Here is a 48,182-nt window from a genome sequence, read left to right as displayed (position 1 = left end):
ACCTGGAGCCCGAGGAGCCGTGGAACCCCAGCATCCGCAGGACCGCAGAACGCGGCCTGGAACCTGACGACGACCCTCTCCCACCCTGGAACTCGCTCCCGCCCTCCGCTCGCCTCTACGGCTCCCCGGCCGACCCGGGACTGCGCAGGCGCGTAGGGGGACGGGCGTGGCGGCGGTGGACGAGCGTGCTGGTGGCGACGCTGGCCGGCGCGGGGCTGGTGACGGGCGCGATCGCGGTGGTGCTGCGGCTCATCGCGCCACCGGTGGAGACGGGACGGCTGAGCGACTCGCTGGCCGGGGTGGCGGCGACGCTGCCGGAGGGGTGGAGCCAGGGCGCGGTGGCGCCGGTGACGGGGTTCACGTCGGTCGTCAGGGACGGGGACGGGGCGCTGGTCATGGCGAGGCCGGTCCCAGGGGCCGTGGAGGACGCCGAGGAGGCCACGGCGGAGGCGGCGGAGCTGTACTCCAGGCTGCTGCTCAAAGGGGACCGCGTCAGCGTCGTCGAGGACAAGGAACTGCCGGGGGGACACACGCGGGCGCTGCGGGCCGAATATCAGGATGTGGTCAACCGGCCCGCGTTCCTCCGAGTGATGCTGCTCACTCGCGAGGGCCGGCCCGTACTCATCGTCGGACTGCTCCAACCCGAGGAGAACAGCCGCAGGCAGGCACTCGACGCTGTCATGACGAGCATCCGATAAGTCCGCGATAAGTCCATAGCACGTAGGAAACACCTTGGCCAGAATCCACGGCTCTCGGCACGTCTTGTCGGTGCCCCCGATTACTCTTGGGTCACTGTGAGAGAGCGAAGCACACCAACCCCAGAGGTGATGCGGTGAGCACCTTCGCCGCGTCCCACCTTTCGCCTTCCTATCCCGACCGAGCCGCGTGGGGCACCGCCCCCAAGCTGCGCGCGTGGCAGGAGCAGGCGTTCGAGCTCTACTTCAGGCGTGAGCCGCGTGACTTCCTCACCGTGGCGACGCCGGGCGCGGGCAAGACGACCTACGCCCTGCGCATCGCCAGCGAGCTGCTCGCCAACGGGGTGATCAAGGCCATCACCGTCGTGACGCCCACCGAGCACCTCAAGCGCCAGTGGGCCGACGCCGCCGGGCGGGTGGGCATCGGGATCGATCCCGAGTTCAAGAACAGCCAGGGCACGACCTCGCGCGACTACATCGGGGTCGCGGTGACGTACGCGCAGGTGGCCATGCACCCCGCGCTGCACAGGGCGCGCACCGAGGCGCGCAGGACGCTGGTCATCTTCGACGAGATCCATCACGTGGGCGACGCCAAGTCGTGGGGGGAGGGCGTGCTGGAGGCGTTCGAGCCCGCGACCCGCAGGCTTCAGCTCACCGGGACGCCGTTCCGGTCCGACGACAACCCGATCCCGTTCGTCGTCTACGAGGAGGACGGCGAGGGCGTCAAGCGCAGCCTCGCCGACTACTCCTACGGTTACGGCCCGGCCCTCGACGACGGGGTCGTGCGGCCGGTCATCTTCCTGGCGTACTCCGGGGAGATGAAGTGGCGCACCCGGGCCGGCGACGAGATCGCCGCGACGCTCGGCACGCCGCTCACCAAGGACCAGCTCTCGCAGGCGTGGCGGGCCGCGCTCGACCCCAAGGGCGACTGGATCCGCCAGGTCATGCAGGCTGCCGACCGGCGGCTCACCGAGGTCCGCAGGGGCGTGCCGGACGCGGGCGGCCTGGTCATCGCCACCGACCACGAGACAGCCCGCGCGTACGCCCGCCACCTGCGCAACATCACCGGCGAGGGCGCCACCGTGGTCCTCTCCGACGACCCTGGGGCGTCCAAGAAGATCAAGCAGTTCGCGGCCTCGGAGGACCGCTGGCTGGTCGCCGTGCGCATGGTCTCCGAAGGCGTCGACATCCCCCGCCTGTGCGTCGGCGTCTACGCCACCTCCACCTCGACGCCGCTCTTCTTCGCCCAGGCGGTCGGCCGCTTCGTCCGGGCCCGCAAGCGCGGCGAGACCGCCTCGGTCTTCCTTCCCTCGGTGCCCACGCTCATGGGGCTGGCCAACGAGATGGAGGTCGAGCGCGACCACGTGCTCAACAAGAAGCCGCCGGAGGACGGCCTCGACGACACCCTCCTGGAGCAGGCCAACCGGCAGAAGGACAATCCCGACGTCCTGGGCGACGAGCTTCCGTTCGAGACGATGGAGACGTCGGCCACGTTCGACCGGGTGCTGTTCGACGGCGGTGAGTTCGGCACGGGGGCGGAGATCGGCTCGGCCGAGGAGGAGGACTTCATCGGCCTGCCCGGCCTGCTGGAGCCCGACCAGGTGGCCACGCTGCTCCGCAAGCGGCAGTCCGACCAGCAGGCGGCCAGGCGCAAGCAGACGGCCGACGAGCCGCAGGAGGTGCTGGCGCCGCACGAGCAGATCGCGGAGCTGCGGCGCGAGCTCAACGGGCTGGTGGGAGCCTGGAACCATCGCACGGGGCAGCCGCACGGGGTCATCCACGCGGATCTGCGCCGCTCCTGCGGCGGCCCGCCGATCGCCCAGGCTACGGCTGAGCAGATCCAGGACCGGATCAACACCATCCGCCGCTGGGCCACCCAACGCCGCTGACCCGCCGTTGCCGGTTGGGTGGAGCGGTGTGGGTGTTGGGTTTGGGGTCAGGACCAGTCGATGTTGCGTGGGAACCGGGGGTTGCGATGGTGGCAGCGGCTGCCGGTGAGGCTGGGTTGGTGGGGGGTGGGGCGTTGGTGCTGGTTGAGGGGCTTGACCATGATTCGGCAGACTTCGGGGCGCAACTCGTGCGTGCCGTCCGGGTGGTAGACGACTTCGGTGGTGGCGACCTTGCCGTGCGGCCATTCGGCGTACCCGCAGCGGCCGTAGAGCCGCTGCGCGCCGCGGTTGTCCAGGCCCACACCGAGGGCGACCCGCTCGTGGCCGAAGGCGGCGAGCAGTTCCTCGGCCACGCGCAGCAGTTCGCTGCCGATGCCCGCGTTGCGCCGTCCGGGGAGCACCTCGAGATGCGTGATCAGCGCGACGTCCGGCAGGTGGGCGCGTAACTCGGGCTCCTCCGCGGGGGCCAGCCAGACGTATACGTCGCCCACCGCCACCTCCTCCTGCCAGGCGACGAGGAGAAACCCGTGCCCGGTGTCCTGCCTGGTCAGCCGGTCGGTGAAATAGGGCTTCTGCCCGAGTGTACGGACCATGGCAGGGAGATCTTCATGGACGGCTTGGCGTATGTCAGGTGCCCCCACGGACGACAGATTCCCGGTTGACCCGCAGGCGAATCAACCGGGGATGCTCACCCTGCCCTGTAGAACAGGGGCTTCGCATCCGCCTTGATCAGCCATTTCATCGCGACGGCGGTGTCCGGGCCGAGGTTCGGAATCTTTTCGAAGTGGTCGGCCCATCGGCGACGGTCCTCCGTCCATGCCTTGACGTAGGAGACGCAGAGCGCCGGATCGATCAGTCTGAGGCGGCCGAGCGCGGCGACCAGCGAGCTCTCCATGGCATGCCGGTTGGGCGCCGAGTCGACCGGCAGTCGCCGGACGCGGCCCAGCACGTCCTCGATGAAGTGCTTGCGTCTGGCGAGGAAGTCGGCCCAGTGCGCCGGCTCGGTCGCGCCCGTCCAGCCCGTCCGCCGCTGCCCGTCGAGGAGCCAGTAGATGCCTTCCGCCAGCACGTCCCCGAGTTCCTGGTCGCGTGCCCTGATGGGACGGTCGAAGGGGTCGTACGGACGTTGCCGCACGTTCCCCGTCACCGCGAGCGGACGCAGCGAGGTCTCGCCCAGCAGGTAGAACCAGTCCTCGTTGTAGATGTTGGGGAAGAACGAGGGGACGCAGGTCGTCTTGACGGCGAGGGCGCCGCCGCCCACGAACGACTCCTGGTGCCCGCCGGTGAACCGGTGCGCGTGGCACACCACCGAGTTGTCCGGATAGCCGCCGATGTGCATGCCCACGACGTCGTACTTCTCGAGCAGCGCAGCCGCGCTGGTGACCTCCTCGTGGCCGCCGATCACGATGTCGTCGTCCAGGAAGATGATGCGTTCCCAGCCCATCAGGCGGGCGAGGAGCAGCCCCGTGTTGCGTTTGGCCCCGAGGTCGGTCGGGCGGGCGAACGGGGTGTCCTTCAGCAGGGCCGTGGTCCTGAAGTCCGGCAGGTTGAGCCCGTGCGCCTCGCCTATGTCGACGGCGATGAACCGTACGTCGGGCGGCATCCAGGCCGCCGCCTCCCGCGCGCTGCTCCATTTGCTGTGCAGGGTGACGAGGGGACGGCCGAGCGCGGCCGCCAGCCGGCCGGCGTGCGTCAGCCAGCGCGGATGGCGGATCGTGGGTACGACGATGGCGTCCACGGTCCCGGACCCACCGGGCACGGACGGCTGGTCGAATATGTCGGCCAGATTCCTGTGGGAGCCATGGTGATGCGGCTCCCCCTTGACCAGTTCTATTTCAGTCTCCATGAGTGGGTCCCGGCCATTCGTGTAGCCGGTACGCGTCAAGAGTCCAGTCCGGGGTGACCACGACCCGGCCTTCGATCCTGACCCGCGTGAGGATGCAGTAGGACTCAGCGGCGCCGAAACGAGCTCGCAGGTACGCGGCGTTCCTGTCACGGAACCGTTCGTCGGTCAGTGCCCGGACCGCCCCGTACACGCCTCTGGCGTACATGCCGTTGCAGATCGTCAGCGTGCGCTGGACGTTGTCGGGATTGGCGCCGCGGTAGAAGAACGCGACGTCCTCGAGCAGTTGCAGGCTATCGCCTGACCTGCTGATACGTGGGTAGTGCCGGCGCGTGTCGCCGCCCAGGTCCACCTCGAAGTACGGGCCGTGCTCGCCCTCCCAGTCGGGCACCTGGCGTACCGGGAGCTCGATCCTGCCGAGCATGGACGCGGTGACCTGGTTGTAGTCCACCCCGCCCAGCAGCACCACGTGTGTCGTCAGGTCGTCGGAGCGCAGGTCCTCCGTGGCGCGCAGGGTCACCAGGCTGCGCGGGTTCGCCGCTCTGAGGTGGCCGTGCAACTCGAACAGCGAGTCCAGGTCCGAGTACTTGTAGATCTCGATGTAGTCGCCCTGCTCCGGAGTCGCGTACGGGATCTTGGCGCGTTCCTCCGGGGGGACCTGCGAACAGATGATCGTGATCGGCGCCCCGTCGGCGAAGTGCCACGGGCCTTCGTAGGAGTCCCGGGCCGGGGCCGTCTCGGCGGTCTCGCCGGCGGCCTGGAAGCGCAGGGCGACCTGACGCAGTCGGGTCAGCTCGTCGAGGAGCGCGCGGTGCTCGTCCAGCTCCTCCCGCGTCATGTCAGACAGCGGGAGCAGACGGGCCTGGCCGTTGGAGAGCGATCGCCTGGTGGCGAAGAAGGCCGCGTACTTCTCGAGCCTGGGCAGGGGCGGGATCTTGGGAGCGCGCAGGGACTCCCAGGACGAGATCAGCGGAACACTGACCTGGAACGCGTCGCACAACTGCGCCTGCGTGACCCGCAGATCGGGCCACCGGCTGTCGCGGAGCTCGCGCAGTCGGCGCGCCAGCGCACTGCGCGCGGAATCGTCGCCGCTCATGCCGGCCTCATTCGTGTGAACTTCAGCAATCTCTAGTGAACATCGTCCAAGAGGTGGATTCCACGGAGAACCCGCAGCTAGGACATAACATTATGGCCACGTGCGAAGGCGCGCATACAGAAGGCTTCAGTCTAGCCATTCACCTTGGCTCGCCGGGTACGAATAGCCGGATTCAGTCGGGGTAGGCACTAAATGTAGGAAGATTCAGTTAATGTACTGAAATTTACTGAAGAAGAGGTGGGGGTGGTTCGTGAAGGAAGCCCGATGAGCCCCCACCCGACCAGGAGCGGCATCCCACGCGGAAAGATCGCGGACACCTCCCGACGACGCCGATCATCAGTGGAGGTGCCGCGCGGCCAGGTTTCTGTAAGCGCGTCTCCGTACCAGGGAAACACCTTGATGACAACAGTAACCTCCCACCTCACGGTGGTACTGCCCCTTTTTCCCGACGCCAGAGAGCTGACCCTCTTCCTCCTGGGGATCCTGATCATGCTGAGCGCGGCGGCGCTCCGCTGGATCGTCCGGCGGACGCGGGTCGTCGTGGTGGTCAGCGGTACGAGCGCCCTGCTCGTGGTCCTCGCCATCCTGTTCACCGCCTACATGATCAAATCCGGAGTGGCCTGAAGTCGCCATCGCGCGCGGCGCGCCCCGTGGCGCTGCGCGCGTGAGGCGCCAGGGCAATCGGTCGCATGCCGTGACCATGCGTATTTGGTCACAGAGCAGTGGCCTCCCGTTAGAAGCTTGGCAGAATCGGCAACAACCACATTTGGCTTGTCTCGGAAACGCAGAAGGACGTAGCCCATGTCGTCTGAGGCCAACGGAAAGCCGGTGCTCACCGTCACTTCCGGCCTCTCTCGAAACGCCGTCATCGTCAGGCTCGAGGGGGAGCTGGACGTCAACGCCCTGCCTGTGCTTCGCGAGCACATGCGGCACATCTGGGAGCTGCCCCCCAAAGCCTTCCTGATCCTCGATCTCGGCGAGGTGGGGTTCTGCGACTCCATGGGGATGAACGAGCTCGTCCACGTCATGCAGCGGTGCGAGACGCAGGGCACCAGGCTGTTGCTGGGCGGGGTGCAGGGTGTCATTGCCAGGGTGCTGTCGATCACCGGGCTGCGGCACGCGTTCGAGGTCTTCGCCCGGGTCGACGACGCGCTGCGGCTGGCCGTCGCGCACGGTTAGGCGCGGTCAGGCGGGTTCGCGGGCCAGGAGGCGAGTGATCCGGGAATGCGGTGAAGCTCGTCGCAGGACACCTCGTGGACCACCGCCGAGCGGTCGTCGGCGTCGTCGAGGAGTGCGTCCATCGCGATCGTGCCGCCCTCGAGCAAGAGCAACGTCACGAGCGCGGCCGCCCGTTCGCCGGTGGAGCCTCTGACGAGTAACCACAGGCTGAGGGGGGCAAGGAGGAGCCAGGCCATGCCAAGGGAGAGAGCCAGCATGAAAAACCTCCCACGAGTATGAAGATTTATGACTCTCCGTATTACTTCGGTGTCAGAGAGGATCCGCCCTCTTTGGATATCACACGACCACAGCGTTGCCTACTGTGTACTCTTCGTGATCAGTGGCGCCGTGGGAGCGCCGGGTTACCGTAGAAGGGTGCCTGAAGTGAGTCTGTACCTACCCGAGGACATCCAGCACCGGGTCGCCGAGGCGGCCAGGGCGCATGGGTTGTCCGACGAAGACTACATGCGCGAGGCGATCACCCGTGCGCTGAGCGTGGAGGTAGTCGGAGAGCGCCCTGAGCCGCAGCTGCCGGTGTTTCGGCTGAGCCACGAAGAGCTCACGGCGGAGCGCATCGACGAGATCCTTGCCGAGGGCTTCGGACGGGATGGGCTCGACTGATGCTGGTGCTCGACACGAGCGGCCTGCTCGCCGCGATCGATCCCGACCAGCCGCAGCACAAGGAGGCGCGCGAGACGCTGCTGTCCGAACGCGGGCCGCTGCTGCTCTCGCCATACGTGCTCGCCGAGACGGACTACATGATCGTCAAGCTCGCAGGGGTGCGCAGGGAGATGCTGTTCCTGAACGATGTGAGCTCGGGGACCTATGACATGGTCCCCATGACAACAGACGATGTCCGGCGAGCGGTGACCATCGTCGACCGCTATCGTGACATGGCCATCGGGCTCACGGACGCGTCCGTCGTTCTCGTCGCGGCACGCTATGCCACGACGCGGGTGCTGACGCTCGATCATCGTCACTTCAGGGCGATGAAGCCGCTCTGGGGTGACGCGTTCACCGTGTTGCCGGCCGACGCCGACTGATCAGCCAACGGCAGGCGCTCCCTTCAGGGTGGCGCCTGCGTCCTCCAGTTCGGCCATGGCCGCCTCGGTGGTGGTGCGGGACACGCCCGCCGTCAGGTCCAGCAGGACGCGCACCGCCAGGCCGTGCTCGACCGCGTCCAGCGCCGTGGCGCGTACGCAGTGGTCGGTGGCGATCCCGACCACGTCGACCTCGTGGACCCCGCGCTGACTGAGCCACTCCGCCAGCGGCACCCCGTCAGCGGACACGCCCTCGAAGCCGCTGTAGGCGGCGGCGTACGTGCCCTTGGTGAAGACCTCCTCCACCTCCGACACGTCGAAGGCCGGGTGGAAGTCCGCCCCCGGCGTGCCCGCCACGCAGTGCGGGGGCCAGGTGGAGACGTAGTCGGGGGTGCTGGAGAAGTGGGCGCCGGGGGAGATGTGGTAGTCACGGGTCGCCACCACGTGGTCGTAGCAGTGGTCGGTCACATGGCGGGTGATCGCCGCCGCCACCTCGGAGCCGCCCGCCACCGGCAGGCTGCCGCCCTCGGTGAAGTCGTTCTGCACATCGACGATGATCAGCGCGGTGCCCATGGACAGCACTCTAATCCGTCGCGGCGGCGAAGGCGTCAGGTGAACTCCGTGGGGACGGCCGCGTAGCCCCTGCCGAGGTGGAGGGCATCCAGGGGGAGGGTGGCGATGGCCGCGGCGTGGCGCTCGCGGGCGGCGGAGAGCGGCTCCCTGCCGACGACCTCGCCGTCGCGCACCAACTCGTGCAGGAGCGGGACGCCGCGCTCGGGAACCAGGCCGCCGGTGGTGATCAGCTCCGTCTCGGCGTGCCCGTACTCGTCCATGAGCCGGTACGCCTCCTTGCGCCCCCCACGCGACGGCTTGCCCACCGAGCGCTTGGCCACGGCCTCCAGCCTGCCCGTGGCCGTCTCCCGCGCCACCAGCTTGTACACCAGCGCCGCCGTGGGCACGCCTGAGCCGGTCACCAGGGAGGTGCCGACGCCGTAGCCGTCCACGGGGGCGGCGGCCAGTGCGGCGATGGCGTACTCGTCCAGGTCGGAGGTGACCAGGATGCGGGTGTTGAAGGCCCCCAGCGCGTCGAGTTGCTCGCGGACCTCCTGCGCGGCGGCCGCCAGGTCGCCCGAGTCGATGCGGACCGCGCCCAGCTTCGCCCCGGCCAGGTCGACCGCCGTGCGGACCGCCTCGGCCACGTCGTAGGTGTCCACCAGTAACGTCGTCTCCGGCCCGAGTGAGGCGATCTGGGCCTCGAACGCCGCCCGCTCCGAGTCGTGCAGCAGTGTGAACGCGTGCGCCGCCGTACCGGCCGTGGGCAGGCCGTACAGGCGCCCGGCCATCAGGTTGGAGGTGGAGGCGAACCCGGCGATGTACGCGGCCCGCGCGGCCGCCACGGCGGCGGCCTCGTGCGTGCGGCGCGAGCCCATCTCGATGATCGGCCGCTTGCCCGCGGCGTTCGTCATGCGGGAGGCGGCGGAGGCGATCGCGCAGTCGTGGTTGAGTGCCGACAGGATGATCGTTTCGAGCAGCACGGCCTCCGCGAAGGTGCCTTCCACGACCATGATCGGAGAGGCGGGGAAATAGAGGTCGCCCTCGCAGTAGCCGAAGATGTTCCCGGAAAACCGGTAATCGGCCAGAAACTCCAGAGTGGACTCGTCGACGACCCGATGATCGCGCAGATGGGAGAGTTCTTCGTCACCGAAGCGGAAGCGTTCGAGCTCGTCCAGGACACGTCCCGTTCCCGCGACGACCCCGTAGCGCCGGCCGCCCGGCAGGTGCCTGGCGAACACCTCGAAAACCGCGCGCCGGTGCGCCGCGCCGCTCCGCAGGGCCGCCTGCAACATCGTCAGCTCATAGTGATCTGTGAGCAACGCAGTGCTCATTGCCATTCTCACGTGTCGAAGACTACGGCCCAGATAGGGCAGACTCGGGGATGTGGGTAGCAGTGCTCCAATCACCGTCGAGCGTCCGTCATCGGACGTCCGGCCCGATCTGCCATGGGTGACCATCGTCTGGAACGACCCGGTCAACCTCATGTCCTACGTGACCTATGTTTTCCAAACGGTCTTCGGCTATACCAAGGAGAAGGCCGAGAAGCTCATGCTGGACGTCCACCACAAAGGCAAGGCTGTCGTCTCCAGCGGCACGCGCGAAGAGATGGAACGCGATGTGCAGATTCTCCACTCCTACGGCCTGTGGGCGACGGTCCAGCCGGACTCGGTCAAGTGAGGCGCGGGTGACTTCTGGGTTCTCGCCGGGCAAGGGCGGCGCGGTCGTCGCGAAGTTCGAGGCGGCCGAGGTCTCGCTGCTGCGCTCGCTCGTCTCGATGCTGCTCGGGCTCGTGTCGCCGGGGCAGACCAGCGACGACCCGCTGGAGCGGGCGCTCGGCATCGGCGAGAGCCAGGTGCCGTCCGACCCGGTGCTCGCGCGGCTGTTCCCCTCGGCGTACGACGACGAGGAGGAGGCGGCCGAGTTCCGCCGCTACACCGAGGCCACGTTGCGCGACGGCAAGCGGGCCGACGCCCAGACCGTGCTCGACACCGCCAGGTCGGGCCGCGCCGAGCTGACGCCGGAGCAGGCCCAGGCGTGGCTGCGCGCGCTCAACGACGTGCGGCTGACGCTCGGCACCAAGCTCGACGTGACCGAGGAGATCCACGACGAGATCGCCATGATGCCCGAGGACGACCCCAGATACCCGGCCTACGTCACCTACGACTGGCTGACCTACCTCCAGGACAGCCTGGTCCGGGCGCTCTGGTAATTTCCGGGCATGCTGTCGATCTCGCAGGAACTGGTGGACAAGATCGTCGCCCACGCGCGGGCCGACCATCCCGATGAGGCGTGCGGCGTGATCGCGGGCAGGAACGGCGTTCCCGAGCGGTTCATCCAGATGGAGAACGCCGAACGCTCGCCCACCTTCTACCGCTTCGACTCGATGGAGCAGCTGCGCGTCTGGAACGAGATGTACGGCCGCGACGAGGAGCCGGTCGTGATCTACCACTCGCACACCGCCACCGAGGCCTACCCGTCGCGCACCGACGTCTCCTACGCCTCGGAGCCTGAGGCCCACTACGTCCTGGTCTCGACGAGGGACGAGGACAAGGTGGAGTTCCGCTCGTACCGGATCCTCGAGGGAGAGATCACGGAGGAAGAGGTAAGGTTTCTCCCATGATGGTCCGGCCGGTGCAGAGCTTTCTCTTCGCCCACACTCCGGCGGTCGTCGTCTACGACTGTCCCTGAGCTGGAATCCCCATCCAGCCGTCGGCGTTGCTGCCGATGGGACGACGACCTGATCTGAGGAGCACTGACCGCGATGGCCATCGAGGTTCGCATTCCGACCATCCTGCGTAACTACACCGACGGCGCGAAAGCCGTGAGCGCCGAGGGCGCCACCCTGGACGAGCTGATCAGCGATCTCGAGTCCAGCCACCCCGGGATCAAGGACCGCCTGGTCGACGAGAGCGGCCTGCGCCGCTTCGTCAACGTCTATCTCAACGACGAGGACGTCCGCTTCCTCGGCGGGCTCGGCACGCCGGTGTCCGACGGCGACACGGTGACCGTCCTCCCTGCCGTCGCCGGTGGGTGACATGCGTTTCGAATCACTGATCGACTCGGTCGGCCGCACGCCCCTCGTGGGCCTGCCAAGGCTGTCGCCCTCCGCCGAGGTGCGGATCTGGGCGAAGCTCGAGGATCGCAACCCCACGGGGTCGATCAAGGACAGGCCCGCGCTCTGGATGATCGAGCAGGCCGAGAAGGACGGCCTGCTCACGCCCGGCTGCACGATCCTGGAGCCCACCAGCGGCAACACCGGCATCTCGCTCGCCATGTCGGCCAGGCTCAAGGGCTACAAGCTGATCTGCGTGATGCCGGAGAACACCTCGGAGGAGCGGCGCCAGCTCCTGCGCATGTGGGGCGCGCAGATCATCTCCTCGCCGGCCGCGGGCGGCTCCAACGAGGCCGTACGCGTCGCCAAGGAGCTGGCGGCCCAGAACCCCTCGTGGGTGATGCTCTACCAGTACGGTAACCCGGCCAACTGGCGCTCACACTACGAGACCACCGGCCCAGAGATCCTCGAGGACCTGCCCACCATCACCCATTTCGTGGCCGGACTCGGCACGACGGGGACGCTGATGGGGGTGGGCAGGTTCCTGCGCGAGCGGGTGCCCGGCGTACGGATCGTCGCCGCCGAGCCGCGCTACGGCGAGCTGGTCTACGGGCTGCGCAACGTCGACGAGGGGTTCGTCCCCGAGCTCTACGACGAGTCCGTGCTGACCACCCGCTTCTCGGTCGGTTCCGCCGACGCGCTGCGGCGCACCCGCGAGCTGCTCGCCGCCGAGGGCATCTTCGCCGGGGTCTCGACCGGGGCCGCGCTGCACGCGGCGCTGGGCGTGGCCCAGAAGGCGGTCAAGGCGGGCGAGCCGGCCGAGGTGGTGTTCGTGGTGGCCGACGGCGGCTGGAAATACCTGTCCACGGGCGCCTACGACGGCACTCTGGAAGAGGCGGAGGAGCGCCTCGAAGGCCAGCTCTGGGCATGAGAGAGGCGGCCGGTCACCGGACCGGCCGCCGTCACCCGCTCTCCCCTAGCTAGTTGACCAGCACCCGCAGCGAGAACGTCGCCTCGGTGTCGGTCAGCTTGCCGCTCATTCCGATGGCCTGCAGCGCCTGCGCGTTGGCCTTCTCCTCGCCCTGCATGGAGTTGAGGTAGAGGTTCTCCACCTGGTCCAGGTTCACGAACAATCCGAACGTCGCCGCGTCCGCGTCCGGGATCGCCGTCTGGAACGCCGGAGACTCGCCCAGCGTGCCCTCGGCCGCCAGTGCCTTCGCGTACTCGTCGCTGGTCGCGACCGTGAAGACGCCGTCGCCCGCGACCTTGGCGATCTGGGGAGCGGGTTGGCCGCCCGCGGACATCGCCTGCTGGACCTTGTCGATGATCGCCTGAGCCTTGGCCGGGTCGGTGGCGATCCGCACGCCGCCCTTGATCTGGTTGGTGTCCAGGCCCTGGCTGTCCAGCGCGACCGTGAGGTTCTTGCCCAGGATGGTGGACAGGTCGCCGGGCAGGTCGAGACCGTACGTGGTCTTGGCCTGCTGGATCAGTTGCGCGATCTGCGCGCCGCCGGTGGCCGTGGCCTGCTTCTCGATCTCGGCCCACGACTTGACGACGAGCTGGTCCAGGCCGGAGATCGACAGGGCGCCCGCCGTGCTGCCCGGCAGGGTGGCCAGGTTGGCCTGGGCAGGGTCGCCGCCAGGGGCCAGCCCCTTGGCGCCGCGCACCAGCCCGGCCAGCTCGACGTACGCGCTGTCGAAGCGCAGGGCGCCGGCGAACCTGGCGTCCTTGACGGCTGCCATGTCCGCTGCCTCCGCGGCCGGAATCTCCGTCTTCGCCATGGTCATCATGCCGCCCATGTCCGCCCAGAACGACAGCACGCCCTGCTCGCCGACCGCGCCCATGTCACCGCTGAACTCGGCGTTCTCGGCCAGGCTGCCCTCGGCCTCGGCGTACTTGGTGGCGAGCTCCTGGGTGGAGGACAGCAGCGCGTAGTCGTCGCGGAAGGCGATGCCGTACTTGTCCTTGCCCATGATCTTGGCGATGCCCGCCTTGGCCTGCTCCTCGTCCTTGACCTGGACGGCCACCGCGAAGTCGGGCTCCTCCTTGCCCGACGGCACGGCGGCGAAGCCGATCCTGCTGCCCAGCCACGGGTCGACGTCCTTCGCGAAGTCGAGCTTGACGCTGGACTCCTTGTTGATGGTGTCGAACAGCGCCTGGCGCGGGTCGTCGCCGGAGAAGGAGTCCTTGGTGACCGTGAACTTCCTGGCCAGCTCGAACAGCGCCACCTTCTGGTTCGCGGCCGGGTCCAGGTCGAGGCGCGCGTAGGCGATCGAGTCGGCGGGCAGGACCTCGTCCGGCTGCGTGCCGCCGCCGCCGATGGCGCCCACGGCCCACACCGCGCCGCTGCCGAGCACGACCACCGCGACCGCCGCCGCGGCCGCGATCACCCAGCCCTTGCGGCCCTTCTTGGCCGGCTCCGGCTGGCCGAAGCCTTCCGGGCCCTGCTGCTGCCAGCCGCCCTGGGCGTACTGGTCCTGCTGCTGCCAGCCCTGTTGCTGATGACCCTGCTGTTGGTAGCCCTGCTGCGGCTGCTCCTGCTGCCAGCCGCCCTGCTGTGGTTGCTGCTGCTGCCAGCCCTGCTGGCCGTACTGGGGCTGCTGCCCGTATCCCTGCTGCGGGTTGTGGGGCTGCTGCCGGCCATGGGATCCCTGCTGACCGTAGGAACCCTGCTGGCCCTGGGCGGGCTGGCCGTAAGGCTGCTGCTGGTACGGCTGCTGCGGCGGGTACGGCTGTCCGGCGGACGGCGTAGTCGGTGGGTTCTCCGGCTGCTGCCCCTGGTTCCAGTTGTATGCCGTGGTCCGGTCAGGATCCTGGCCATGTGGGGGATTATTCGCAGACATCACTCAACTCACAATGTGGACTTTTGACCACAGAGAAGCTAGCTGATGTTGGTAGACGTGCGCTTGCAATGTGCTGAAGATGCAATGGGACTCGTTTGAGCTCTTTGTGAGCGTGGACGTGCACCTCACCGCCGCCGTGGTCCGCGACGCGACACCGGTCATGGCCGAACCGCCTTCTGGCCGGTCGCGGCCGGATCGCGTTTCCGCAGGTGGGCGCACTGCCGGGCGAATGCCCTAAAGTGGACCTACTAGAATATAGTTCCAGACTTTGAGGCAGGGGCGGATGACCAAGTTCGACGAGGCCACGCAGGCGATCAGAGTCGACGACAACACCTACGACGTGTGCCTCGATCCCGGATACTCGATCGGCGGCCCCCTCAACGGCGGCTACCTCATGGCCGTTCTGCTGCGGGCGGTGGTGGACGCCTCGCCGTTCGAGCATCCGGTGAGCACGACTGCGCAGTTCCTCAAGACACCCGTCGCCGGTCCTGCGCAGGTCAGGGTCGAGCCGCTCAAGGCGGGCAGGACGGCCGCGTTCGCGCGGGCCACGCTCGTACAGGATGGGGTGGCGCAGATCGAGAGCCTGGTCACGACGGCCACACTGAACGACGTCGAGCCGCTTTATGCCGAAAAATCGGCGTACGACATGCCGGATCCTACGGACTGTGCCAAGCTCCCCGACCCCAAGCCCGAGTCGGGCATGACGCTGAACGCCCAGATGGAGCTGCTGTTCGACCCGCCCACGATCGGCTGGCTGCAAGGCCGGCCCACCGGCAGGCCGGAGTCGCGGGCGTACTTCAGTATGGCCGAGCCCCAGGACCCGGACCCGTACGTGCTGGCCCTGGCCGTGGACGCGCTGCCGCCCGTGGTGTTCTCCGCGGGCGGACGCGGCTGGGCGCCGACCGTGGACCTCACCTGGCACCTGCGCGCGCTGCCCGCGCCCGGCCTGCTCACGCTGCTCGGCAGCGGCCGGCTCGTCTCCGACGGCTGGTTCGACGAGGAGGTCGAGGTGCGCGACTCCACCGGACGCCTGGTCGCCCAGTCACGCCAGCTCGCCCGCGTCGGGAGGGGCTGACCGGTGTGGAGGTGAGCAGGTCCTGAGCGACTGTGAGCATTGTTACACAGTGTTGATCGTGCAGGTCGCCTACCCTCAAGAGCGTGCCGGACGCGAGTATTGGGATCTTCGACAGCGGGGTCGGCGGCCTGACGGTCGCCAGAGCGATCATCGATCAGCTGCCTCACGAATCGATCACGTACGTGGCCGACACGGCCCGTCAGCCGTACGGGCCGAAACGCATCGCGGAGGTCCGCGCCTACGCCCTGGAGGTGATGGACCACCTCGTCGAGCAGGACGTCAAGCTGCTCGTGATCGCGTGCAACAGCGCCAGCGCCGCCGTGCTGCGCGACGCGCGCGAGCGCTATGACGTCCCCGTCGTCGAGGTGATCCAGCCCGCCACCAGGCGCGCGGTGCGGGCCACCAGCACCGGCAGGGTCGGCGTGATCGCCACCAGGGCCACCATTGACTCGATGGCCTATCACGACGCCTTCACCGCGGCTCCCGACGTGCAGCTCACCGGCGTGGCCGCCCCACGCCTGGTGGAGTACGTCGAACGAGGAGAGACGATGAGCGACGAGCTGATCGAGGTCGTGCGCGACTACCTGGCGCCCATCAGGGCCGCCGGGTGCGACACTCTCATCCTCGGCTGCACCCATTACCCGCTGCTCACCGGCGCGATCTCCTACGTCGCCGGTGACGGGGTGACGCTGGTCTCCAGCGCCGAGGAGACGGCCAAGGACGTCTACCGGATCCTGCACGACCGCGGCCTGGCGGCGGGAGGCGAGGCCACCCCCCGGCACCGCTTCCGTGCCACCGGCGACTCCCTGCTCTTCGCCCGGCTCGGGCGACGCTTCCTGGGCCCGGAGATCGATGCGGTCGAAGTCGCACCAGTGGGGGGTACGACCTTTAACGGGAGGCCCACATGAAGGTGACCATCGTCGGATGTTCGGGGAGCTACCCCGGCCCCGACAGTCCAGCATCCTGCTACCTGCTCGAGGCCGACGGGTTCAGGATGCTGCTGGACCTTGGGAGCGGCTCACTCGGCGCGCTCCAACGCCACATCGGCCTGTACGACGTCGACGCCATCTGCCTGACGCACCTGCACGCCGACCACTGTCTCGACCTCTGCGCGTACCACGTGGCGCGCACGTACGGGCCGGGCGCGCCGTACCCGGTCGTGCCCGTCTACGCGCCGGCCGACGCGCCCCGGCGGCTGACTGCGGCGTACGGCATGCCGGAGGAGCCAGGTTTGGAGACCGCGTTCGCGTTCGCGCCGCTGTCGCAGGGCTCGTTCGAGATCGGGCCGTTCAGCGTCACCGCCGGGCTGGTCAACCACCCCGTCGAGGCGTACGGCTTCCGCGTGACCAACGGCGCCACGTGCGTGGCCTACTCCGGTGACACCGGCGAGTCCAGCGAGCTGGTCAGGCTCGCCGCGGGCGCCGACCTGATGCTGTGCGAGGCGTCGTTCGTCGAGCGGCCCGGCTTGCCCACTGACCTGCACCTCACCGGCAGGCAGGCCGCCGAGCACGCCGCCAAGGCCGACGTCGGACGGCTCGTGCTCACCCACCTCGTCCCCTGGAACGACCAGGCCACGGTCCTCAAAGACGCCTCGCGAGGCGGCTACGACGGGCCCGTCGAGCTGGCCCGCTGCGGTGCCGTCTACGACCTGGCCTGAACCTCGGAGAAGTCACGCATGCGTGGCAGCTGTGAGAACAACAGCGGCAGGAACCCCAGCAATCGGCCCGTCATGAACACCCATAAGGCCTGCCGCACGCCGATCCCCTGGGCGATGAGGCCGCCGAGCAGCGCACCCAGCGGCATCATCCCCCACACCATGAACCGCACCGACGCGTTGACCCGCCCGAGCATGTGCTCGGGGGTCACCGTCTGCCGGTAGGTGACCTGGCCCACGTTCGTCAGGGCCGCGCTCCACGACAGCATGATCGAGGTGATCGCGAAGCACACCACCCGCCAGTCGGCCTCCGTCATCGGCAGCAGCAGGCCGAACGGCGCGCCCACCGTGACGGCCAGCCAGGTCATCCTGGCGGTGCCGTACCTCCTGGATAACCAGCCGCCGGTCAGCCCGCCGATCAGGCCGCCGATCCCGCCGGACATCAGCAGCACGCCGATGACACCGGGCGCCAGCCTGACCTCCTCGGACAGGAACAACACCGACAGGGCCAGCACGGCGCTGACGCAGAGGTTGGAGGCGCCCGTCGACATCACGAACCTGCTCATCAGCCGGTCGTGCCACACGTACGCGAGGCCCTCCCGTATGCCCCGCATGAGCGAGGTCTGCTCGGTGGTCACGGGCGGCTTGTCGGGAGACTTGATCGAGCTCAGCACGAGCACCGACGCCAGCGCGCCCAGCGCGGTGCCGAACAGCGTGCGCGACGCTCCCAGGAGCTGCACCAGCGCGCCCCCCAGCCCCGGCCCTGCCAGGAACGCTCCAGAGCGTACGACCTCGAGCTTCGCGTTGCCGTCGCCGAGCTGCCCGGTGCTGACCAGAGAGGGCAGGTAGGACTGGTCGGCCACGTCGTTGAAGACCTGCGCCGCGCCCGCCAGCAGCGCCACCACGAACAACATCTCGATCGACAGCACCCCCAGCTCCGCCGCCAGCGGGACACTGCCCAATAACAGGAACCTGATCAGATCGGACGCCATCATCACGCGCCGCCGGCGCATCCTGTCGACCCACACTCCCGCGGGAAGGCCGATCAGCAGGAACGCGGCGGTCTGCAACGCGGACAGCGCGCCGACCTCCGCGGGACCGGCATGCAACACGAGCACGGCCACCAGTGGCAGGGCCACTCGCGAGATATTCGCTCCGAGCTCGTTTGCGACGTGCGAACTGAGGAAGCGAAGGAAGTCAGGGTTACGCAACACCCCCGTTGTCATTGCGTAAGGATCCATGTGTCGGACACATTTGGTCAAGAGCGTCGTGGCACGGAGATAGGGTGATCTGCATGTCCCGACAGGATGGCCGCAACCCTGACCAGCTTCGCCCCATTACCATCACGAGACAATGGCTGACCCACGCCGAAGGCTCGGTCCTCGTCGAATTCGGCGGCACCAGGGTGTTGTGCGCGGCTTCGGTGCAGGACAGCGTGCCCCGGTGGCGGCGGGGCAGTGGACAGGGCTGGGTTACGGCCGAATACGCGATGCTGCCGCGGGCGACCAATACCCGTAACGATCGGGAATCGGTCCGGGGCAAAATCGGCGGCCGGACGCACGAGATTTCCCGGTTGATCGGTCGTTCGCTGCGTGCCTGCGTCGATTACAAAGCGTTGGGGGAAAACTCCATTCTGCTCGACTGCGATGTCCTGCAGGCCGACGGCGGCACCAGGACCGCCGCGATCACCGGCGCCTACGTGGCGCTGGCCGACGCGGTCGCCTGGATGCGCGAGCGCCGCATGTGCCCCGGCGACCCCCTGATCGGCTCCGTCGCGGCGGTCTCCGTCGGCGTGGTCGGCTCGGTGCCGATGCTCGACCTCTGCTACACCGAGGACGTCGCCGCCGAAACCGACATGAACGTCGTGATGACCGGCGAGGGCAGCTTCGTCGAGGTGCAGGGCACCGCCGAGGGCGCCCCGTTCGACCGCGCCGTGCTCGATCAGCTCCTCGACCTGGCCGTGGGCGGCTGCGAGGAGCTCACGCTGATCCAGCAGGAGGCGCTGGGCGCATGAAGATCGTGCTGGCCACTCGCAACCCGGGCAAGATAGCCGAGCTGCGGCGGATTCTGGCCGGGTTCGACATCGTGGGGCTCGAGGAGTTCCCCTCGATCGGCGAGGTCGCCGAGACCGGGGTCACGTTCGAGGAGAACGCCCTGCTCAAGGCGCACGCCGTGGCTGAGGGCTCCGGCCTGCCCGCCGTCGCCGACGACTCGGGGCTCTGCGTCGACGTGCTGGGCGGCATGCCCGGCGTCTTCTCCGCCCGCTGGTCGGGGCGGCACGGCGACGATCAGGCCAACCTGTCGTTGCTGCTGGCCCAGGTCGCCGACGTGCCCGCCGAGCGGCTCACCGCCCACTTCGCCTGCGCCGCCGCGCTCGCCCTGCCGTCCGGGGAGTCCCGAGTGGCCGAGGGTGTGCTGCCCGGACGCCTCGTCACCACGCCGCGCGGCACCAACGGGTTCGGGTACGACCCGATCCTCGTCCCCGACGGCGAGTCGCGGACCACAGCGGAGATGTCGGCCGAGGAGAAGGACGCCATCAGTCACCGGGGCCGCGCCTTCCGCGCGCTGGCGCCGCTCGTCCGCGAGCTCGTAACCACCGCGTAAGAACCTCCCGCCGACGGCCGACGTACCGTCGGGGTGTGCAGAGGAATGAGATGGTGCCCGCTTGGGCCGGAGCGTTGGCGGGACTGGCGTCCGGGGGCGTGGCCCTCGGGATCGCGCAACTCGTGGCCGGGTTCGTCGGGCCTGAGACTTTTCCCGTCGTGGCCGTCGGAGATGTGACGGTCGACCTGACGCCCGCTCCGGTGAAGGACTTCGCGATCCGGACGTTCGGCGCGAGTGACAAGGCCGTTCTCATCGGGGGCGTGCTGGTGGTCCTTGCCGGGGTCGCGGCCCTGATCGGCGTACTGGCCCGGCGCCGGCTCGCCTACGGCTTCGCTGGGCTGGGCGGGTTCGCGGTGGTCGGGCTCCTCGCCGTACTGACCCGCCCGGACACCAACGGCGCCCTCGACGCGCTGCCTACCCTGGTCGGCGCGTTCGCCGGCGCCTGGACGCTTTCCTGGCTGGTACGGCGCGCGGGCGGCCCCGCCATGGCCGCTTCGGCCGCTTCCGCCGGCTCCTCCGGGAGCGCGGCGGCCCCGGACGGCGACACCGCCGAGCGCCCCGGCATCTCTGACACGTCCGGCGCGTCCAATGCTTCTGACGCTTCCAGCGTGTCCGGCGAGCCTCGCGCTTCCGGCGTTTCTGACGATTCCGCTACCTCTGGGGCGGAGCGGCACGGCGTTTCCGCGGTGGAGCGGCCTGCGGTGGTGCGGTCGGGGGCCGACCTGCGTGCCTTTGACCGGCGGCGGTTGCTGACCGGGGTCGCCGGTGGGGCGGTGGTCGCCACGGCCGCCACCGTGCTCGGGCGCCAGTTCGGCGGCCGGCAGGCGCTGGACGCCGCGCGGGCGGAGCTGGCGCTGCCCAGGCCGGCCACCCCGGCGAGGCCCATCCCGGCGGGCGCGAACCTCGGTCTCAAGGGCCTGGCCCCCTTCATCACGCCGAACCGTGACTTCTACGAGGTGCACACCGCTCTCGTCCTGCCCCAGGTCGATCCGAACGAGTGGCGGCTGCGTATCCACGGCCTGGTCGACCGCCCCGTCGAGTTCTCCTACGCCGACCTGCTGAAGATGCCCCTAACCGAGGCGGACGTCACGCTGACCTGCGTCTCGAACGAAGTCGGCGGCGATCTCGTCGGCAACGCCCGCTGGCTGGGCGTCCGCATGGCCGACGTACTGCGTCGGGCGGGGTTGCGCTCGGACGCCGACATGCTGCTGTCCACCTCCGCCGACGGCTTCACCTGCGGCACCCCGGCCGACGTGGTCATGGACGGGCGCGACGCGCTGTTCGCGGTCGCGATGAACGGCGAGGTGCTTCCCGTCAGTCACGGCTTTCCCGTGCGACAGGTGGTGCCCGGACTGTACGGATACGTCTCGGCCACCAAGTGGCTGGTGGACATCAAGGTGACCCGGTTCGATCAGGACGAGGCGTACTGGACGCCGCGCGGATGGTCGGCCATGGGGCCGATCAAGACCCAGTCGCGCATCGACATCCCGGCGACCGGGGACTCGCTGAAAGTCGGCCGTACCACGATCGCGGGGGTCGCGTGGGCGCAGCACACCGGGGTGGACGCCGTGGAGGTGCGGGTCGATCGCGGGCAGTGGCGCGAGGCGCGGCTGGCCGAGACGCCCGGGGCCGACACCTGGCGCCAGTGGTCGATCGACTGGGACGCCACCGCCGGGCAGCACACGATCGAGGTACGGGCGACGGACGCCGCCGGGCGTACGCAGACCGAGGAGATGGCGCCGCCCGCGCCCGACGGGGCGACCGGCTGGCACACGATCACGGTCCAGGTCGCCTGACGACCTGTCGGGGTTTGGACTGTTTGCGCAGGTACGGCGGGTAGTTCTGGCGGCGAATCTGCCCGACTTCGCCTCCCGGCCATGGCGGCGCCTCTACGATCGGTCGTCGAGCATGACAGGAGGCAGGCCGTGTTCCGCGAGCGCAAGCCGAGCGTCCGGTGGGTCCGTCCAGAGGGTCCGTACAACCCCGTGGTGGGGGAGGGGGTGCGGTGGCTCGACTACGAACGCGCCGCCGACATCGAAACCACCCCCCACAAACCCCCCACCACTCCAAAGCCCGCCACCCCGCCCACCGACGACGCACCACACCCTCCGCGCCCAGACGACACCCCGGATGCTCCCCACCCTGACGGCGCGCTGCACACGCCCCGCCCTGACGCCGCCCGGGAAGTTCCGCGCCTCGACAGTGCGCTGCACACACCGCGCCTTGATGGTGCTTTGGGGGCTTTGCCCTCTGACGGCGGGCTGCACACTCCGCGTTCTGATGGCGCCCGGGAGTGCCCTGACGGTGCATCGCACGCTCCGCCTTCTGATGGGGCTTGGGAGGATTCCCGCCCTGATAGCGGCCGGGAGGTTGCGCGCCTTGACGGTGTACCGGCCGTCGGGTCGGATGCCTGCTGGTCGATCGCCTTGCCTGACATGGCGCGGAGTCGCAGTGGCACTGCTGAGAGCGCCGGTGTCAAGGGTCGCGGTGGCGCCGCCAGTGTGGTTGGTGTGCGAAAAGGCGGCGGCGCATGGGGGAAGAGCGGTGCCGCGTCGGAGTCCCTTGATACTGCTGGCGTGGGTGGTATTGCAGGTCCTACGGGGACTCACGATGTCGGCGGCTCTGAGGAGAACGGCGGTGCCTGCGCGTGTGATGACGACATCGACGTGGTTCGTGTTCTGGGTCGTGGTGGGGCGGCGGCAGGCGTCGTTGGCGATTTGGGATGGGGCGGTCGCGATGAAGTCGGTGTTCGGAAGGGCGACGGTGTTGGGGAGTGCGGGGGTGCCGCCGACGTCCTCGGTGCTTGGGGGTGTGGTGGCACCGCCGAGGTGACAGGGGACAGTGGCGACTCTGGGGAGAGCGGTGGCGCTGTCCAGGTGGGGGCTGATCCAGGGTTCGGTGGGCTGGCCGAGGTGGCCGGTGCTCATGGCGTGGCGGAAGTGGCTGAAGGGGACGGTGGTCTGGTCGAGGGGCTGGGCTCTTGGGGATGTGGCGGCGCTGCCGACGGGTGGGAGGCTTCCGGGCCGGGCGGCGCCCGCGCGGACTCGGTGACGGATGCTTCGCGGACCGTTGCACCAGATGCGTCCTCTGATGACCCCGCTGGGCCCAATGCGGCCGCTGAGACCGCCATTGGACGCCATGCGCTGGCTGATCGCGCCGCTGGGCCCGGCGCGGCCGCAGATCGGGCCGTTAGGTTCGGTATGGCTCCCGATCGGGCCGTTAGGTCTGGTGCGACTGCTGATCGGGCCGTTGGCTCTGGTGCGGTTGCTGATCGGGCCGTTGGGTCCGGTGCGGTTGCTGATCGGGCTCCTGTGCCTGGTGAGGTTGCCGATCGAGACCGTGGATCCGGTGCGGGTGTGGATCGCGCCGGTGGGTGTGATGCGCTGGGTGGTGCCGCTGCTGGGTGTGATGCGGTTGACGATCCGGTCTCTCAACTGGGTGGGTTCGCTGAATCCCCTGGTGGGGCCGATGGGTTCGGAGACTGGGGCGTTGGATGTGGTGTGCCCTGGTTCGCCGATCTGGACGCTGAGACAGGTGGGTTCGGCGATTCCTCTGGTGGGGGCGTTGAGGGTTCCGGTGTGGTTGGGGACTGGTTTGATTTGCCGACGCGGCCGCCGAGGTTGGCGTGCTGTCGCCCGTACGGAATGACTGGGGGGTTGGCGCAGCCGGATCCGCAGGTGGAGCGGGACCTGGCTGAGGCGGTTCCGGTCGGTGTCCGGTTTCCTGATCCGCGTGGCACCTGGGTACGGCTGATCAACGGGGGCGGGCCCGCTGACGACCCGTTCAGGGCCTCCAATGCCGCCGACTGCGCACTGGCCGTGTTGTCCACCTGGCATGGGGAGCCTGCGACGGCCGCGCCGAGATTTCCCGAGTACGACAGGATCGGCCGCCCGGTGCTGACCGGCGAGCGGGGAAGCACGGCCAGGATCGAGCACTGGGTAGGCCACCGCTTCCAGTACGCGGGCCAGGGCCGGCACGCCTACCCCCTGATCGCGCGACGGCTGCTCGACGCCGGCCACGGGGCGAGCGCCGTCATCGTGGTGCGCTGGCCGGGCGGCGGCTCGCACGCCTGGAACGCCGTCAACGCCGACGGCGAGGTGATCTGGATCGACGCCCAGCGCGGGCACATGTCCGTCGAGCCGCCGTACACGACGGTGACCGGGGTGTTCTGCGTGATAGTCGACCGGCGGGGAGGGCCGCGATGAACCTGGACCAGGCTCGGGCGCTGGCCGAGGAGTACTTCAACGGGGTACGTACGCCGGACGAGGCGGCGTCCATCGGCGTACACGGGTTCCATGACGGATATGTCGCCTGGGTGCGGGAGCTCGATCCCGACGACCCCGCGACACTTCCGGAGACGATCGGCGGCGGGTGCGTCGTGATCGACCGGGCCACGGGCGAAGTGGTCGCCCGGCCGCTGCTCGATCCGGAGACCGTGGCCGAGCTCTGGCCCGGCCGCACCCCTCGCTGACACCCGACCTCCGGATTGAGGGAGGGCCCCGACCTCGGGAATGAGGGAGGGCTCGGCGCCGTCCCATGGGACGCCCGCCCACCGGAAGGGGGCTCGCCACATGGGACGGCCGCCCACCGGAAGGGGGCTCGCCTCATGGGACGGCCGCCCACCGGAAGGGGGAGGGCCGGGCACCGCCCCCATGGGACGCCCGACCCACATGCATTTATTGCCTGATTTGTCGGATTTATTCCACTTGTGGGTTGTTTGCCCTGGTCAGCCGGCCGCGAGGGAGGCGACGATCGAGGCGCGGGCCGCGCGGCGGGCGGGCAGGAGCGCGGCCAGGACACCCGCCAGCCCCGACAGCACCACGAACAGCGCGATCTGCCCGGCGGGCACCGAGAGGATCGACCCGGCGAACATCGCCCGCATCGCGGCCCACCCGTACACGCTCCCGAGCACCACCCCGACCAGCGCGCCGACCAGCCCGAGCACCAGCGCCTCGATCCACAGCATCCGGCGCAGTTGCGTCCTGGTCAGCCCGAGCGCCCGGAGCAGCGCCGACTCCCTGGCCCGCTCGTGCACCGACAGGGAGAGCGTGTTCGCGATGCCCAGCAGCGAGATCAGGATCGCCAGCCCGAGCAGTCCTGTGATGATCATGAGGATCATGTCCAGCGTCTCGTCGAACTGTCCTCGCGCCTCGGTCGAGCTCGCCACCTGTACGGTCGGGTACGGCGCGGCGGCGGCGTCCACCACCTTGCGCGCCTGCTCGGGTGGCACCCCGTCCTTGATGTCGACCATCACGCGGGAGTCGGGCAGCGCCCCGAAGTAGGCGTCGAAGTCCTGCTCCGCCACGGTGAGCGAAGGCAGCGTGGACTGGCTGCCGTCGAGCAGCGCGACCACCTCCAGCTCCACGGTGCCGTGCTCGGGAACGGTGATCGGCAGCCGGTCGCCGACCCTTACCTTCAGCGTTTCGGCCAGGGAGTCGTTCAGCGCCGCCCGGCCCGCGCCGAAGCCCGTCATGGAGCCGGAGGCGACGTACGGTTCGACGGGCCCGTTGAAGGCGCCCACGCGGACGCGCCGGCCCGACACCTCGGCGTCGGCCTCGCGGATCCGCACCACCGAGGACAGCTCAGGCTGTGCGCGCAGCCTGTCGGTCACGGACCTGGGGATGACGGACTCGCGTTCCTGGTCGGTCAGCACGTAGTCGACGGGGAACTGGTCGTCGAGCTGGGCCGTCATGGTCACCCTGGTGGACGCCGTGACCACCGAGATCAGCGTCATCAGCGTCACGCCGATGGTGAGCGCGATGGTCGTGGTCGCGGCGCGCTTCGGATTGCGGCCCGAGTTGTCCACCGCGAGCCGTCCAGGCACCCCGAACAGCCGCCCGGGGATCCAGCCCACCAGCGCGCTCAGCGGCCTGACGAGCACCGGCCCGAGGATCAGCACGCCCAGGAACGTCAGCGCGCCCCCGGCCACCACGACGAACAACGAGACCTGGTCGCCGGGCTCGAGCACGAACATGCCGGCCGCGGTCGTGCCGAGGCCGGCCACCAGGAAGGCGGCGGCGAAGAGCCCGCGCGGCAGCCTTGCGCGGAACGTCTGCTCCTCCGCCTGGCTGCGCAGCGCCGCGACCGGCGGCACGCGGGTGGCCGCCCTGGCCGGCAGCAGTGCCGCGCACACCGTGACGACCACGCCGACGGCCAGGCCGATCACGATCGTGCCCGGGGTGAGCGAGACGGTCGCGCCGGTGGGCAGCGGGGTGTCGAACGCGTCGAGGACCGTCAGCGTGAGCGCGGCCAGGCCGTACCCGATGAGCAGGCCGAGGGCGGAGGCGAGCGTGCCGACTACGGCCGACTCCAGCACGATCGAGCCGAACACCTGCCCGCGCGTGGCGCCGATGCACCGCAGCAGCGCCATCTCCCTGGTGCGCTGGGCGACGAGGATGTTGAAGGTGTTGTAGATGACGAGCGCGGCCACCATCATCGCCACCACGCCGAACAACAGCAGGCCCACCGTGAACGTGAACGTCCCCACCCCGGCCGCCGCGGCGAGGTCCTCGGTCAGCTCGGCGCCGGTCTTGACGACGTACGAGCCGCCGACGGCCGCCGCGACGGCCTGCTCCAGGCCGGGAGCCGAACCCGCGACGTCGATCTCGTGGTAGCCCTTCTCGCCGGTCATCCGCCGCGCGGTGGCGGTGGTGAAGCCCACCGCGCCGGTGAACGAGAGCTCCTGGTCCAGGCCGGGATCGAGGAGGCCGACGAGCCTGAACCGGTGCTCGGCCCGTGCGTCGTCGAGCACGGTGATCGTGTCGCCGAGCCGGAAACCCTGGGCCTTGGCGGTGTTCTCGTCGAGCACGGCCGCCCGGTCGTCGCCTCCCGGTCCTGTGCCGGCCACGATGTTCGTGCGGTCGAGCGGGCCGTGGACGACGGAGACGGCCGTGGTGGGGAGGTTCCCGAACGTCTTGCCGTTCTTGCCGAGCACGGGCGCGGACCCGCGGATGAGGCCCTGAGCCTCGCGTACGCCGTCCAGGGCGCGGATCCGTTCGAGCACCCGCTCGGGCAGCACGTCGTCCGAGTCCTTGGGCTGCACGGCCACGTCGACCTTGTCCGCGTCCGCCGTGACCCGCTGGGAGAAGCCGGCCTCCATGGTGTCGTTCAGCACGAACGTGCCCGCGATGAACCCCACCCCCAGCATGATCGCCAGCGAGGTGAGCAGCAGCCTGAGCAGGTGCGCCCGCAGCCCGGCCAGCGCCGTCCTCAGCACCTCACGCCTCCAGCTTCACGAGCGTGTCCAGCACGGACTGCGGCGTCGGCGCGGCGATCTCGGTGACGAGCTCGCCGTCGCGCAGGAACACCACCCGGTCGGCGTACGAGGCCGCCACCGGGTCGTGCGTGACCATGACGATGGTCTGGCCCAGCTCGCGCACCGACGTGCGCAGGAAGGACAGGACCTCGGCGCCGCTGCGCGAGTCGAGGTTGCCCGTCGGCTCGTCGGCGAAGATCACTTGGGGCTTGCTGATCAGCGCCCTGGCCACGGCCACGCGCTGCTGCTGCCCGCCGGACAGCTCGGACGGCCGGTGCGCGAGCCGGTCCTTCAAGCCCACGGTCTCGATCACCCGGTCGAACAGCGGCTGATCCGCCTGGCGGGCGGCGATCTCCAGCGGCAGCCGGATGTTCTGCTCGGCGGTCAGCGTGGGAAGCAGGTTGAACGCCTGGAAGACGAACCCGATCCGCTCGCGGCGCAGCAGGGTGAGCCGCCGGTCGCTCAGCCCGGTCAGCTCGGTCATACCGGTAAGCTCTACGTCGCCGATGTGCACGGTGCCGGAGGTGGCGGTGTCGAGCCCGGCCAGGCAGTGCATGAGCGTGGACTTGCCCGATCCTGAAGGACCCATGATGGCGGTGAACGCGCCCGTGGCGAACGCCACGTTCACTCCGCGAAGGGCGTGGACCTGGGCGCCGCCGTGGCCGTACACCTTGGTCAGATCGGTGGCCACCACCGCGGGCGGCGCCTGCCGCCGGGTCTCGGTGAGCGTCACGTTCACTCCTTGTCGTGATTGATGAACGTGACCAACGGTAGAAGTGGAAATCGTGGGATCTGTGGGCCCTGAGGAGGGACTTCTTGTAGGACCCCAGACGACCCCGGGTCAGACTTTCGGCCGATGGGACGGCACGATCAGCCCGGCCTCGTACGCGTACACGACCACCTGCGCCCGGTCCCGCAGGCCCAGCTTGGCCAGCACCCGGCCGAGGTGCGTCTTCACCGTGCCCTCGGCGACCTCCAGGCGGCCCGCGATCTCCATGTTGGACAGTCCGCGCGCCACCATGAGCAGCACCTCGCGCTCGCGCGGCGTCAGCTCAGCGGCGGACGGCGGCTCCTCGGCAGGCAGCTGGGCGGCGAACCTGTCCAGCATCCGCCGCAGCGTGGTGGGCGACACCACGGCGTCGCCCGCGTGGACGACCCTGATGGCGTCGACCAGGTCGTCGGGCGGCACGTCCTTCAGCAGGAACCCGGCCGCGCCCGCCTTGACCGCGGAGAACGCGTACTCGTCCAGGTCGAACGTGGTCAGGATGAGGACCTTGGGACCGTCGACATGCCTGGTGGCCTCGACGCCGTCCATGTTGGGCATGCGCACGTCCATGAGCACGACGTCCACCTCGGTGGTCTTCAGCAGCTCAAGCGCCGCGACCCCGTCGCCGGCCTCCGCCACCACCTCGATGTCCGGCTGGGCGCCGAGCACCATTCTGAACCCGGCACGCAGCAACTCCTGGTCGTCCACCAGCATCACGCGGATCATCGGGGCTTTCCCTCCTCGGCCGGTCACGCCGCCTGGGCCATGGGCAGCCTGGCCAGCACCTCGAACCCGCCGCCTGGTCTGGGGCCCGCCGACACGGCGCCACCGTACATGCCGGCGCGTTCGCGCATGCCGATCAGGCCGTGCCCGTCGGGGCTCCTCGGCGCCGCCGCGCCCCTGCCGTCGTCGGTCACGCGTACGACCAGCTCGGGGCCGCTGTAGTCGAGCTCCACGACCGCCCGCGCGCCTGGTCCGCCGTGCTTGAGCGCGTTCGTGAGGGCTTCCTGGACGATGCGGTAGACGGCGAGTTGCTGGCCCTCGGGCAGCTCGCGGGGCGCGCCGCCGACCTGTAGCCGCGCGGGCACGACCGAGGCGCGGACCAACTCGCCGAGCTGGGCCAGGCTGGGCTGCGGCGTGTAGTCGGTGGTCATGCGCTCGTCCTCGCGCAGCACTCCGACCAGCCTGCGCATCTCGGCGAGGGCGGCGCGGCCGGTCTTGGAGATGGCCTTGACGGCCACGCGGGCCTGCTCGGGGTCGCTGTCCAAGGCGTATCCCGCGCCGTCGGCCTGCACGACCATCACGCTGACGTTGTGGGCGACGACGTCGTGCAGCTCTCTGGCGATTCTGGCGCGCTCGGCCGCGGCGGCCATCCTGGCCTGCTGGTCGCGCTCGCGTTCGGCCCGCTCGGCGCGTTCCTCCAGGCCCTCCAGGTAGCGGCGGCGGGTGCTGGCGTACAGGCCGGTCAGCCAGACCGTCACCATGAAGATCGAACCGCTGAAGAACACGCTGAACGTGGGCGTGTTCCAGTTGACCAGCGCCAGGAACACGCCGAGCTCAGCCACCAGGCCCGCCGCCAGCGCCCAGCGGAACGAGCACCGGTAGGCCACCGCCCAGAGCGCGACCGGCACCGCGAGGTTGGCGGGGATCACGTCGATGTCCGCGAGCCACTGCACGAAGCTGATCAGCGAGACGGCCGCGAACGAGCCAAGCGGGCGGTCGCGCCACAGCAGCGGCAGCAGCAGCGCCGCCGACATGCCCAAATAGCCCGCCAGGCTGGGGTAGGCGCCGCCGCCCGGTGGGATGTCGTTCGCGTACGGCACCGCCAGGAGGACGCACAGCGTGGCCAGCGGAGCCACCCGGAGGGCGGCGGCCAGCTTCTCGTGGCCTCTGGACCACGCTCGTACCCTGCCGAACACATCCTCACGATATGTAAGCCGGCTCCGCTGTAGGTCCGTCTGAAGGTGGAAGTGCGGGTACGACCCAGGTCTTACGTCGCTCTTGTCTTACGCGGGGCTTACAGGGGGTTGTGCATTCTTATTACCGGGAGCGCCCCTCTTGCGAGTGGGCGAGTAAAGGGAGATCGTGATGGCGGATCATGATCGCGACGCCGGGTCGCGCGGTGAGGAGGAATCACCGCGCGACCCGGCTCATGTCGAGGGTTCTCATGCCGGGGGTTCTCATGTCGAGGGTGCCCATGTCGAGGGTGAACGACAGGAACGGCTGAGGTACGGCGAGACGCCGGACGGCACCGGTTTCACCGCCACCGCCCACACCATGCCGGCTCAGGCGCCCGGATGGGGGCGCGACTCGTCGTTCAGGGACTTCATCCGGCAGAAGCCGGCCCAGATCATCGGTGCCGGACTCATCGGCCACGTCGTCGGCACCCTCTTCGGCGGCACCGCCGTGGCGGTCGTCACGAGCCTTGCCGACAGGGACGAGCCGCGCGGGATGTACTGGGACCACCCCGGCTACGCGCCCTACCACGGCAACATGAGGCCCGAGCGCGCCTACCCGGGCTGCCCGCCCGGCCAGGACGGAGTGCGGTGCTTCACGCCGCCCATGCCACCCCTGCCCACCGTCAGCGTCATGCCCATGCCGACCCGCACCAGTTGACCCGCGGTTTTTCCAGCGGAATTCGGCGGGCTTTCGTCATGGACGGGCATCGCCGGGCGAAAACAGGCTCAGTGAATAGTGTGCGGGCGGGGGGATTCGAACCCCCACGGTGTCTCCACCAACAAGACCTAAACCTGCCGCGTATGCCATTTCGCCACGCCCGCGCAATCCCCGCCAGAGCGGGCAGGATCAGTTTAGCGCTCCGATTGGGTCATGTGTGATGACGGGACGAGGGAGCCTGCGCGGGCCCCTCGGGAGGGCCCGCGAGCGGGGTCAGGACAGGCCGAGCTTCTTCTTGAGCGCGGCCACGTGCCCGGTGGCCTTCACGTTGTAGAGCGCCTGCTCGATCTTCCCGTCCCCGTCGATGACGAACGTCGAGCGGATGACGCCCACCACTTCCTTGCCGTACAGCTTTTTCGTGCCGTACGCGCTGTACGCCCGGTGGACGGTCAGCTCCGGGTCGGACAGCAGGGGAAAGGTCAGGCTGTCGCGTTCGGCGAACTTGGCCAGCTTTTCCGGCTTGTCCTTCGACACGCCGAGGACGACGAAACCTTCGGCGGTCAACCGGCTGAGACTGTCACGGAAGTCGCAGGCCTGTTTGGTGCAGCCGGGAGTCATCGCGGCAGGGTAGAAATAGAGGATCACCCGCTTGCCGCGGTAGGCGTCGAGCGAGACGGTGCCGCCGTCGGCGGCGGGTAGCGTGAACTCGGGCGCGGCGTCGCCGGGCGCGAGCTTGGTGTCGGTCAAAGTGCCCTCCTGAGTTCTTCCCGTCAACCTACCGGCCTGGCCGCCGTGCCGTACGGCACGGCGACCTGACAGACTGATCACCATCAGAACGGACGCAGCTCGCACGGCACGCGGAGCGGCGCGGCCACGCGTACGGCGGAGAGGAGAGCCATGGCTGACACCGATCCCGACGAGCTGGAGCGGCGGATCGCGCGGACCCGCGCGGAGTTGGCGCAGACGGTCGACGCCATCCACGACCGGGTGAGCCCCAAGCGGGTCGCCGAGCGGACGGTGGCCGATGTCAGGACGCGGGCCGGGCACCTCGTGGCGTCCGTGGGGGACGCCCTCGGGGTGACGCCGCGGCCCGTCGAGCGGGCTGACGAGGCCGGCCGGGTGTGGGAGGAAGAGGAGCGGCCCGATCTGGCGCCGGTGCTGATCGGGGTCGGCGCCGTGCTGGTCGTCGGCGCCGCCATCATGCTCTGGCGTCGGCGCAACAGGCGCCGCTGAACTGGCGGCTCGCTCGGAGGGCCGCTGAGCCGCGGCTCGCTCAGGGGGCCGCTGAGCCGGGCTCGCTCAGAGGAAGGTCCTGCCCTCGCCTCTGTACGTCGGCAGCGACTCCACCACGGTGTCGCCCTCGACGAGGTGGAGGGTGTCGAAGCGTTCGCACAGCTCTCCCGCCTTGGCGTGCCTGAACCACACCCGGTCCCCGATCCGCAGGTCCTCGGTCGCCTGGCCGAGCAGCGGGGTCTGCACCTCGCCCGCGCCCTCGCCGGGGGCGTAACGCAGGCCGGCGGGCAGGTACGGCTGCGGCAGGAGGCCCGGCCCCGCGGCTCCCGAGGCCAGGTAGCCGCCGCCGAGCACGGTCACCGCGCCCGGCGCCGGGCGGCGTACCACCGGCAGGGCGAACAACGCGGCCGGGTGCCCCGTGAAACCGCGGTAGAAGTCGAACGACCTCGGGTGGAAGAGGCCCGAGCCCGCCGCCACCTCCGTGACCGCCTTCTCGCGTACGGTGCGCTCGATGGAGCCCGTGCCGCCGCCGTTGACGAATTCGAGGTCGGCGAGCCGGCGGACGGCGTTCACGATGCGGCCGCGCCGGAGGACGAGCTCCCTGGCGGAGCGGGCCTGCATGAGCCGGATGGCGTGGGCGCGCAGGGCGTTCGAGGGCGGGGCGTCGCCGACTCCGGCGATCTGCGCCTCGTACGCCATCAGCCCGGCCAGGCGGAAGCCGGGCCGCTTGGCGATGGCGGCGGCCAGGTCGGCGGCTTCCTCCGGCTCGCGGATGGGGGAGCGGAGAACGCCTGCCCGAAATTTCCCGCCGAAGGCCACATATCCAGCGTCGATGTCTAGACATGTCCGGATTTCGGCTCGGGGGTGGACTGCGGCCACAGCCGACTCGATGACGTCCAGGTGGGCAGTGGAGTCGACGGTCACGGTGATGTGCCGGGCGGCGTGCTCGTCCCCGGCGAGCGCGGCCAGCGCGTGGCGGTCGGCGGTCGGGTAGGCCACGAGGATGTCCGTGAAGCCGTGCGAGGCCAGCCACAGCGCCTCGGGCAGTGTGAAGGCCATGATGCCGTGGAAACCGTCCATGGCCAGGACGCGTTCGAGGAGGGGGCGGCTGCGTACCGACTTGCTCGCGACCCGGATCGGCTTGCCCGCCGCCCGCCGTACGAGGTCCGCCGCGTTGGCCCGCAGCGCCGCCAGGTCGAGGACGGCGATCGGCGGCTCCAGGGCCGCCGTCGCGCGATCGTAGCGCTGACGGTCCTCCATACCGGCAGCGTAACGGCATACAGGGCAAATGAACATGAGGGCCGTTCGCATTGGTTCGGGTCCCCGTAATGTTCGGGCAAATCGGCGGCGAGGGCGCGGTTCAGGCCATGCGGGATCCATGTACGTCTGTTGGTGTGATGACCACGCTTCAGCAGATACTGCCCGGTGCCGCCGTCACCACGCGGCACACCGGGCTGCGCCGGGCGAGCAGGGTGCTCAGACCGGCCCGTACCCTTCCCGGAGTCGTCGTGGCACTCGCGCTGGCCGCCGCACCGGGCGCCACCGCTGCCGAGGTGGTGTCGGGGCTGCTCGGGCGCCCGCTCGGCTGGGTCCCCGTGAACGAGCTCACCGAACTCGCCGGCAGGACCACGTGGCCGGAGCTGGCCACCGCCGCGCTGGTGGCGGCTGGTGTGGGCGCACTGATGACGCTGCTCGCGATCGTGCCGGGCAGGTCCAGGCTGGTGCCGGTGGAGACGTCCGACCCGCTGATCGTCATCGGCATCACCCGCTCCGGCCTGCGCCGCACCCTGCGCGCGGCCGCCCAGCAGGTGCCGGACGTGGACAAGGCCCGGGTACGGCTGCGCCGGCGCACCATCGAGGTCACCGTCGTGACCGGGGCGGAGAGCTCGGGCTCCATGCTCAGGCAGGTCGGCACCGCGGTGGGCGACCGGCTGGCCGGCGTCGGCACCCTCGGCACCGGTGAGGTCGTCGTCCGCCTGCGCAGGAAGGGCCTGTGATGCTCGTTCCGATGAGGGGGTTGTGATGCGCCAGTACACCGGCAACCGGGTCGGCCTCGCCATCGTGGGGACGACACTGCTGGGCCTGGGCGCGTACGCCTGGCTGCGCGGTCAGGACCGGTTCTTCGGCCTGCCGCCGAACGCCAAGGTCCTGCCCGCCCACGTCTCGCGGGCCGTGTCCGCCGAGCCCTGGCCGCTGTGGGGGCTGGCGCTGGCCCTGCTGCTCGTGTCCCTGGCCTGCCTGCGCTGGCTGCTGCTCGCTCTGGGCTGGGGCCGCCGCGGTGTGCGCGACGGCACGGGCACCGCCATGCTGTTCGTCGGGCTCAAGGGCGTGGACGGGCTGAGCAAGGCGCGGGTGCGGGTGGGCGAGGACGGCCTGCGCCTCCGCCTGAGCTGCCCGTCGGCGGCGGACGTGGGCGCGGTGGTGGGGAAGCTGGACCAGGACATCGTCGGCCGCATCCGCCGCGAGGTCCGCGACGACGACGCCCCCACCGTCGTCCGCCTCCACGTCCGCCGCTAACCCGCCCGCCGTCTATTCGTAGTGGTAGCGGGCCTGCAAGATGATGATCTCGTCGTTCGCCGGGAGATACACCAGGCGATGCTCATCAGTGATGCGCCGCGACCATGCGCCTGCCAGGGCGTACTTGAGCGGTTCTGGCTTGCCGATGCCCTCGTACGGATCACGCAGCGCGTCCTCGATGAGCCGGTTGATGCGCTTGAGGATCTGCCGGTCCGCCGCCTGCCAGTGGACGTAGTCTTCCCGGCCCCGGCCTGTGAAAGCTACTTTCACTGAGCAGCCTCGTCTCCCAGCAGTTCGTGCCGCTCGTAACGCCCTTCGATCGCCTCCTGGTAGGACTCGATCAACCGACGTGCGTTGGCAGGGGAACGTAGCAGATGGGCCGTCTCCTGGAGGGCTTCGTATTCTTCCGCGGCCACGAGGTAGGCGTTACCGCTCTTGGAGACGATTTCCACGGCCGTGCGGTCGTTGTTGACCTCTTCGATCAGCGGGAACAGACGACGGCGAGCTTCGCTGGCGGTGATGGACACGATCCCCCCATTCAAGTGGTACAAGGTTATGGTACCGCATGAAAGGGGTCAGCATTCGATCACGTTGACGGCGAGGCCGCCGCGGGAGGTCTCCTTGTATTTGTCGAGCATGTCGCGGCCCGTGTCGCGCATGGTCTTGATGGCCTTGTCCAGGGCCACATAGTGGCGGCCGTCGCCGCGCAGGGCGATCCTGGCGGCCGTGATCGCCTTGTTGGAGGCCACGGCGTTGCGTTCGATGCACGGGATCTGGACCAGGCCGCCGATCGGGTCGCAGGTGAGGCCCAGGTTGTGCTCGATGCCGATCTCGGCGGCGTTCTCGACCTGCTCGGGCGTGCCCCCGAGGACCTCCGTGAGGGCGGCGGAGGCCATCGAGCAGGCCGAGCCGACCTCGCCCTGGCAGCCCACCTCGGCGCCCGAGATCGAGGCGTTCTCCTTGAACAGCACGCCGATCGCGGCGGCCGTGAGCAGGAAACGCACCACGCCGTCGTCGTCGGCGTGCGGGACGAAACGGGTGTAGTACGTCAGAACGGCCGGGATGATGCCGGCGGCGCCGTTGGTGGGGGCGGTGACGACGCGCCCGCCCGCGGCGTTCTCCTCGTTGACCGCCAGCGCGAACAGCGCCACCCAGTCCATGGCCTGCAGCGGGTCCTTCTCCGCCGGCTCCGACTGCAGGCGGCGGTGCAGCTGGTTGGCGCGCCGCTTGACCTTGAGGCCGCCGGGCAGGACACCCTCCTTGGAGATGCCACGTCGTACGCATTCGGACATGACCCGCCAGAGATGGAGTATGCCCGCGCGGATCTCCTCCTCGGTGCGGCCGAACGCCTTCTCGTTCTCCAGCATGAGGGCGGAGATCGACAGGCCCGTGTTCGTGCAGTGCTTGAGCAGCTCCTCACCCGTGGTGAAGGGGTAGGGCAGCACGGTGTCGTCCGGCTTGATGCGGTCGGCGCCCGTGGCCTTCTCGTCCACGACGAAGCCGCCGCCGACCGAGAAGTACACCTTCTCCCTGAGTGTCTCGCCGGACGCGGAGCGGGCGGTGAAGCGCATGCCGTTCGGGTGCTCGGGGAGGGTGATCTTGCGTTCGAAGACGAGGTCCTCGCCCACCGTGAACGGGATCTCGTGCGTGCCGTACAGCTTGACCGTGCCGGCGGCGCGCATCGCGGCCAGGCGCTCTTCGACGGTGTCGACGTCCACGAGCTCGGGCTTCTCGCCGGACAGGCCGAGCAGGACGGCCTTGTCGCTGCCGTGGCCCTTGCCGGTCAGGCCGAGCGAGCCGTACAGGATCGCCTCGACGCGGGCCACCTCGGGGAGGAGGCCGTCCTGGTGCAGTCCGCGGGCGAACTTGTGCGCGGCCGCCATCGGGCCGCCCGTGTGCGAGCTGGAGGGGCCGATGCCTATTTTGAAGAGGTCGAAGACGCTGATCGCCATTGATTGCGCCCTTCAAGAAGGGCCGGGGCCCGGTCGCGGGCCCCGGCGGACCGATGGGTCAGGACTCGCCCGAGGTGAGCGCCGCGTACTCCTCGGCGGTGAGCAGGTCCTCGGCGTCGCCCTCCACCCGCACCCGGAACATCCAGCCCTCGCCGTACGGGTCGCTGTTGGCCAGACTCGGGTCGTCCACGACGGCCTGGTTCACCTCGACGACCTCACCGCCGACCGGCGTGTAGACGTCGCTCACCGACTTGGTCGACTCCACCTCGCCGATGGAGTCGCCCGCCTCGACGGTCGATCCCACCTCGGGGAGCTGCACATAGACGACATCACCAAGGGACTCGGCGGCGAAGGCCGTGATGCCCACCGTCACGGTCAGGCCGTCTTCGAGTCCGGCCACCCACTCGTGCTCCTTGGTGTAGCTCAGGTCGTCAGGGATGTTGCTCACTTGTTCCTCCTGTAAAAGGGCAGCTCGACCAGGTCCATCGGTTCTTGGCTGCCCCGGATGTCCACAGCCAGGCCTTCTTGCGCGCCGGTGTCGACGTACGCCATCGCGATGGGCTTGCCCAGGCTCTGGGAGGGCGCACCGCTGGTGACCTCGCCGACGACGACGCCGTCTTTGGTGACCGGGTAGCCGTGGCGCGGCACCCGGCGGCCCCGCGCGACCAGGCCGACGAGCCGGCGCCTGGGCGGGTCGTCCTTGACCGCCTCGAGCGCAGACCTGCCGACGAAGTCGCCCGGCTTGTCGAATTTCACCACCCTGCCCAGCCCCGCGTCGAACGGGGTCAGCTCGACGCCCAGCTCATTACCGTAGAGCGGCATACCCGCTTCGAGCCGGAGCGTGTCACGGCTGGACAGGCCCGCGGGCTTGAGCGAGTACGGCTCGCCGGCGGCCATGAGCGCGTGCCAGAGCGGCACCGCGTCCTGGTTGGCCACGAACAGCTCGAACCCGTCCTCGCCGGTGTAGCCGGTCCGCGCGATCAGCGCCCGCCGGCCGTCGACCAGGCCGGGCAGCCCGGCGTAGTACTTGAGCCCGGCGAGGTCGGCGTCGGTCAGCGTGGCGAGAATCTCCTGGGACCGCGGCCCCTGTACGGCGATCAGCGCGTACTGGTCCGACCGATCATCGACCACCACGTCGTACGACTTAGCCCGGTTTTTCAGCTCTTGTCCGACTTTTTCGTAGTTCGAGGCGTTTGCCACGACCATGAATTCCTCATCGCCGAGCCGATACACGATGAGGTCGTCCAGCACCCCGCCCCGCTCGTTGACGATCATGGTGTATCTGGCCCGTCCGGGCGCCAGCGCCGACAGGTGGCCGACCAGAGCGTAGTCCAGCGCCGCCGCGGCCTGCGGCCCGGTCAGGAAGATCTCGCCCATGTGCGAGAGGTCGAACAGCCCGGCCGTCTCGCGTACGGCTCTGTGCTCCGCGGACTCGCTCCCGTACCGGAGCGGCATGAGCCACCCCGCGAAGTCGGTGAGCGTGGCGCCGAGGCTCTCGTGAACGTCTCGTAGCGGTGTCGGTCGGGACATTTGTCGCACCTCAGGACAGGATTGGATGCCAGCATCCTCCCCCTCTGTCATCGATGCCTGAGAGATTCGCCCGGCCTTTGCCGGACTTTCACCTTCGGCGAGGCCCTCCAGGCCTGCTTTCCAGAGGTCACCTCCCGATGCGAAACCCAGGGTTTCTCATCAGGTAGCCGCGCGGTCCTTTGCCTTGAGAGGTTTGCGGGGAGGGCTTGCTCCTTCAGGGACCCTGACCGGCTGCCAGGGTGCTCTCCCGCACGGTTTCGCTGGTGATGTCCGTCAGCCTAGTGCCGTCATGGGGTTGTTGTCGCGTTCTGCTCCTCCGTGAACGGCCGCCGGGGCGGGCGTTCACGACGGTGGCGTGGCGCTCGGCGCCGGCCGGAGCCTGGCCGGGCGGCATCGAGGTGTCCTCACCCGGGAGGCACGTGGGCTCGCCGCTCTGCGGCGGCACGCTCACGCCGTCCCACGCGCTCCTGACCACGTCGAACTCCGCGCACCCGCCCGGATACAGCACCTTGGCGGCCCGCAGCGTGGCGACCCTGGCCTTGGCGTACGTCCACGGCTGGGTCTTGGTGTTCAGCGCGGACATGAAGATCTCGCCGGCCCTGCGCACGCCGACGCCCTCGATCGCCGGGCCGTCGTCGCAGCGGTCGCTCGCCGGCTTCCCCTCGGGGTTCGTGCCCTCGGCGAGCAGGTAGAACCAGTGGTTCTGCGGGCCCGCCGCCGCGTACACGTCGGAGCCCGGGACGGCGGGGTCGTAGCAGTTCGGGTGGCCGAGTGCCGACGGGTCGTACATGTTCCTGACCGGGCCGGTGCCGGAGAGGTCGGCCTCCTCGCCGACCAGGTAGTCGGGCGGGTCCAGATCGGCCGGCTCGTTCACGTAGTGCTCGGTGAGGGCGCCCAAGATGTCGCCGACGGACTCGCTCAGCCCGCCGGTCTCGTTGCCGCTGCCCACGCCGCCCGGCGTGGACTGGAAGACGCCGTGCCCGAACTCGTGCGCGACCACGTCCATCGACACGAGGTGCCGGGTGCCGGCGGAGTTGCGGCCGAAGGAGGCGTACGAGCCGTTCCAGAAGGAGTTGACCGCGTTCAGTCCCACCCGGGCCGGGTAGCCCGCGCCCTGGCCGTCGAGGCCGTCGCGGCCCAGCCAGTCGCGCAGCATGTCCCACTCCCGCTGTGCCGCGAACATCGCGTCCACGCAGGCCGTCTCCAGGCTCGTGCCCAGGCCGTCGCCCCACTCGTCGGTGGCGACGGTGTACGGCTGCCCGTCCTGCCCACCGCACTGGAGGCCGCGCCTGCCGGGGTCGCGCATCGTGTACGACGGAGTGGTGTCGATGGTCACCGGGTAGCCGTTGTAGTGGCTGTGGCCGGTGCCCGCGCGTACCTCGTCCCACTGGTCGACGACCTCGCCGGTGTGCGCGTCCACGTACACGTGCAGGCGGCTCGGGGTGGCGGCGGTGACCACCACCTCCCAGGTGAGCCGCGGCGTCAGTGTGGTGGCGTGGACGACGAGGACAGGCGTGCCGACGCCGGACACCTGGGGCAGCCGCGTCCCGGCCGTCGTCGCCGCCGCGTCCGCGGTCACGTCCGGCTCGGTCTGCACGTCGATCTCGGCGCGCTGGCCGGTGGTGAGCGTGTGGACGACCGTGCCCGACGCGTCGGTGGCCACGACCACCTCGCCGCCGTGGACCGGCAGGCCGGCGAACTCGCGGGCGTAGGTGAGGTACTGCAGGCCGCGTACGCCGGTCACGGCCGACGTCAGCGTGAACGTGTCCCGTTCGGAGGCGGCCAGCGCCGCCGGTGCGGCCTCGATCGCGCCGCGCGAGGTCGAGATCGCGTGCCCGCGCTCGCCTGGGCCGGGCGGGACGGCCCTCGCCGGCAGTGCGGTGGGCAGGGCCAGCGTGAGCACGCAGGCGGTGCCCGACCTGAGCATGAGGTTCACGGCTCGCAGGCGGCTACGAGAGCCTCGAAGAGCGCGTGGTCGGCGGCGGCCTCGGGGTGCCACTGCACGGCCACCGTGAAGGGCCCCGAGTCCAGCTCGACCGCCTCGATCGTGCCATCGCCCGAGGTGGCGGTCACCGTGAGGGCCGGGGCGAGGCGGTCGACGGCCTGGTGGTGGTAGTGCGGGACCGGCACGGGGTCGGTGCCCAGGGCCTTGGCCACGCGGGAGCCGGGGCTCGGCGTCACCGGGAGCTCGCCGAAGCGGCCGGGCGCGGGGGAGTGGCCCGTGTGGCCGACGACGTCGGGAAGGTGCTGGTGGAGTGTGCCGCCGAGGGCGACGTTGAGCACCTGGAGGCCGCGGCAGATGCCCAGGAACGGCATCCGCGCGTCGAGGACCGCCCTCATCACCGCGAACTCGGCCTCATCACGAAAATTGCGGATATAGCCGGTTTGGTCGTGTGGCGGCTCGCCGTACCTCGCCGGGTCGATGTCGCCGCCGCCGGCCAGGATGAGCCCGTCCAGGCGGCCCGCGACCTGCGCGGGATCGCCGGCCGGCGGCAGCAGGACGGGCTGGCCGCCGGCTCGTACGACCTGCTCCACGTACATGTACGGCAGGAGCGCGACCCGCATGTCCCACACCGTGAACTTCGCGGGCTCGACGTACGAGGTGATGCCGATGACGGGACGGCGCACGTTCGCCTCCTACAGCGGGGTGACGTAGGCGCCGGAGATGCCGCCGTCCACCAGGAACTCGGCCCCGGTGATGAACGACGCGTCATCGCTGGCCAGGAACGCCACCGCCGCCGCGATCTCGGACGCCTCGGCGAAGCGGCCCACGGGGACGTGGACGAGCCGCCGCTGCGCGCGTTCCGGGTCCTTGGCGAACAACTCCCGCAGCAGGGGCGTGTTCACCGGGCCGGGGCACAGGGCGTTCACCCTGATGCCCTCCCGCGCGAACTGGACGCCCAGCTCGCGCGACATCGCCAGCACCCCGCCCTTGGAGGCGGTGTAGGAGATCTGCGACGTCGCCGACCCCATGACGGCCACGAACGACGCGGTGTTGACGATCGAGCCCTTGCCCTGGCGCCGCATGTACGGGATGGCGTGCTTGCAGCACAGGTAGACGCTGGTCAGGTTGACCTCCTGGACGCGGCGCCAGGCGTCGATGCCGGTCTCCAGGATCGAGTCGTCGTCGGGCGGCGAGATGCCGGCGTTGTTGAAGGCGACGTCCACGCTTCCGTAGGTCTCGTACGCCGTCCCGAACATCCTGACGACGTCGTCCTCACTGGTCACGTCGGCCTTGACGAACAGCCCGCCGACCTCGCCCGCCGCCTTGACCCCCGTCTCCTCGTCGATGTCCACACAGACGACCTTCGCCCCCTCCTCAGCGAACCTCCGCACCGTGGCCAGCCCGATCCCACTACCGGCCCCCGTCACCACAGCCACGCGATCCTGCAACCGCCGCATTTATACGTCACTCCCTGCTGATTGGTCGCTCACTGCGTCGGGTTCACTCCGTGCTGATTGGTCGTTCACCGCTCCTCATTCGCTGCGCGAAGTGCTTCGTGCCTCAGCCCTTCACTCCGCTCACTGCGTCGGGTTCACTCCGTGCTGATTGGTCGTTCACCGCTCCTCATTCGCTGCGCGAAGTGCTTCGTGCCTCAGCCCTTCACTCCGCTCACTGCGTCGGGTTCACTCCGTGCTGATAAAAACGTTCTTGGTCTCAGTGAACGCCGCGAGGGCGTCGGGGCCGAGTTCTCGGCCGAGGCCGGATTGTTTGAAGCCTCCGAACGGGGTCCAGTAGCGCACCGACGAGTGTGAGTTCACCGAGAGCGCGCCCGATTCGACCGCCCTGGCCACGCGCAGCGCCCGCCCCACGTCACGGGTCCAGATGGAGCCGCTCAGGCCGTAGGGGGTGTCGTTGGCGATGCGTACGGCCTCCGCCTCGTCCTCGAACGGCACCACCGACACCACCGGGCCGAAGATCTCCTCGGTGAACGCGCGGTCGGTGACGTCCGGGGTCAGCACGGTCGGCGGGAACCAGTAGCCCTTGCCCTGCGGACAGGATCCCTGCAGGTAGGGGGTGTCCGTCACGAAGCCGCGCACCCGGGCGAGGTGCTCCTGGCTGATCAGCGGGCCCATCTCGGTGCTCTCGTCGCGCGGGTCGCCGACCTTGACGGCGCGTACGGCGCCCGCGAGGCGTTCCATGAACTCGTCGTACACGCTGGCCTGGACGAGCACCCGGGACCGGGCGCAGCAGTCCTGCCCCGCGTTGTCGAAAACAGCATAAGGAGCGGTTTTTGCCGCTTTTTCGAGATCTGAGTCCGCAAAGACGATATTTGCGGATTTGCCGCCTAGTTCGAGGGTGATCCGTTTGACGTGGGACGCCGCCTTGGCGGCGATCTCCTTGCCCACCTCGGTCGAGCCGGTGAACACGATCTTGGCCACGTCCGGATGCTCGACCAGCCGGGCCCCCGCGACCTCCCCTGCTCCAGGCAGCACCTGGAGCACCCCCTCGGGGAGGCCCGCCGCCAAGGCCAGCTCGGCCAGCCTCAGCGCGGTCAGCGGGGTCCATTCCGCCGGCTTGACGATCACCGTGTTACCGGCCGCCAGCGCGGGGGCCATGCCCCACGACATGATGAGCATGGGGAAGTTCCACGGCACGATGACGCCCACGACGCCCAGCGGCTCCTGGAACGTGATGTCCACGCCGCCCGCCACCGGGATCTGCTTGCCGTGGTTGCGCTCGGGCGCGGCCGCGTAGAAGTGCAGCACGTCGCGTACGGCGCCGGCCTCCCAGCGGGCGGTGCCGATCGGGTGTCCGGCGTTGGCCAGCTCCAGCCCGGCCAGCTCGGCGCCGTGCTCGTCCACCAGGCCGGCGAACCTGCGCAGCAGCCGCGCCCGGTCACCGGGCGACACCTCCCGCCAGCTCGCGTACGCCTTCCTGGCACGCTCCACGGCCCGGTCGATCTCGGCCGCGTCGGCTGGCTCCACCTCGGCCAGCACGTCCTCGGTCGCCGGATTAACGATCTTCATACGTCACATCCGCTCGAATCCACGGAACATCTCCCAATCCGTCACCGCCGAGTCGAACGCGGCCAGCTCCACCCTCGCGTTGTTCGCGTAGTGCTCGACCACGTCATCCCCGAACGACTCGCGCGCCAGCTTCGACCCCTCGAACAGCGCCAGCGCGTCCCGCAGCGTGTGCGGCACGGTCTCGGCGCCGGAGTCGTAGGCGTTGCCCTCGAAGGCGCCCCCCAACGACAGCTCCGCGTCGATGCCGTGCAGCCCGGCCGTGACGAGCGCGGCCACCGCGAGGTACGGGTTCACGTCGCCGCCCGGCACCCGGTTCTCCACCCGCAGCGAGTGGCCGTGGCCGACGAGCCTGAGCGCGCAGGTGCGGTTGTCGACGCCCCACTTGACGGCCGTCGGCGCGAAGCTGCCTGGGGCGTAGCGCTTGTAGGAGTTGATGTTGGGGGCGTACAGGAGGGTGAGCTCGCGCAGGCAGGCCAGTTGCCCGGCGATGAAGTGGGCGCCGAGCCGCGACAGACCGTATGACTCCGGCCCCGCCATCACGGGGTCGCCGTCGAGGCTCCGGAGCGAGATGTGGATGTGGCACGAGTTCCCCTCGCGCTGGTTCGGCTTGGCCATGAAGGTGATCGATTTGCCCTCCTGGGCGGCGATCTCCTTGGCGCCGTTCTTGTAGACGGCGTGGTTGTCGCAGGTCTTCAGCGCCTCGTCGTAGCGGAAGGCGATCTCGTGCTGGCCCAGGTTGCATTCGCCCTTGGCGGACTCGACGTACATGCCCGCGCCCTCCATCCCGCGCCTGATCCGGCGCAGGAGCGGCTCGACGCGGGCCGTGCCCAGCAGCGAATAGTCGACGTTATAAAGGTTGGCGGGCGACAAATCGCGATATGCCCGCTTCCACGCGTCCTCGTAGCTGTCCTCGTAGACGACGAACTCCAACTCCGTGCCCACGTACGCGGCCAGGCCCCGGTCGGCGAGGCGGGCGAGCTGGCGGCGCAGGATCTGGCGCGGCGAGGCGGCCACGTCGGCGCCGTCCTCCCAGGCCAGGTCGGCCATCAGCATCGCGGTCCCCTCCTGCCACGGCACCCTGCGCAGCGTCCCGAGGTCCGGTTTCATCACGAAGTCGCCGTAGCCGCGGTCCCAGGACGACATGGCGTACCCCGAGACCGTGTTCATGTCCACGTCGACCGCGAGCAGGTAGTTGCACCCCTCGGAACCGTGGTGCAGCACCTCGTCGAGAAAATAGCGCGCGGACAGCCTCTTGCCCTGCAACCTGCCCTGCATGTCGGCGATGGCGAGGAGAACGGTGTCGATGCGCCCGGCCGTCACCTCGTCGCGCAACTCGCCGACGGTCAGGAACCCTTCTGCCACGTGACGTCGCTCCGATCTGGCTGACGCGCTTTCCCGTTGATTGGGCTAGTCTCAGACCATTGATGTGCATGGCGGGATCGCTTGTCAAGACCTGAGGACACGTTGGACAAGTCGGCGCGTTTGATGACGGTGTTGCGCCCTGTACGGGCCGGCAACGCCTTCGAGGAGACGGTGGAACGCCTGCTTCAGGCGATCAAGCTGGGCGTGGTCGCGCCTGGGGACAAGCTGCCGCCGGAGCGCGAGCTGGCCGTTCAGCTCGGCATCAGCAGGGTCACCCTGCGCGAGGCCATCCGCGCCCTGTCCGACGCGGGCTACCTCGACGTACGTCGCGGGCGCTACGGCGGGGCGTTCGTCACCTACGCGCCGCCCGAGCCTGACGCCGGCGACCTGCGCCAGGCCGTGACCGAAATGGGCATGGCCGAGCTGTCGGAAGCGCTCACCTTCCGGCTGGCGGTGGAGTGCGGCGCGGCCCAGGTGCTGGCGGCCGCCGGCCTCGCGGACGAACAGCGGGTCGTGCTCCTCCGCAGGCTGACCGAGCTGAACGCGGCCGGACTCGAGGACTACCGGCGGCTCGACACGGCCTTCCACCTGTCCATCGCCGAGCTGACCGGCTCGACGCTGCTCGCCACGACGTGCGCGGACGCGCGTTCGAGGGTCAGCGACCTGCTGAACGCCATCCCCATGCTGCAGGTCAACCTGGACCACGCCGCCGGCCAACACCGGGCCATCGTGGACGCCATCCTCGCCGGCGACCCGGACGCGGCCCGCCGGGCGGTGACCGAGCACCTGGAGGGCACGGCCGCCCTCCTACGGGCGTTCCTGTCGTGACACGTACCGGCGATACGCGCTAAGGGCTCAGATGGGCTCGTACCATCAGCATTAGGCTCATGGGGATCTGGTTCCAGCACAACATCGTCGCCACGGGACGGCTGCCGCTGTTCTGTTACTTCGTCACGCTCATCGTGGCGTTCATCGCCACCCGCATCAACGTCCGCCTGATCAGGGCCAAGGTGGGCTGGTTCCGCAACATGAACGTGGGTGAGATGCACATCCACCACGTCGTCTTCGGCGTGGTGCTGATGATGATCGGCGGTGTCATGGGGCTGATCGTCTCGGACGCCTCGCAGGCCGGCTACGCCGTCGCGGCCTGCGTCTTCGGTTTGGGCTCGGCCCTGGTGCTGGACGAGTTCGCGCTGATCCTGCACCTGCACGACGTCTACTGGGAGGAGGAGGGGCGCACCTCGGTCGACGCGGTCTTCATCGCGGTCGCCGTCACCGGCCTCCTGCTCATCGGACTGCGTCCGCTGACCTGGGACTACGGCACCCCGATCACTCCCGCCGCGTTGATCGTGGCCAATCTGGCGCTTGCCGTCATCACGCTGCTCAAGGGCAAGATCTGGACAGGGATGGCGGGCCTGTTCATCCCGCCCATGCTCGTGGTCGGCGCGGTACGCCTCGCGCGTCCCGGCTCGCCGTGGGCCTACTGGTTCTTCGCCAGGCGATCCCCGCGCAAGATGGCCAGGGCCGTCCACCGGGAGGAGCGGTGGCGGCGACCGGTGATCAAGGTCAAGATCGCCTTCCAGGAGTTCCTCTCCGGGCGCCACGACCTGCCTTCCACCCGGCGCCGACTTCCGGGACGACCTCCACAGTCCGGCTGAACGGCCGGTACGGCATCGAAGGAACGGGATGAAGGACCTGATTCTTGACGTAGACACCGGCGTGGACGACGCGCTGGCCATCCTCTTCGCCGTGCGTCACCCGGAGCTGCGGCTGCGCGCGGTGACGTGCGTGGCCGGCAACACCGGCGTCGATCAGGTGGTCGCCAACACCCTCAAGGTCCTGGACGCGGCGGGCGCGCCGGACGTGCCGGTGAGCGCCGGGGCCGTGCGGCCGCTCATCGGGCCGGCCCGCGACGCGGGTCACATCCACGGCGCCGACGGGCTCGCCGACCTCGGGCTGCCCACCTCGGCCCGGCGGCCGGCCGGGATGCCGGCCGTGGAGTTACTGCGCAACGCCATCCTCGGCGCGCCCGAGCCCGTCGTCGTGGTGGGTCTGGCGCCGCTGACCAACCTGGCCCTGCTGCTGCGGGTCTACCCGGAGGTCGCGGGCAACATCGAGCGGCTGGTCTTCATGGGAGGCAGCGCCTCGACGGGCAACGCCACCCCGGTCGCGGAGTTCAACGTGTGGCACGACCCGGAGGCGACCGCGATCGTGGTGGACGCGGAGGTGCCGCTGACGATGTACGGGCTGGACGTCTTCTACCACGTCTCCGTGGACGCGCCCACGTGCGCGGACCTGATCGGGCACGAGGAGCCCGGCAGCCGGCTGGCGGGCGCTCTGCTGCGGCACCAGATCGCCCTGTGCGGGGCGGACCCGAGGGTGGACGGCGCCGGGCTGCTCGGGGACGCCGGCGCGCTGTGCGCGGTGGCCGACCCTGAAGGGCTGACCACGGAGCGGCTGCCGGTGTGCGTGGAGCTCGCTCCCGGGCTCAGCCGGGGGCAGACGCTGGTGGACCGGCGGGTGCTCCCCGGGGAGGACGAGGCCCACGGGCTGGCCGGTCCCTCGCGGAGCATCGACGTCGCGCTCGGCGTCGACGCTCTCCGCTACCGCAAGCTCTTCCTCGACACACTGCTGAGCAAGCCACCGTCGTAGGACGGCCGCCGCCAGCGTCTCAGGACGCCGGCGACCTGCCGGAGGCCGGCTGAGCCCATGGCGTGAGCTCGGGCCGCTTGGCGGTGCGGCCGTCGCCCGAGGAGCGGCCGCGCAGGCGGCGGCCGATCCACGGACCCAGGAACATGGCGACCCACCGCAGCTCGGTCGCCGCCGTCCGCAAGGGCCCCGGCGCCGGCCGGGGCGGGAGCGGCCGCATCCAGCCGTCGTCGCCGCCGGGCAGGCGCAGGGCGTGGGCCATGGCGGCGGCGATGAGCGCGTGGCCCGCCGGACTGGCGTGCAGCCGGTCGACGCTCCACAGCCGCGCGTCCGTGACGGACTTCACCGGGAACGTGTCCACCAGCGTGACCCCGTGGCGGGCTGCGGCGGCGCGGATGCGGGCGTTGAGGTCGAGCACCCTGGGCCGGAGCGGGCGGGCCAGGGGCATGATCCCGCCGATGTCAGGAAACGTCACGGTGAGCACGTGCGCGCCCGCGGTCGTCAGCGCGGCGTACATGTCCTCCAGCGCCTCGGCCACCTCCGCGGCGTCGAAGCCCGGGCGGGTGAGGTCGTTCATGCCCGCCATGACCGTGGCCAGATCGGGGCGCAACTCCAGCGCGACGGCCAGTTGCCTGGCGCGGACGTGACGCGCCAGGCTCCCGCGGACCGCGAGGTTGGCGTAGAGCAGGCCGGGGTGGGCGCGGTCCAGGTGCTCGGCGAGGCGGTCGGCCCAGCCGCGGTGACCGCTGAGGTCGTCGCCGTCGCCGAGGCCCTCGGTCTGGCTGTCTCCGAGCGCGACGTAACGCGAGTAGGTCATGAGGTCGTCCTTCCTGTACGGGCGGAGCGCTCGCTCAGCGTCCGCGCGGTCCGCAGGCACCAGTCGTGCATCTCACGTTCCAGCCGGCATCCCGCCAGGCAGGACAGGTAGGGGCCCACCTGCTCGCCCTGGCGCAGGAACGTCTCCTCGTCCAGATCGCCGCGCAGGTGGACGAGCATGTCCTCGAACAGCTCCAGCTTGGCCGCGGCCTCCCGCGCCCGTTCGCCGAGCTGCTCGATCACGGGCGCGGTGTCGACCAGGTCCACCGCGTGCACCTTGACGACCAGGTCGTCGCGGATGAGCAGGGGCCTGGCGGGCGTCGCGGCGAAGGCGGCCAGCTCGGCGAGTCCGGCGTCGGTGACCTTGAACACCCGCTTGTTGGGGCGGCCGTGCTGGACCACCTCCCTGCCGGTGATCAGGCCGTCGGTCTCCAGCTTGGCCAGCTCGGCGTAGAGCTGCTGGGGAGCGGCGTACCAGAAGTTGGAGACGCCCACGTCGAAGATCTTGGTGAGCTGGTAGCCGCTGTATTCGCCGTTGAGCAGTGCCACCAGCACCGCGTGCCGTAGCGCCATGCGCTAGTCATGTCCAGGAGTAGTCATGGACATGACTATAGCCTCAGCGGATTCCGCGGCGGTTCTGGAGGGTCAGAGGGAGGCCACCGAGCGGAGGGCCAGGCCCGCGCCCAGGAGGAGGACCATCGCGGCCGTGCCCATGGGGGCCAGGCCCGAGATCCTGGTGGCCAGGCGGCGGCCGGCCGAGGCGCGTCGTTCCAGGCGGTCGACGAGTTTGACCAGGAGCAGGCCCGTGACGGTGAGGGTGGCGGCCATGCCGACGCCGTAGGCGGTCACCAGCGCCACGCCGAACCAGGTGCGGCCGAGCGCGATCGCTCCGAGCAACACGATCAGGGCCGACGGGCTGGGGACGAGCCCGCCCGCCACCCCGAGCCCCAC

The 48,182-nt window shown here is 69.8% G+C and carries 52 protein-coding genes, 1 tRNA gene, 2 pseudogenes and 2 riboswitches; of the genes and pseudogenes, 27 read left to right on the top strand and 28 right to left on the bottom strand.

What is annotated here, in order from left to right; genetic code table 11:
- Together ITP53_RS21785 and ITP53_RS21780 are read left to right on the top strand one after the other, a co-directional pair.
- A partial coding sequence (locus ITP53_RS21785) for a hypothetical protein (RefSeq protein ID WP_195897269.1) occupies positions 1-698 on the top strand: 698 nt, incomplete at its 5' end.
- Positions 699-832: 134 nt separating this feature from the next.
- The gene (locus ITP53_RS21780; protein WP_195897268.1) at positions 833-2,584 is read left to right on the top strand and encodes a DEAD/DEAH box helicase; all 1,752 of its coding nucleotides are present in this window, start codon (positions 833-835) and stop codon (positions 2,582-2,584) included.
- Between the two features lie 47 nt (positions 2,585-2,631).
- On the opposite strand, the gene ITP53_RS21775 is transcribed toward ITP53_RS21780, so the two are convergent.
- From ITP53_RS21775 to ITP53_RS21765, 3 genes are all read right to left on the bottom strand, one after another.
- Positions 2,632-3,177, bottom strand: a complete 546-nt coding sequence (locus ITP53_RS21775) for a GNAT family N-acetyltransferase (protein ID WP_195897267.1) — start codon at positions 3,175-3,177, stop codon at positions 2,632-2,634.
- Between the two features lie 95 nt (positions 3,178-3,272).
- A complete protein-coding gene (locus ITP53_RS21770) occupies positions 3,273-4,430 on the bottom strand; it encodes a hypothetical protein (RefSeq protein WP_195897266.1) in 1,158 nt (385 codons plus the stop codon).
- Positions 4,420-5,523: a helix-turn-helix domain-containing protein gene (locus ITP53_RS21765; protein WP_195897265.1), complete on the bottom strand. Its 1,104-nt coding sequence runs from the start codon at positions 5,521-5,523 to the stop codon at positions 4,420-4,422. The genes ITP53_RS21770 and ITP53_RS21765 overlap by 11 nt, the downstream gene beginning before the upstream one ends.
- Before the next feature lie 399 nt (positions 5,524-5,922).
- Here ITP53_RS21765 and ITP53_RS21760 point away from each other — a divergent pair, with 399 nt between their 5' ends.
- Complete coding sequence (locus tag ITP53_RS21760) at positions 5,923-6,147, top strand: hypothetical protein (RefSeq protein WP_195897264.1); 225 nt, start codon at positions 5,923-5,925, stop codon at positions 6,145-6,147.
- 177 nt (positions 6,148-6,324) lie between these two features.
- A complete protein-coding gene (locus ITP53_RS21755; RefSeq protein ID WP_195897263.1) occupies positions 6,325-6,702 on the top strand; it encodes an STAS domain-containing protein in 378 nt (125 codons plus the stop codon).
- On the opposite strand, the gene ITP53_RS21750 is transcribed toward ITP53_RS21755, so the two are convergent.
- Complete coding sequence (locus ITP53_RS21750; RefSeq protein WP_195897262.1) at positions 6,699-6,959, bottom strand: hypothetical protein; 261 nt, start codon at positions 6,957-6,959, stop codon at positions 6,699-6,701. The two genes, ITP53_RS21755 and ITP53_RS21750, sit on opposite strands and share 4 nt — an antisense overlap.
- Positions 6,960-7,125: 166 nt before the next feature.
- Between ITP53_RS21750 and ITP53_RS21745 the strand changes: the two genes are divergently transcribed.
- The gene (locus tag ITP53_RS21745) at positions 7,126-7,362 is read left to right on the top strand and encodes a hypothetical protein (RefSeq protein WP_195897261.1); all 237 of its coding nucleotides are present in this window, start codon (positions 7,126-7,128) and stop codon (positions 7,360-7,362) included.
- Positions 7,362-7,784 (top strand): PIN domain-containing protein, encoded by a 423-nt coding sequence (locus tag ITP53_RS21740; RefSeq protein WP_195897260.1) that lies wholly within the window; start codon positions 7,362-7,364, stop codon positions 7,782-7,784. The genes ITP53_RS21745 and ITP53_RS21740 overlap by 1 nt, the downstream gene beginning before the upstream one ends.
- On the opposite strand, the gene ITP53_RS21735 is transcribed toward ITP53_RS21740, so the two are convergent.
- Positions 7,785-8,354: a nicotinamidase gene (locus ITP53_RS21735; protein ID WP_195897259.1), complete on the bottom strand. Its 570-nt coding sequence runs from the start codon at positions 8,352-8,354 to the stop codon at positions 7,785-7,787.
- Positions 8,355-8,389: 35 nt separating this feature from the next.
- Positions 8,390-9,673 (bottom strand): nicotinate phosphoribosyltransferase, encoded by a 1,284-nt coding sequence (locus tag ITP53_RS21730; protein WP_195897272.1) that lies wholly within the window; start codon positions 9,671-9,673, stop codon positions 8,390-8,392.
- A 46-nt stretch (positions 9,674-9,719) separates the two neighbouring features.
- Here ITP53_RS21730 and clpS point away from each other — a divergent pair, with 46 nt between their 5' ends.
- From clpS to ITP53_RS21705, 5 genes are all read left to right on the top strand, one after another.
- Positions 9,720-10,013, top strand: coding sequence for an ATP-dependent Clp protease adapter ClpS (gene clpS, locus ITP53_RS21725; RefSeq protein ID WP_195897258.1), 294 nt, complete (start codon positions 9,720-9,722; stop codon positions 10,011-10,013).
- 7 nt (positions 10,014-10,020) lie between these two features.
- Positions 10,021-10,545 carry a DUF2017 domain-containing protein gene (locus ITP53_RS21720; protein WP_195897257.1) on the top strand — a complete coding sequence of 175 codons (525 nt, stop codon included), beginning with the start codon at positions 10,021-10,023 and terminating at the stop codon, positions 10,543-10,545.
- Positions 10,546-10,554: 9 nt separating this feature from the next.
- Positions 10,555-10,956 carry a Mov34/MPN/PAD-1 family protein gene (locus tag ITP53_RS21715; protein ID WP_195897256.1) on the top strand — a complete coding sequence of 134 codons (402 nt, stop codon included), beginning with the start codon at positions 10,555-10,557 and terminating at the stop codon, positions 10,954-10,956.
- A gap of 141 nt (positions 10,957-11,097) precedes the next feature.
- Positions 11,098-11,370: a MoaD/ThiS family protein gene (locus ITP53_RS21710; RefSeq protein ID WP_195897255.1), complete on the top strand. Its 273-nt coding sequence runs from the start codon at positions 11,098-11,100 to the stop codon at positions 11,368-11,370.
- A gap of 1 nt (position 11,371) precedes the next feature.
- Positions 11,372-12,319: a PLP-dependent cysteine synthase family protein gene (locus tag ITP53_RS21705; RefSeq protein ID WP_195897254.1), complete on the top strand. Its 948-nt coding sequence runs from the start codon at positions 11,372-11,374 to the stop codon at positions 12,317-12,319.
- A gap of 49 nt (positions 12,320-12,368) precedes the next feature.
- Here the strand turns inward: ITP53_RS21705 and ITP53_RS21700 are convergent, their stop codons facing one another.
- Entirely contained in the window at positions 12,369-14,231 is a 1,863-nt protein-coding gene (locus tag ITP53_RS21700; RefSeq protein WP_195897253.1) for a DUF3352 domain-containing protein, read from the bottom strand.
- A 283-nt stretch (positions 14,232-14,514) separates the two neighbouring features.
- Between ITP53_RS21700 and ITP53_RS21695 the strand changes: the two genes are divergently transcribed.
- The 3 genes from ITP53_RS21695 (at position 14,515) to ITP53_RS21685 (ending at position 16,963) form a co-directional block, all read left to right on the top strand.
- Positions 14,515-15,306, top strand: coding sequence for a thioesterase family protein (locus ITP53_RS21695; protein WP_195897252.1), 792 nt, complete (start codon positions 14,515-14,517; stop codon positions 15,304-15,306).
- Between the two features lie 83 nt (positions 15,307-15,389).
- Positions 15,390-16,214, top strand: a complete 825-nt coding sequence (murI, locus tag ITP53_RS21690; RefSeq protein WP_195897251.1) for a glutamate racemase — start codon at positions 15,390-15,392, stop codon at positions 16,212-16,214.
- Complete coding sequence (locus ITP53_RS21685; protein WP_195897250.1) at positions 16,211-16,963, top strand: MBL fold metallo-hydrolase; 753 nt, start codon at positions 16,211-16,213, stop codon at positions 16,961-16,963. Before murI ends, ITP53_RS21685 begins: the two co-directional genes overlap by 4 nt.
- Here the strand turns inward: ITP53_RS21685 and ITP53_RS21680 are convergent.
- Entirely contained in the window at positions 16,948-18,186 is a 1,239-nt protein-coding gene (locus ITP53_RS21680) for an MFS transporter (protein ID WP_195897249.1), read from the bottom strand. The two genes, ITP53_RS21685 and ITP53_RS21680, sit on opposite strands and share 16 nt — an antisense overlap.
- Before the next feature lie 68 nt (positions 18,187-18,254).
- On the opposite strand from ITP53_RS21680, the gene rph reads away from it, so the two are divergent.
- The 6 genes from rph (at position 18,255) to ITP53_RS21650 (ending at position 24,035) form a co-directional block, all read left to right on the top strand.
- A complete protein-coding gene (gene rph / locus ITP53_RS21675) occupies positions 18,255-18,974 on the top strand; it encodes a ribonuclease PH (protein WP_195897248.1) in 720 nt (239 codons plus the stop codon).
- Positions 18,971-19,564 carry an RdgB/HAM1 family non-canonical purine NTP pyrophosphatase gene (gene rdgB, locus ITP53_RS21670; RefSeq protein WP_195897247.1) on the top strand — a complete coding sequence of 198 codons (594 nt, stop codon included), beginning with the start codon at positions 18,971-18,973 and terminating at the stop codon, positions 19,562-19,564. Before rph ends, rdgB begins: the two co-directional genes overlap by 4 nt.
- Positions 19,565-19,599: 35 nt before the next feature.
- A complete protein-coding gene (locus tag ITP53_RS21665) occupies positions 19,600-21,360 on the top strand; it encodes a molybdopterin-dependent oxidoreductase (RefSeq protein WP_407941278.1) in 1,761 nt (586 codons plus the stop codon).
- Between the two features lie 1,342 nt (positions 21,361-22,702).
- Positions 22,703-23,212 carry a hypothetical protein gene (locus ITP53_RS21660; RefSeq protein WP_195897246.1) on the top strand — a complete coding sequence of 170 codons (510 nt, stop codon included), beginning with the start codon at positions 22,703-22,705 and terminating at the stop codon, positions 23,210-23,212.
- Between the two features lie 8 nt (positions 23,213-23,220).
- Complete coding sequence (locus tag ITP53_RS21655; protein ID WP_236051056.1) at positions 23,221-23,769, top strand: toxin glutamine deamidase domain-containing protein; 549 nt, start codon at positions 23,221-23,223, stop codon at positions 23,767-23,769.
- On the top strand, positions 23,766-24,035 hold the full coding sequence (locus ITP53_RS21650; protein WP_195897244.1) for a hypothetical protein: 270 nt from the start codon (positions 23,766-23,768) through the stop codon (positions 24,033-24,035). Before ITP53_RS21655 ends, ITP53_RS21650 begins: the two co-directional genes overlap by 4 nt.
- Before the next feature lie 255 nt (positions 24,036-24,290).
- Here ITP53_RS21650 and ITP53_RS21645 read toward each other — a convergent pair whose 3' ends face one another.
- From ITP53_RS21645 to ITP53_RS21630, 4 genes are all read right to left on the bottom strand, one after another.
- Positions 24,291-26,780 carry an ABC transporter permease gene (locus ITP53_RS21645; RefSeq protein ID WP_195897243.1) on the bottom strand — a complete coding sequence of 830 codons (2,490 nt, stop codon included), beginning with the start codon at positions 26,778-26,780 and terminating at the stop codon, positions 24,291-24,293.
- 1 nt (position 26,781) lies between these two features.
- The gene (locus ITP53_RS21640) at positions 26,782-27,552 is read right to left on the bottom strand and encodes an ABC transporter ATP-binding protein (RefSeq protein ID WP_328815301.1); all 771 of its coding nucleotides are present in this window, start codon (positions 27,550-27,552) and stop codon (positions 26,782-26,784) included.
- A gap of 108 nt (positions 27,553-27,660) precedes the next feature.
- Positions 27,661-28,311 (bottom strand): response regulator, encoded by a 651-nt coding sequence (locus ITP53_RS21635; RefSeq protein WP_195897241.1) that lies wholly within the window; start codon positions 28,309-28,311, stop codon positions 27,661-27,663.
- A gap of 23 nt (positions 28,312-28,334) precedes the next feature.
- On the bottom strand, positions 28,335-29,504 hold the full coding sequence (locus ITP53_RS21630) for a sensor histidine kinase (RefSeq protein ID WP_195897240.1): 1,170 nt from the start codon (positions 29,502-29,504) through the stop codon (positions 28,335-28,337).
- Between the two features lie 169 nt (positions 29,505-29,673).
- On the opposite strand from ITP53_RS21630, the gene ITP53_RS21625 reads away from it, so the two are divergent.
- Entirely contained in the window at positions 29,674-30,201 is a 528-nt protein-coding gene (locus ITP53_RS21625; protein ID WP_195897239.1) for a hypothetical protein, read from the top strand.
- Positions 30,202-30,282: 81 nt separating this feature from the next.
- Here ITP53_RS21625 and ITP53_RS21620 read toward each other — a convergent pair.
- Positions 30,283-30,365: transfer RNA gene (locus tag ITP53_RS21620), tRNA-Leu, on the bottom strand.
- Between the two features lie 109 nt (positions 30,366-30,474).
- Entirely contained in the window at positions 30,475-30,948 is a 474-nt protein-coding gene (bcp, locus tag ITP53_RS21615; protein WP_236051055.1) for a thioredoxin-dependent thiol peroxidase, read from the bottom strand.
- 150 nt (positions 30,949-31,098) lie between these two features.
- Here bcp and ITP53_RS21610 point away from each other — a divergent pair, with 150 nt between their 5' ends.
- Positions 31,099-31,434, top strand: coding sequence for a DUF3618 domain-containing protein (locus tag ITP53_RS21610; protein ID WP_195897237.1), 336 nt, complete (start codon positions 31,099-31,101; stop codon positions 31,432-31,434).
- Positions 31,435-31,500: 66 nt separating this feature from the next.
- Here the strand turns inward: ITP53_RS21610 and ITP53_RS21605 are convergent, their stop codons facing one another.
- The gene (locus ITP53_RS21605; protein WP_195897236.1) at positions 31,501-32,694 is read right to left on the bottom strand and encodes an amino acid deaminase/aldolase; all 1,194 of its coding nucleotides are present in this window, start codon (positions 32,692-32,694) and stop codon (positions 31,501-31,503) included.
- 137 nt (positions 32,695-32,831) lie between these two features.
- Here ITP53_RS21605 and ITP53_RS21600 point away from each other — a divergent pair, with 137 nt between their 5' ends.
- Positions 32,832-33,431: a DUF6286 domain-containing protein gene (locus tag ITP53_RS21600; protein ID WP_195897235.1), complete on the top strand. Its 600-nt coding sequence runs from the start codon at positions 32,832-32,834 to the stop codon at positions 33,429-33,431.
- 25 nt (positions 33,432-33,456) lie between these two features.
- Positions 33,457-33,951: a hypothetical protein gene (locus ITP53_RS21595; RefSeq protein ID WP_195897234.1), complete on the top strand. Its 495-nt coding sequence runs from the start codon at positions 33,457-33,459 to the stop codon at positions 33,949-33,951.
- A gap of 12 nt (positions 33,952-33,963) precedes the next feature.
- Here the strand turns inward: ITP53_RS21595 and ITP53_RS21590 are convergent, their stop codons facing one another.
- The 10 genes and pseudogenes from ITP53_RS21590 to ITP53_RS21545 form a co-directional block, all read right to left on the bottom strand.
- Positions 33,964-34,221, bottom strand: a complete 258-nt coding sequence (locus tag ITP53_RS21590; RefSeq protein ID WP_195897233.1) for a Txe/YoeB family addiction module toxin — start codon at positions 34,219-34,221, stop codon at positions 33,964-33,966.
- A complete protein-coding gene (locus ITP53_RS21585) occupies positions 34,218-34,478 on the bottom strand; it encodes a type II toxin-antitoxin system Phd/YefM family antitoxin (RefSeq protein WP_195897232.1) in 261 nt (86 codons plus the stop codon). Before ITP53_RS21585 ends, ITP53_RS21590 begins: the two co-directional genes overlap by 4 nt.
- A gap of 48 nt (positions 34,479-34,526) precedes the next feature.
- Positions 34,527-35,903 carry an L-serine ammonia-lyase gene (locus tag ITP53_RS21580; RefSeq protein ID WP_195897231.1) on the bottom strand — a complete coding sequence of 459 codons (1,377 nt, stop codon included), beginning with the start codon at positions 35,901-35,903 and terminating at the stop codon, positions 34,527-34,529.
- 58 nt (positions 35,904-35,961) lie between these two features.
- Complete coding sequence (gene gcvH, locus ITP53_RS21575; RefSeq protein ID WP_195897230.1) at positions 35,962-36,351, bottom strand: glycine cleavage system protein GcvH; 390 nt, start codon at positions 36,349-36,351, stop codon at positions 35,962-35,964.
- Positions 36,348-37,433, bottom strand: coding sequence for a glycine cleavage system aminomethyltransferase GcvT (gene gcvT, locus ITP53_RS21570; protein ID WP_195897229.1), 1,086 nt, complete (start codon positions 37,431-37,433; stop codon positions 36,348-36,350). Before gcvT ends, gcvH begins: the two co-directional genes overlap by 4 nt.
- Positions 37,434-37,467: 34 nt before the next feature.
- A riboswitch (glycine riboswitch) is annotated at positions 37,468-37,567 on the bottom strand.
- A 28-nt stretch (positions 37,568-37,595) separates the two neighbouring features.
- Positions 37,596-37,693: riboswitch (glycine riboswitch) on the bottom strand.
- 242 nt (positions 37,694-37,935) lie between these two features.
- Positions 37,936-39,360, bottom strand: a pseudogene (locus ITP53_RS21565) (M4 family metallopeptidase); the annotation flags it as partial.
- A 5-nt stretch (positions 39,361-39,365) separates the two neighbouring features.
- On the bottom strand, positions 39,366-40,061 hold the full coding sequence (locus ITP53_RS21560) for a gamma-glutamyl-gamma-aminobutyrate hydrolase family protein (protein ID WP_195897228.1): 696 nt from the start codon (positions 40,059-40,061) through the stop codon (positions 39,366-39,368).
- A gap of 9 nt (positions 40,062-40,070) precedes the next feature.
- On the bottom strand, positions 40,071-40,835 hold the full coding sequence (locus tag ITP53_RS21555; RefSeq protein WP_195897227.1) for a 3-oxoacyl-ACP reductase: 765 nt from the start codon (positions 40,833-40,835) through the stop codon (positions 40,071-40,073).
- A 225-nt stretch (positions 40,836-41,060) separates the two neighbouring features.
- On the bottom strand, positions 41,061-42,404 hold the full coding sequence (locus ITP53_RS21550; protein WP_195897226.1) for an aldehyde dehydrogenase family protein: 1,344 nt from the start codon (positions 42,402-42,404) through the stop codon (positions 41,061-41,063).
- A gap of 3 nt (positions 42,405-42,407) precedes the next feature.
- Positions 42,408-43,766, bottom strand: coding sequence for a glutamine synthetase family protein (locus tag ITP53_RS21545; protein ID WP_328815293.1), 1,359 nt, complete (start codon positions 43,764-43,766; stop codon positions 42,408-42,410).
- 123 nt (positions 43,767-43,889) lie between these two features.
- Here ITP53_RS21545 and ITP53_RS21540 point away from each other — a divergent pair, with 123 nt between their 5' ends.
- The 3 genes from ITP53_RS21540 to ITP53_RS21530 are packed head-to-tail and all read left to right on the top strand — an operon-like array spanning position 43,890 to position 46,418.
- Positions 43,890-44,594 carry a FadR/GntR family transcriptional regulator gene (locus tag ITP53_RS21540; protein WP_195897225.1) on the top strand — a complete coding sequence of 235 codons (705 nt, stop codon included), beginning with the start codon at positions 43,890-43,892 and terminating at the stop codon, positions 44,592-44,594.
- Positions 44,595-44,653: 59 nt separating this feature from the next.
- A complete protein-coding gene (locus ITP53_RS21535) occupies positions 44,654-45,424 on the top strand; it encodes a hypothetical protein (protein WP_195897224.1) in 771 nt (256 codons plus the stop codon).
- 28 nt (positions 45,425-45,452) lie between these two features.
- Complete coding sequence (locus ITP53_RS21530) at positions 45,453-46,418, top strand: nucleoside hydrolase (protein ID WP_195897223.1); 966 nt, start codon at positions 45,453-45,455, stop codon at positions 46,416-46,418.
- A gap of 19 nt (positions 46,419-46,437) precedes the next feature.
- Here ITP53_RS21530 and ITP53_RS21525 read toward each other — a convergent pair whose 3' ends face one another.
- The 3 genes and pseudogenes from ITP53_RS21525 to ITP53_RS21515 form a co-directional block, all read right to left on the bottom strand.
- Complete coding sequence (locus ITP53_RS21525) at positions 46,438-47,232, bottom strand: SGNH/GDSL hydrolase family protein (RefSeq protein WP_195897222.1); 795 nt, start codon at positions 47,230-47,232, stop codon at positions 46,438-46,440.
- Positions 47,229-47,804, bottom strand: a complete 576-nt coding sequence (locus ITP53_RS21520) for a PadR family transcriptional regulator (RefSeq protein ID WP_195897221.1) — start codon at positions 47,802-47,804, stop codon at positions 47,229-47,231. The genes ITP53_RS21525 and ITP53_RS21520 overlap by 4 nt, the downstream gene beginning before the upstream one ends.
- A 72-nt stretch (positions 47,805-47,876) precedes the next feature.
- Positions 47,877-48,182, bottom strand: a pseudogene (locus ITP53_RS21515) (High-affinity nickel-transporter); the annotation flags it as partial.

It is taken from the genome of Nonomuraea cypriaca (assembly GCF_015645445.1).
GTDB classification, from domain to species: domain Bacteria; phylum Actinomycetota; class Actinomycetes; order Streptosporangiales; family Streptosporangiaceae; genus Nonomuraea; species Nonomuraea cypriaca.
The sequence above is the reverse complement of the archived record's forward strand: the minus strand, read 5'-3'. Positions and strand labels throughout refer to the sequence as shown.

Coding starts and splice junctions, on each gene's coding strand:
- rph (WP_195897248.1), top strand. CDS start 18,255: ATGTCCCGACAGGATGGCCGCAACCCTGACCAGCTTCGCCCCATTACC.
- gcvT (WP_195897229.1), bottom strand. CDS start 37,433: ATGTCCCGACCGACACCGCTACGAGACGTTCACGAGAGCCTCGGCGCC.
- ITP53_RS21775 (WP_195897267.1), bottom strand. CDS start 3,177: ATGGTCCGTACACTCGGGCAGAAGCCCTATTTCACCGACCGGCTGACC.
- ITP53_RS21555 (WP_195897227.1), bottom strand. CDS start 40,835: ATGCGGCGGTTGCAGGATCGCGTGGCTGTGGTGACGGGGGCCGGTAGT.
- ITP53_RS21660 (WP_195897246.1), top strand. CDS start 22,703: ATGCGCTGGCTGATCGCGCCGCTGGGCCCGGCGCGGCCGCAGATCGGG.
- ITP53_RS21525 (WP_195897222.1), bottom strand. CDS start 47,232: ATGACCTACTCGCGTTACGTCGCGCTCGGAGACAGCCAGACCGAGGGC.
- ITP53_RS21770 (WP_195897266.1), bottom strand. CDS start 4,430: ATGGAGACTGAAATAGAACTGGTCAAGGGGGAGCCGCATCACCATGGC.
- ITP53_RS21595 (WP_195897234.1), top strand. CDS start 33,457: ATGCGCCAGTACACCGGCAACCGGGTCGGCCTCGCCATCGTGGGGACG.
- ITP53_RS21650 (WP_195897244.1), top strand. CDS start 23,766: ATGAACCTGGACCAGGCTCGGGCGCTGGCCGAGGAGTACTTCAACGGG.
- ITP53_RS21765 (WP_195897265.1), bottom strand. CDS start 5,523: ATGAGCGGCGACGATTCCGCGCGCAGTGCGCTGGCGCGCCGACTGCGC.
- ITP53_RS21520 (WP_195897221.1), bottom strand. CDS start 47,804: ATGGCGCTACGGCACGCGGTGCTGGTGGCACTGCTCAACGGCGAATAC.
- ITP53_RS21730 (WP_195897272.1), bottom strand. CDS start 9,673: ATGGCAATGAGCACTGCGTTGCTCACAGATCACTATGAGCTGACGATG.
- ITP53_RS21610 (WP_195897237.1), top strand. CDS start 31,099: ATGGCTGACACCGATCCCGACGAGCTGGAGCGGCGGATCGCGCGGACC.
- ITP53_RS21700 (WP_195897253.1), bottom strand. CDS start 14,231: ATGTCTGCGAATAATCCCCCACATGGCCAGGATCCTGACCGGACCACG.
- ITP53_RS21735 (WP_195897259.1), bottom strand. CDS start 8,354: ATGGGCACCGCGCTGATCATCGTCGATGTGCAGAACGACTTCACCGAG.
- ITP53_RS21540 (WP_195897225.1), top strand. CDS start 43,890: ATGACGGTGTTGCGCCCTGTACGGGCCGGCAACGCCTTCGAGGAGACG.
- ITP53_RS21530 (WP_195897223.1), top strand. CDS start 45,453: ATGAAGGACCTGATTCTTGACGTAGACACCGGCGTGGACGACGCGCTG.
- ITP53_RS21550 (WP_195897226.1), bottom strand. CDS start 42,404: ATGAAGATCGTTAATCCGGCGACCGAGGACGTGCTGGCCGAGGTGGAG.
- ITP53_RS21740 (WP_195897260.1), top strand. CDS start 7,362: ATGCTGGTGCTCGACACGAGCGGCCTGCTCGCCGCGATCGATCCCGAC.
- ITP53_RS21755 (WP_195897263.1), top strand. CDS start 6,325: ATGTCGTCTGAGGCCAACGGAAAGCCGGTGCTCACCGTCACTTCCGGC.
- ITP53_RS21695 (WP_195897252.1), top strand. CDS start 14,515: ATGACCAAGTTCGACGAGGCCACGCAGGCGATCAGAGTCGACGACAAC.
- ITP53_RS21635 (WP_195897241.1), bottom strand. CDS start 28,311: ATGATCCGCGTGATGCTGGTGGACGACCAGGAGTTGCTGCGTGCCGGG.
- ITP53_RS21600 (WP_195897235.1), top strand. CDS start 32,832: ATGACCACGCTTCAGCAGATACTGCCCGGTGCCGCCGTCACCACGCGG.
- ITP53_RS21605 (WP_195897236.1), bottom strand. CDS start 32,694: ATGGAGGACCGTCAGCGCTACGATCGCGCGACGGCGGCCCTGGAGCCG.
- rdgB (WP_195897247.1), top strand. CDS start 18,971: ATGAAGATCGTGCTGGCCACTCGCAACCCGGGCAAGATAGCCGAGCTG.
- ITP53_RS21710 (WP_195897255.1), top strand. CDS start 11,098: ATGGCCATCGAGGTTCGCATTCCGACCATCCTGCGTAACTACACCGAC.
- ITP53_RS21580 (WP_195897231.1), bottom strand. CDS start 35,903: ATGGCGATCAGCGTCTTCGACCTCTTCAAAATAGGCATCGGCCCCTCC.
- ITP53_RS21685 (WP_195897250.1), top strand. CDS start 16,211: ATGAAGGTGACCATCGTCGGATGTTCGGGGAGCTACCCCGGCCCCGAC.
- ITP53_RS21680 (WP_195897249.1), bottom strand. CDS start 18,186: ATGACAACGGGGGTGTTGCGTAACCCTGACTTCCTTCGCTTCCTCAGT.
- ITP53_RS21705 (WP_195897254.1), top strand. CDS start 11,372: ATGCGTTTCGAATCACTGATCGACTCGGTCGGCCGCACGCCCCTCGTG.
- ITP53_RS21715 (WP_195897256.1), top strand. CDS start 10,555: ATGCTGTCGATCTCGCAGGAACTGGTGGACAAGATCGTCGCCCACGCG.
- ITP53_RS21535 (WP_195897224.1), top strand. CDS start 44,654: ATGGGGATCTGGTTCCAGCACAACATCGTCGCCACGGGACGGCTGCCG.
- ITP53_RS21760 (WP_195897264.1), top strand. CDS start 5,923: ATGACAACAGTAACCTCCCACCTCACGGTGGTACTGCCCCTTTTTCCC.
- ITP53_RS21750 (WP_195897262.1), bottom strand. CDS start 6,959: ATGCTGGCTCTCTCCCTTGGCATGGCCTGGCTCCTCCTTGCCCCCCTC.
- ITP53_RS21625 (WP_195897239.1), top strand. CDS start 29,674: ATGGCGGATCATGATCGCGACGCCGGGTCGCGCGGTGAGGAGGAATCA.